Source organism: Caldisericum sp. (assembly GCF_049967455.1).
Classification (GTDB): Bacteria; Caldisericota; Caldisericia; order Caldisericales; family Caldisericaceae; genus Caldisericum; species Caldisericum exile_A.
This window is the reverse complement of the sequence record NZ_JBMFSR010000001.1, coordinates 57672-115342: the sequence shown is the minus strand read 5'-3', so window position 1 is coordinate 115342 and position 57671 is coordinate 57672. Positions and strand designations below refer to the sequence as shown.

Sequence of the window (57671 nt, the reverse complement as noted above, 5' to 3'; positions counted from 1 at the left end):
ACTTAAAGAGAAGGGTTTTAATGTTTCTGTAGTACATAGGGATTTGGAAAATGAAGATAGAAAATAGCAGATTAAGATTTCTTTTACCGGGTTTAAAATTAAAAAGATACGTAATTCTAATTATTTTGTCTATTCTTCTTCTTATGTATGGGATTTTTGTATTCTCAACAGTTCTCTCTCAAAATGAATATTTTATGAACAGCTTTCTTTATCCTGGGAAATATTTCGATGTGCCTTTCGAAGGTTTTTATATTCAGATTGTATCTGTTCTTGTGATTATTGCTTCCATTATTTTGCTTTATATTGGTATTTCCTTGCTTGTTCAATCAGTTGCAAAGGCGCTTGTGCCAGACAAACCTTATGAGGAGATAATGAACCTTCTTTTTGAAAGAAGGAAAGAGAGTCTCAAGAAACGTGTTGTAAATATAGGTGGTGGCACTGGCACTACAGCAGTTCTTGAAGGACTAAGAGGAAAATTTTTAAAAATTTCCGCTGTAATAACTGTTGCGGATTCAGGAGGGTCCTCGGGAAGGCTTAGACGTGAATTAAATGTCCCACCCCCAGGAGATATAAGAAACTGTCTTCTTGCGTTGACAGATGAAAATTCCCTTGCAAGGAAGATTCTTTCCTATAGATTTAATGCTCCTAATTCTTGCCTTGATGGTCATAATCTTGGAAATATTCTAATAGCAGGACTTACTAAAGTTACAAATGATTTTGGGGATGCTGTTCTGAAACTCTCAAAACTTCTTAACATAGACGGTGAAGTTTTACCATTTACAGAGGATGAGGCCATTCTTTGTGCAGAGTTTGAGGATGGAGAAATAGTTGAAGGTGAGGCAGAGATTACAGAAAGAGGAAAGAAAATAAAAAGAGTGTTTTTAAAAAATGGAGAAATTAAACCTTATTTACCTGCTTTGGAGAGAATATTAAATGCAGATGTTATTGTGATTGGCCCAGGTAGTTTGTTTACAAGCATTATGCCACCTTTATTAATCCCTTCAATTGTTGATACAATAAGGAGGTCAAATGCCATCAAGATCTATGTTGTTAATGCAATGACTGAGCATGGCGAAACTGATGGCTTTACGGCCTCTCATCATGTGAAAGTTATTGTTGATACTATTGGTGATGGGGTTTTAAATTACGCTATAATAAACACTAAAGAATTTTCAAAGGAAACGCTATCAAGATATAAACTCTCAAATTCTGAACCTGTTACACCTGATGTAGAAAATGTTTCTAAGCTTGGAGTCAAACCTATATTAGGTTATTTTGCAAAAGAAAGAGGTGGTCTCATACGACACGATCCAGAAGCACTGGGCGAGATAATAATGAAATTAGTGCAAAAGAGAGCTTGAATATAAGACTTAAAAGAGAGCTTTCATCGGTTAATGAGGAGCCTCTTTTCGAGCTTTATGGTATAGCAGTGGGAAATGGACACATTGTGATATCAAATGAGAAGATGCTTAAGTTTTCTTCACGTGAGTTATTCGTTATAAGAAAGATAATTTCACTCTTTAATGATCTTAATATAAGAAGGGAAAAAGACATTATTTCTACTGAACGAGGTATTTATGAAATAATTTTTTCTAATGTTATAGAAGAATTCGAAATTGATAAAATTTTTGAGTCAGTGAAACATGCAAAGTCAAACGAAAAGAAGGCATTTTTGCGCGGAGTTTATATTGGCTGTGGAATTATTTCAACGCCCCCTTCATATCATCTTGAATTCAGGTTTGAAAAAGACACTGAGAGAGATTTTGTCTCTAATATTCTTTCTCAATTTAAGGTTAAGCATTCTGTAAAGCCTGGAAGGATTTTTATAAAAGGCCGCGAGAATATAAAGGATTTTCTGTATGTGGTGAAGGCATTTCATATTTATACTGAACTTGAGGAGGATGCCGTTGAAAAATCTGTTATAAATGAGGCAAACAGACTTGCGAATTTTGAATATGCGAATCTAAAAAGGCAAACAAATTCTGCCTCAAAAGAAATAAAAGCTATAAAATCACTAATTGAAAAAGGAAAATTTGATAGTCTTGATCCAGATCTTAAGGAAGTTGCTATTCTAAGGCTTGAATATCCCTTTATGTCTCTAAGAGAACTCTCAGAAAAAACAAAAGGGCGGTTTTCAAAACAGGAAATTTACTATAGGTTGAAGAAGATTGAATCCTATGGAGAATAAAAGTAGAGCAAAACAAGTTTTAAGGCAGAAGTTTTTGCCATACCTTGTTTTAAAATCACACATATTTGAACTTCCAAATCTTGAAATTAACAAATACATAGAAGAACTAATTGAAAGTAATCCTTTTGTTGATGAGAGTGATACTGTTGTTTATGAAGAATTTGAAGGAGTTACAGCACCTCAAGATGATGATATATATAGTTTTCTTAAGACTCAAATTGAAGTTTCTCCAATAGACGAGAGAATTAAAGAAATAGCTTTTAAAATTGTTGATAATCTTGATGAGTGTGGTTTTTTGACAGAAGATGAGAGAAAACTTATAAAAGATCTTGGAATAAAGGCAAGTGATTTCAAGAAAGCACTTGAATTTGTTCAGACTCTTGAACCTATTGGAGTTGGTGCAAGGAATATTCAAGAATATTTTATTATTCAATTATCAAATGAAGCAGAAATATCAACTGAAATTAAAAAATTGATCCAAAAAGACCTTGACCTCCTTATGAATGAAAACTATAAAGAACTTGTAAAAAAATACAAGATCTCAAAAGAAGAACTCTTTTCTCTAAGAGAAAAATTACTTTCAATGGATGTATGCCCTGCAAAGGAATTTAAGACCGTGAATTTTGTAAGCCATTTCCCAGATGTTATTGTCGAAAAATACGATGATAGTTTTAGAGTTGTAGTAAATAAGTCTTCAAGAAGGATTATCCGTCTTGTAGAAGATTATGCAAAATTGATAGATAAGTTGCAGGACAAAATTGAAAAAGAGGAACTCGAGGATTTATTAAACAGAGCTCGGTGGTCAATACATGCGATTGAAGAAAGAGACAATCTACTTGAAAAAATTGCTGAGAAAATAGTTTCCGAAAATAAAGATTTCTTTAAAGGGGTTGGTGAGTTAAGGAAATTCTCAATAGAAGATTTTGTTTCAAAGGATTTTGACTATTCGACAATTTCAAGACTCATTCAGGGGAAATATATTCTAACCCCTATTTCAATGTTTCCCTTACGTTATTTTTTTAGACACAAAAACGAGAAATTTGACGAGGAGAAAATTCTTTTATTAATTAAAGAAATAATTGATGGAGAAGATAAAGCTCGTCCATATACAGACGAGGAAATTGAGAAGATCTTGAAAGATAAGGGATATGATATAAAAAGAAGAACAGTTTCAAAGTACAGGGAGAAACTAAAGATTCCGAATTCCTCAAAAAGGAAAGTTTCGTAGTTTGATTAAGTATTTATTAGTTATTTTTTACACAAAGTTGTAAATTCTGGTATTGACACGAATTTGTATTTTGCTAAAATATTTTTAGTTTTGATTTTAGTAAAAAATTTAGGAGGTAAAATATGGCAAAAGTCGCAATTAATGGTTTTGGAAGAGTTGGAAGACAAGTATTCAAAAGACTTACTGAGGTCTATCCCGAAATTGAAATTGTAGCAATTAATGACCTTTTCCCACCAGATCAGCTTGCTTTCCTTGCCAAGTATGATTCTAACTATGGCATTTGGCAAAAGGATATCAAATTGGAAGGAAATGAGCTTGTTGTTGATGGAAGAAGAACCAAGATGTTTGCCGAAAAAGATCCAACAAATCTTCCTTGGAAAGATCTTGGTGTTGATATCGTAATTGAATCATCTGGTGCATTTACTAAGAGAGAAAAGGCAATGCTTCATGTGCAAGCCGGAGCAAAGAAGGTCATTATTACGGCACCTGCCGAAGGAGAAGACATCACAGTTGTTCTTGGCGTAAACGAAAAACTACTTGATATGGAGAAACATGTCATTATTTCAAATGCTTCTTGCACCACAAACAGTATTGCACCAGTTGTAAAAGTAATTCATGATAAGATCGGTATTGAAAAAGGATTCCTAACAACAACTCATTCTTATACTCAAGACCAGAGGCTTCTTGATTCACCTCATAAAGATCCAAGAAGAGCAAGATCTGCTGCAACAAACATTATTCCAACAACTACTGGAGCAGCAAAAGCAGTTGCACTAACGATACCAGAACTTAAAGGAAAATTGGATGCCATGTCTTTGAGAGTTCCAACACCAACTGTCTCCATATCTGTTTTTGAAGCAGTTTTAAAGAGAAATGCAACTGCTCAAGAGGTAAATGCTTTCCTTAAAGAAGCTTCTGAAACTTACATGAAAGGAATACTTGGATACACCGAGGAACCTCTTGTTTCCTCAGATTTTAAAGGAACAACCTTCTCTGGGGTTGTGGATGCACTTTCTACAAAGGTAATCGACGGCAATCTTTTGAATGTTGTAAGTTGGTATGATAATGAGTGGGGTTATTCTTGCCGAGTTGCTGATCTTACAAAATTGATAGTAGAAAAAGCAGGATATTAATTTAGGAGGCTGTGATGAATAAAAAAACCTTAAGGGATGTAGATGTTGCAAACAAAAGGGTCCTTGTAAGGGTTGATTTTAATGTTCCTATTACAAAAGATGGAAAAGTTCTTGATGATTTTAGAATTTTGAGTGTCCTTCCCACTATTAATTATCTGAGGGAAAAAAACGCTAAAGTGATTTTAATGAGCCATCTTGGACGACCAAAAGGAAGAGATGAATCACTCAAGATGGACCCTGTAGCAAAAGCCCTTGAGGAGTTAGCTGGGTTCAAAGTCTATAAGCTTGATGATTGTATTGGAGATGAAGTTAAAAAATTTATTGATGAGAATCTCAAGCCCGGAGAAGTTGTCCTCCTTGAAAATCTCAGATTCTACAAAGGTGAAGAAGATAATGATCCTGAATTTGCAAAGGCACTTGCAAGTTTAGGTGATATTTTTGTAAATGATGCGTTCGCAACTGCCCATAGAGTTGCTGCATCTACTGTTGGTATTACACAGTATCTGCCAGCTGTTGCAGGAATTCTTATGGAAAAAGAAATTGCTACTCTCTCTAAATTATTAGAATCACCTGAGCACCCGTATATTGCTGTTTTAGGAGGGGCAAAAGTTTCTGATAAGATTGGTCTTATTAAAAATCTTCTTAACAAAGTTGACGAAATACTAATTGGCGGTGGAATGTGTTTTACCTTCCTTAAAGTCCAAGGTTACAATATTGGAAGATCTCTTTGTGAAGATGATAAACTTGATGTTGCAAAAAATCTTTTAGAGGAAGCAAAATTAAAGGGAGTTAAGATTGTTTTACCTGTTGATATAGTTACTGCACATGATGTTAAAGAAGATGGTTATGCAGGAGTGTTTGATATTGAGGATATGAAAAATGATCTTATAGGAGTTGATATTGGTCCAAAGACAATTAAACTCTTTGAAAATGAACTTGCTAAGGCAAAAACGATTGTTTGGAACGGCCCACTTGGAGTTTTTGAAATTGAGAAATTTGCTCAGGGAACATTTGAAATTGCAAAGTTTATAGGTGGACTTGATGGAGTTACAACGGTAGCAGGCGGTGGAGAAACGGTTGCGGCATTCAGAAAATTTAACCTTCAAGATAAAATTACGCACTTATCTACTGGTGGCGGCGCATTCCTTGAGTTCCTTGAAGGAAAAGTACTTCCTGCAGTTGATGCATTAAACGACAAGGAATAGCTTTTATAGGTTTTTTAAGCCTACCCCAAGAGGGTAGGCTTTTATTTTTTACAGATTTGTTGAATTTTGTCCTTAAACCTCTTGAAATTTCTTTTGAAATCTATATAATACATTAGAAGAAAGGAATGAATATGAGTACATTTGCGATTGTGTTGATAGTTTTAGATTTAGTTTTTGCATTAGGCACTACTTTGTCGATCCTTTTAATGGATCCAAAAGGTGCTGGACTTGGTGCTATTTCAGGTGGCGCAACAGTTTTCCATAATAAGACTGCAAAGGATATTTTGTTAGAGCGTTTGGCTACCGTTTTTGGCATACTATTCGTCCTTACTACAATATTTTTAAACGTATTTAAAGTCTTTTAGGCTTTTTGTGCTGGGATGGCGGAATTGGCAGACGCGCACGTTTGAGGGGCGTGTGGGCACTCCCGTGTGGGTTCGACTCCCACTCCCAGCACCATGTGGGCGGATAGTTCAACGGTAGAACGCTTGCCTTACACGCAAGAAGTTAGAGGTTCGAATCCTCTTTCGCCCACCATGTGCCGAGGTAGCTCAGTCGGTAGAGCAGTGGACTGAAAATCCACGTGTCGGCGGTTCAATTCCGTCCCTCGGCACCATTTTTACATTCAATGCCATAAGTTTTTAGCCTTACGTATCTATAAATTTTTTAAAAAGATCAATATAAAACACCTGATTGTGAAAATTTTTCATATTCTCTTAAGGCTTCAGTTTGAGAATATATGCGTGCCTCATTTACTTTAGCGATATTTTTCTTTAAAAGCTGAACAGTGTATACATCTAAAATATTATTTTGGTACATGTTCTCTATAATTTTTAATGCTTTGTGTACATCCATTCCTGCTCGGTAAGGGCGGTCTTCTGTAAGAGCTGTAAATACATCTGCAACAGCCATGATCCTTGAACCTAATGGAAGATCAAAGGCGCTTAGGCGAAATGGATAACCAGAGCCATCAAGTCTTTCATGATGAAAAGATGCCCAACGATTTATTGTTTCGAAGTTTGGAATACGGGAAAGTATTCTATATGTGTAATAAGTATGACTTTTTACCACGTTAAATTCCTCTGTTCATAATTTATCAGGTTTTTCTAAAATTTCTTTAGGAACTGCAAGTTTTCCTAAATCATGTAAATAACCTGCGATTTCCATTGTAGTACATTCCTTTTATGTTATATCATTGAAAATTGAAAAATCTATAATTATTGCTTTTCATAAAAAACTTATTCTTTTAATTCTCGGTTTTCCTAAATTCCTTAGCTTTTTGTGGAATAGGTTTCAATTATTATGATTTTTGTGCTCTTTTCCTTTTGAAATTAATGATAGTATTTTTGTTTTGCCTTTTTATAATATTCAACAAATTAACCTTCTGATTATGCATTATAGTTGTTCTTGGTTAAAGACGATTTCTAAAATAAATAAGTTTATTATATATTTTATACCTCATCTCTTATGAAGGAATCCGTCTTGTAAGTTAAATTGCATCTCATAAAGGCAACCTCGTCAACTTTAGAAGTTCTATTGGTCATTATGACTAAGATTCTCTTAAAATACATTGTTCAAGAACTTAATGCTGGTGCCCTTAAGGGCTAATTGAGAATCTTTGATAAAAATATTATTTTGGTTATAATTATGCAAGGTAACGAAGGCGATGGGAGAAAAAGATTTTAAATTTTTTACAAGCAGTGAACTTGTATTTCTAACCGGAAGAATGGCTAAAAATCTTTCGGAGCTTCGTGAAGGCGTAAAGGTATCAAGCGATTCAACAATTTTTTATCATACACATCGGTTCCTTATTCAACATCAATACATTTCGCCTGAACCTCCAAATGATTTTGCTTATTGGGTTTCGAATATTCTTCTTGAAAGACTTGTAGGTGAAAAACTTGCAGCCATTGACCTTATAGAATTTAAAACTATTCCAGAAATTAGGAACAGGATAATTAAAGTATTAGAAGAAAATGTGGAAACGAAAAGCCCAAGAACCTGTCCTCAGGGTATGGAATTCCATTTTATGTATTCTCATATCTTTGTCATAGATACAGGTAAAAGAGCCTCGAATCTCAAAGAATTTGTTGAAATTCTAAGGGTGATTCCTCTAAGATCAGTTTATTATCATATGTTTCAGTCACGTCTAATGCTTGGAAGAGGTGAAAATGATTTTTCTATATGGATAAAAGAATCTTTGGGGGAGGATAAGCTTGCTAATGAAATTTCACGAATTGATCCTTATACCTATACGCTAGAAGGATTAAGGAATAAGTTAATTAGATTAATTTTGGAGTACACTCATGGCTAAAATTGATGATTATAGAGGTATAGTTTCAGACGAAGCTATAGATGAAATATATTCAATTTCAAAGCATCTTCAAGGAAAGGTAATTCAAAATATCAATTCAACAGCTGTTGGAGGTGGTGTTGCAGAGATTCTTACAAGAATGATTCCGCTTTTAAAAGAATTAGGTATTGACGCTCATTGGGATGTTATTAAAGGCACAGATAGATTCTTTACAATAACAAAGAAGATGCATAATGCTCTCCACGGAGTGGATTTAGAAATAACTGAAGAAGAATTCAATTATTTTCTTGAAGTTAACAGAGAAAATTTTTCAATTTTGAATAGCGATGCTGATATTATATTTGTACATGATCCGCAACCTGTTGCGCTTGTGGAAAAAAAGAAGGAACTTAAAAGCAAGTGGCTTTGGAGATGCCACATCGACTTTTCAAATCCAAAAGAAAAAGTTTGGCAGTTCCTTAAAAATTTTATTGAAACTTATGATGCCGCAGTGTTTTCAGCTCCAGCCTTTGCACGTGAGCTTTCAATACCACAGGTATTAATTTCTCCTTCAATTGATCCTTTGAGCGATAAAAATAGAGAATTAACAGGAAATGAGATTAATGAGGTTTTTGAGCGTTTTAAAATTGATCGTAGTAGGCCTATAATAACACAAATTTCTCGATTTGATTATTTGAAAGACCCAATTGGTGTAATTGAAGCATATAAGCTTGTTAAAAAGCATCTTGATTGCCAGTTAGTACTTGCAGGAGGTGGTGCAACTGATGATCCAGAAGGTGAAAAGGTTCTAAATGAAGTAATGGACAGAGCCTCGTCCGATCCTGATATTCATGTACTTCTCCTTCCGCCGGGTTCAGATGTTGAGATAAATGCACTTCAAAGGGGATCAACGGTCGTTTTACAAAAATCATTAAAAGAAGGTTTTGGTCTTACAGTTGCGGAGGCACTTTGGAAGGCAAAACCCGTTATTGCTTCCGCTGTGGGCGGAATCCCTCTTCAAATAACTCACAAGTATTCAGGCATCTTAACCTTAACAATCGAAGGCACTGCTTATTGGATAAAACAATTAATTCAAGCTCCAGAGTTTGCTTACAATCTCGGAAGAAACGGAAGAGAACACATTAGGAATAATTTCCTTATCACAAGACATCTAAAAGATTATATGCTTACCTTCCTTTCACTCCTAACTGAAGGTGAGGTAGTTGAGTTATAAGGTTATTGTTATCTTTTGTCTTAAGAATTTTTTTCTCTAATCTTACAGATCTTTTATTTGTGTAGAATTTACTATAATCTAAGTAGATATATTTCCATCTTCTTTTATATTTCCGTCTTCTTTACTTACTTTTAATCTTTTGGTTTTGATAAATTCCTTTTAACTATCTTGTAAGCTTCTCTAAATGGCAATCCATTTAAAACAAGTTTATTAACATTTTCCGTTGCATACATTTCTTTTGTAATAAGTTTTTTTGCTTTTTCTTCATCAATTTGAATTTCAGAAAAGGTCTTTGCCATTATATTTATTGTTTTTATTGCCGTCTCAAAAACTTCAAAAATTGCTTCTTTCGTGAATTGCAAATCTCTATGGTATCCTGATATAAGATTCATTGGCAAAATATTTAGCCATTCTTCAAGTATTATGATTTTACTATAACTTCCTCTTGCGATTTCAAAAATATCTGGATTTTCTTTGTTTGGCATCATTGAAGAGCCTGTTAAAATTTCTTTTGGCAACTTTACAAAACCTATCTCATCAAAAGAAAATAAAATTAAGTCAGTTGATAATTTATTTATATCATACATTATCATTGAAATTGCATGTGCAATTAGACTTTCAAATTTTCCACGACTATTTTGTACATAAAGGGGATTATTTTGAGTTCTGCTAAAATTAAGTAGTTTTGTTGTATATTCTCTATCTACTTCGATAGCAGGGATTCCAAAGCCAGCACCACTTCCAAGGGGATTTTGGTCAACAAAATTTTTTACAGTCCTTAATAGTTTAAGATCATCCCGTAGACTTTCAATAAAGCTTCCGATCCAAATGTTTACAGTTGTAGGTATTGCCTTTCTTGTATGAGTTAAACCAGGAATAGTTATTGATCCAAATTTTTCTTCGAATTTCTTTAGGACTTTAATGAATTTTTTTGTTGCTTTTTCTACCTCTTTTAATTTATCTTTATAAAATAATCTAAGCGCAACCATTACTTGATCATTTCTTGACCGTGCAGTGTGTATTTTTTCTCCAAGTTCCCCCAGTTTTTGAGTAAGATAATTCTCAATTTTTGTGTGCATGTCTTCTTCTTCAATTTCAATTTTAATTTGGTTATTTTCTGCCTTTTTTAAAAGTTCATTCAATATGTCTAAAATCTTTTCTTTCTCCTCTTCACTTATAATTCCGATTTTTGCAAGCATTTTTGCATGAGCAATGGAGGCAAGTATATCATATTTGATAAGCTTTTCATCTATTTTATTATCTTTGTAAACGGTAAAACTTAAAATTTCCTTGTCTATTTTATTTGAAATATCCCACAGTCTTCCCATATAGTCTTTTTCTCCATTTATAAGGATTTTTTTCCCTAAGTACAATCGAATGCACCTTGAGACGTGTTGCATGGATATTAATAAAACCCTTGGAATCTTCCGGACTAAAATTGCTTATTGAATCCATGCTTGCTAACTCTTCATCATATAGAGATGTTGGAGACCATCTTGCTATTGGGATAACGTTTCCCTTATAAATGGATACTATTACGTATCCATCAATATTTTCTTGTGACTTTTCTATACTGGCAAAAATAAAGTCCATTTCAGGTGAAAACCAAAAACCATTATAGATAAGTTCCGAAAATTTTACCGATAGCATGTCTCTTAGGTGCATTACTTCTTTGTCCATCGCAATTCCTTCAAGATCACGATGTGCAATCCAAAGAATTGTAGCTCCGGGTGTTTCGTATATACCTCTTGATTTGATACCTATAAATCTGTTTTCAACCATATCCAATCTTCCTATTCCATTCTCACTTCCAATAGAATTTAAATAAGAAAATAGCTCAAGAGGATCTTCCTTTGTGGTGCCATCATTTAAATTCTCAACTTTTGTTGGGATCCCATTTTTGAAATGAATTTTAAGCAATGTTTCAACGTCTTTTGCTTTTTTTGGTGGAAGAGTTTTAGAAAATATATCTTCTTCTGCAATATGTAGTGGATCTTCAATGATACCTGCCTCGTGGCTAATATGCATTAGATTCTCATCCTCCGAAAATGGTTTTTCTTGGGTTGCTTTTATGGGTATACCATGTTTTTTTGCAAAATTAATTAAATCACTTCTTCCTTTAAACTCATTTAGAAATTCTTTGTCCTTCCAAGGTGAAATTACTTTTATTGTGGGGTTTAATGCATAATATGTTAGCTCAAATCTTACTTGGTCGTTACCTTTTCCCGTTGCACCATGTGCTACAAAATTTGCATTTTCAATCTCTGCAATCTCGATTTGTTTTTGTGCAATGAGCGGACGCGCAAGAGCTGTTCCTAAGAGATATCTTCCTTCATAAATTGCATTGCCCATAAGTGCAGGGAAAATGAATTCTGTTACAAACCTTCTTTTTAAATCCTCTACGTAAACTTTTGAAGCTCCTGTTTTAATAGCCTTTTCTTTGATTTCTTCGAAATTTTCATTCTGTCCTACATCAGCTACAAATGCAATTACCTCATAACCCTTCATTATGAGCCATTTTAAAATAACAGAAGTATCGAGTCCCCCACTGTAGGCAAGAACAACTTTTTCCACTTTTACCTCCTATAAAAGTCTTTTTAAAAATTCCACTATTTTTTCTGTATATTCTTTTCTTGTTACTATAAGGATTGTGTCATCTCCTGCTATTGTTCCGACTATACCTTCTATTTTCATTGTGTCGATAAGACTTGCTAGGCCACTTGCATTTCCTGGAGATGTAAAAACAAGCACTAAGTTTTCCTCAAAGTCGATTCCTCTTGCAAAGTTTTTAAATGCGACTCTAAGGTTCTCTTGGGAATTTTGTTCTTTTTGATTTCCCAGAGCATAAAACGATTCACCATTTTTTCTAATTTTTAATACGTTGAGTTTTTTAAAGTCTCGTGCAATAGTTGCTTGAGTAACTTTTATTCCAAGTCTTTTTAACTCTTCTTGCAATTCTTTTTGGTTATGAATCCTTTTTTTCAATAAAATTTCTTTTATTATTTTGATTCTTGATGCAACATTATTCATATTTTTCATAATTTGGTATAATTATACACATTCTTTTTGAAATTGCAATTACAAAATCAAATCTTTAAGAAAATTTAATAAAAATTTTTTAGTTAAAAGGGTTAAGAGGCTGTATAAATATTGAAATAGGAGTTTAGGATTTTAAAGGCCGAATTTACGAAACATTGCAAAAATTAATTATCTCTTAAATAAATTTCTTATGTAATCAATTACGTTGTATTTCTTTTCTTTTGGTTTTACTGTGAATGTTTTTAAAAGTAATGTGAGGACATTCAATAGTTCATCTGAAGAATTTACGAAATAGTTTGCATTGGTATAAGTTGCATTTCCCACTTTTACAGTAATATATCCGTATTTGTTTCCGACTTTAAAAGCCTCTTCATCTACATAATCGTCGCCTGCAATAAGTGCAAAGTCATAACCTTCTTTTGCTATCTTAGAAATAAAGATTCCCTTGTTTAATTCTTGAGCCTTTATTTCAATGCCTTTGTTTATCTTTGTTACATAGGCGTTTGTTTGGGCAGTAAGTTGGATTAGTATATCGAACATTTCTCTTAGTGCGCTTTCTCCAACATTTGTAGGAGTTGCTCTTACATGAAAGACAAGAGAGAATTCTTTTTCTTCAATTGATGAATTGGGAATCCTATCTTTGTAAAGTGCTAATACTTTTTGGATATCTTTTTTGAAAGATGTATCAACCCAATCAAAGGTCTTTTCCCAATCTTTGTGAGGTGCTTTTATGAATGCACCGTGCTCTGCTATGAGAGTGAAGTTTACCTTATTAAAAAAACTTTCAAGGTCTGTTTTTGTCCTTCCGCTTGACACCGCAACAAATACGCCATTCTCAGTGAGCTCATTTAAGATATCTAAAACTTCTTTTGATGGAAATGTCTTCGATCTGTCTATACTAAACGGGACAAGTGTACCATCGTAGTCGAGGATAATTGCTTTCCTTTTTGAATTTGTAAATTGACTTTTTAATTCCTCAATGTTTTTATAATCAAGATAGATTGGCTTTTTTGGAGGCTTATATTCTGATAGTTCTTCAAGAAAATCTGTTGTCCATTTCTTTATATCATTTTTCTTGAGATACTCAATCATAATTTTATTTCTTTCGTAAAGTTCGTCCTTACTTAAAGAAAGAGCCTCTTTTAGAGTATCTGCAATGGCGTCATAGTCGTTCGGATTTATAATAAATGCGGTTCTCAAATCTTCTGATGCACCAGTCAATTCGCTTAAGATAAGTGCTCCTTTAGGGTTTGCTGCAATATATTCTTTTGATACCAAATTCATTCCATCTGCAAGGGATGTTACAAGGAGTGCATCACCTACAATGTATAGGGGGACTAATTCTTCAAAAGGAAGGTTTTTAAATAGGTATTGAATTGGTGACCAGTCAATTGTGCTGAATCTTCCGTTAATTTTTCCTATAAGTGAATCTATATATTCTTTTGTCTCATCATATTTTTCAACGCCGATTCGTGATGGAACTATAACAACTATAAATAAAACATTCTTATGAAATTCCGGATATTTTTCAAGAAATCGTTCAATTGCAAGCAACCTATTTATTATACCTTTTGAATAATCAAGTCTATCAATTGAAAGAACAATCTTTGAACCGTGTGAAAGTTCCTTAAGTTCTTTAACTTTTTTCTTTATTTCGGGAAGTTCCTCTGCCTTGTTGTACTTATTAAAGTCAATACTTATCGGAAAAGTATCAGTTTGTACACGCCTTCCCTCTATATAGATATTTTTAATATCATGTTCTATGGAATATGTGCTTCGGACTGTTTTTATGAAGTTTTGCTGATATTGATATGTGTGAAATCCTATGAGATCTGCGTTTAATACCCCTTTAAGGATTGCTTCTCTCATATATTTTGGTATGAGTTTGAATATTTCATATGGTGGAAAGGGTATATGTAAGAAGAAGCCAATTAAAACATTGGGCTTTTCCTTTTTAATGAATGATGGGAGAAGCATCAAATGGTAATCGTGTACCCAAAGTAAATCATCATCTTCAAGAATCTTTAAGGTTGTTTCTGCGAATTTTTTATTAATTTCTACATATTTTTCAAATTCGTCTTCTTTAAATTTTGCAAAGTTGGGGAATGAGTGGAAAATGGGCCATAAAGTGCTATTACAGAATCCAAGGTAAAACTTTTCCATTTCTTCCTTTGAAAGGAATACAGGTATAGCATTAAGATTTTTAAGGAGGTACTCGTAAACATTTTCTTGGTTAACCTCTTCGATCGTTTCTCCTGGCCAACCAACCCAAAAATAGTCTTTGCTTTCTGTAATCTCAAGAATGGTACCAATTGAAGCAGAAAGCCCTTGAACAAGCCCACCTGGGCTTTGCTTGAAAGTTAAATTTTGAGCATCTTTTACTGCATAAACAGGCAATCTATTTGATGCAATTATAAGTTTCATATTTCCATTATACAACTTAATGAAAAGTGCGCAAATTCTTATAGATTTGAATTAGTTTAATTGGCAGAGTTGGTTTTTGTTTAAAATAAGACAACTTAAATAACCCTTTGTTTATGTAGAGGTCTTATAAAAATTCAGAGCAAAGGACATAAGGAAGTACCGATCAGACCGCACTAAAACTTTATTTTTATCATTCATTTAAATCGATTTAGAGCGTTAAAGTTTTCCCAAAATGAGTTAAACTACTATAGAACAAAAATTTGTTTGTCTACGAATAAATACAGTGTTATGCTCTTGGAAGTAGCATTTAAACTAACTCATTTAAACTTATTTTAAATTTTTAAGTTTTTAATTTGATATGTTTGTGTTAGAATATGCTGGAAGGAGGTAGAATGGAAAACATTTTAAAAGTAAAGTTAGACGAATTGGGCTTTAAGAAGTTAGAAGCAATTGATAATCAAACTGTTCTTGAATTCATTTCAAAGTACGTTGCCCTGTGCAATCCAAAAAATGTTTTTGTTTCAGACGGAAGTCCTGAAGACATTGATTTTATAAGGAAAAAGGCACTCGAAGATGGGGAAGAGATGCCTTTAAAGATCAAAGGACAAACGGTTCATTTTGATTCTTACTACGATCAAGGAAGAGACAAGAAAAATACGAAAATTTTACTTGATGAAGGGGAGTATCTTGATCCAGTTATTGAAACTGGATTAAGGGATTCTTTAACTCAAGAAGTGCATGAAATTTTAAAAGACATTATGAATGGTCGGACTATGTATGTTCTTTTTTATGTCCTGGGGCCAGAGAATTCACCATTTACAATTCCAGCAGTTCAAATCACAGATTCTCCTTATGTAGCGCACTCGGAAAACATTCTTTATAGGCAAGGCTATAGTGAATTCGTAAGACAAGGAAGATCCTTAACTCGGTTTTTTAAATTTGTGCATTCAGAAGGAGAACTTGATGAACGAAAAACCTCAAAGAATCTTGATAAAAGAAGAGTTTACATTGATCTTAAGGACGAGATTGTCTATTCTTGTAATACTCAGTATGGAGGAAATACAATTGGTCTTAAGAAGTTAGCAATGCGACTTGCAATTAAAAGGGCTTCAGTTGAAGGTTGGCTTACAGAACATATGCTACTTATGGGAGTAAATGGTCCAAACGGAAGAGTTTCATATTTTACTGGTGCATTTCCATCCATGTGTGGCAAAACTTCAACAGCGATGCTTGAAGGTGAACGAATTGTTGGGGATGACATTTCTTACATAAAAGAGATTGAAGGAGTTGCAAAAGCGGTTAATGTTGAAAAGGGAATGTTTGGGATAATTCAGGGTATCAATTCAAAAGATGACCCAATTCAGTGGAAGGCGCTTCATTCACCAAATGAAATAATTTTCTCGAATGTTTTAGTATATGACGATGGCTCAGTTTATTGGGTAGGGCATGATGGTCCTATTCCTGAAAGAGGGATAAACCACTCGGGCGAATGGTTCAAGGGAAAGAAAGATGAAAAGGGCAATGAAATTCCACCTTCACACCCAAATGCAAGGTTTACCCTTCACCTTGAGATCCTCGAAAATGTGGATGAAAATTTGCATAATCCAAATGGCGTTGAGGTATCTGGAATTATTTATGGTGGAAGAGACTCCGACACCTGGAATCCTGTTTGTGAAGCCTTCAATTGGGAGCATGGAATTGTGCTTAAAGGTGCTTCTATTGAATCTGAAACAACTGCCGCAACACTGGGAAAAGTTGGTGTAAGAGAATTTAATCCTATGTCAAATCTCGATTTTCTTTCAATTCCAATCGGTAAATACATTGAAATTAACCTTGAATTTGGGAAGAAGCTTAAAAAGGTTCCTAAGATTTTTGGAGTAAATTACTTTTTGAAGGATGAAAATGGACGGTTTCTAAATGATAAAAATGACAAAAAGGTATGGCTCAAATGGATGGAAAAAAGAGTACACAATGAAGTTCATGCGCTTAGAACTCCTGTGGGTTTCATGCCGCTTTACGATGATTTAAAAGTGCTTTTTAAACAATATCTTGGCAAGGATTATAAAGAAGAAGAATATATAAAGCAATTTACACTAAGAGTAAATGAAAATCTTTCTAAGATAGAAAGACTTAGAAAAATTTATTCGGGTTTAAAATTTGTTCCTAACCGACTCTTTGAACTTTACGACGAAGAGGAAAAAAGACTAAAAGAAGCGCAATCTAAGTTTGGTGACTACATTCAGCCTTACAAGTTTGAAATAGTGTAAGATTAAAAAAAAGGGGGGTGAAAGCCCCCCTAAATTTAGTGTGCTTGATAGTCAATCGTTAAGTTAATCATGCCTTTTTTAATTGATTCTCTTAAAGACATATCCGATCTATTTGCAAGATTCATCAAAAATTTTTCTCTTTCATTTTCTTCCATCAATTTTGGTTGTGATTGATAAAGTGATACTGGCTCAATTACAAACTCAAAATTTTTGGCGTTTTTTACAATAAAAACTATTAGTCCTTCTTGCGTCTCTTTTGAAAAGTATTGGTCAAAAACAAAATTGCCAAGAGAATAAAATATAAGGGTTTTTAATCCCCGTTTTTTTGATGCATAAAGTTCAATATCTTTTACAACATGTGGGTGACTTCCTATAATAAGATCTGCTCCCTCATCAATAAGTGTATGCGCAAGGTATGAGTCATAAGAAGTACTTTTGTCGATATACTCCTCTCCAAAATGCATAAAAAGAATTAAAAAGTCATCTTTATGTGATTCTTTAATGTGTTTAATCCATGCTTTAACTTCATTAAGTTTAAAAGGGAAAGTTGCATTAAATCCAACTAACACAATACCGTCTTTCTCTATAATGTTAGAGTTTGTAAAATCCCATGGTTCCCCAAAAAATTCTATATTTCCATTTTTAAGTATTTCTTTTGTTTCTTTAATGCCCGTTACTCCCATGTTGTCTGTGTGGTTATTTGCAAGAGACACAATGTTAAAATGTCCATATTGAAGAGTTTTTGTTGAATCCTTGTCAAAACAAAATCTAAGAGAATCTCTTGGGAAATTTACCTTTTTGTAAGTAATCGGTCCTTCAAGATTTCCTACAACATAATCTAACCCTCTGAATGCCTGCTCAATGTTATAAAAGGGGTAAAAGTATGAATTTAATAGAATCTTCTTATATACTCCTCTATCAAGCATAATATCGCCTACAAAAGATAGTGTTATAGGTCTAAAATCTTGAGTGTTAATTTTACCTTTTTCAAAGATACAACTTACATAGGAAGTGGAACTTGAAAGGTATTCTCTTGTATAGTCCTGTGCATTTTTATGTGCAATAATCTCATATTTTTCATACCCTCTTTTTATCGAAATACTTCTTAAAATGTAGAGGCTTTGCCAAGAATCAACATCGATTTTTGGAAATTCATTTTCTTCGAAATTGAGAAACACCCTTAAACTTTTCTTATCGTGCACTTCCTCAATTGACTTTGGTAGATAATGAGAAAAATCAACACTTGCAATAATTAATGAGTTTAAGGGAAGAATATTATTTAAAGTGTCTGCAAATTCTTTTGCAATACTCAAAGACACAGTGGGGCTTACGAGAATAGGTATAACTAAGCTTTCTTTAAAATAATTGTTTAAAAAAGGTACGTGATTTGCGATTCCATGATCAAGGTAAACTGAAGCATTGTCTTCAATAATATTGAAACGGCTCTTTATTTTGTTAATTTCGTCGGTTGCAATGCTTAATTCATGGAATTGTGAGTTCCCAGTGATAAAAGAGGCGCCAATCGAGACACATTTTCCGAAGTGATCAGGCGAAAGCAAAACTATTACGTCGGGTTTTACCTTCTTTGAAATATTTTCGTAGAAATCTTTTATTACATCTTTTGCAACAAGATGATGTGGAACAACTCCCCCAATGATAGTAGGTTCTTGAACTTCCGGTGCAATTGTCAAATTTGGATTTACTGAAACAAGAATAACTGTAAAAATTATTATTGGGAGAATTAATTTGAAAAGTTGCTTACCCATTTTGGTTTTGGAGGAACGCTTCCTTTTTCAAGCATATCTCTCCACTCTTCGTCAGTAAGCCTCTTCTCAATAGGATACTTAAATTCGTAATATGAAAATACAGGACCAATTGCAAGGTTTAAATTGCCTTTATCGTCAGGACACACAACAAGGATTGTATTAACATATCCAAGCCCTTCTTCAACTACAAGTTTTGTATTTCCATCTGTGTGTACATCTACTACAAGTGTTGGCTTTATAAGGTCTAAGTTCGTTTCTCCTGAGAAAAGCATTTGAGTAGCTGAATCAAAGTATGTCCCAATACCTTTAATTGTATAGTAATCAGAGTCATCGAGAGGTGTGTTTTCGAGTTCTTTCTTCACAATTGATAAAAGTTTTTTGAGAAGAGTCTCAAGGCTATCAAGCGAGTAAATTTTTTGTTCTATCATATTTTTTAAGTCTGAATTGGAAGTTTCATCTTGAATTTTTGTGAGTCCATCTTTTGTAAGGCGAGTTAATTCAAGAAGTTTTATGTAAAATTCAGGTACAGGCTCAACGTATCCTGGATATGGTTTTTCTTCTGGGCCACCTTCTCCTTTCTCTGACATTGTATAACTTTGCTTTACATAGAGGACTGTATCATGCCTTAACTCTGTCCAAGAGGATAGGGCGGTTTGAAGAAGTTTATCAGAATAGGCGCTTGTTTTCATAAAAGTTGGAAGCCCTTGCGTCTTTTTTAAGAAAAGAGTTGTAAGAACTGAAAGCCACTTGTTATAAAGAGTCTTACTCCATTCATCTTGCGGCAAACTTTCGATGTAATTTTTTAGTTCATTAAATACATTATCATAATCTGAATAATTTGTATCTCCTTCATTTTTTAAAATTTCATAAGCTCTGTCAGAGCCCAAAAGTGCCATAAGGTCAAGTCCTCTCGGGAATGCTCTCACTTCTCTTTTCATAATGGTTTTTGCCCATGTAAACGGGCGATTTTCTGTTGTATACTTATTAAACCAAGTGTAAGTAAAAGGAAGTTCATTTGTTGGAAGTGCTGTTTTTGGACCTGTATATTCCCCTGAAAAGGGCGATACAATTCTTGAAAATAGATATGAATCAAGGGTAAATCTCTGTCCAAGAAATCTCATTCCCTTAGTCTTTTTAAGAAGTTTTAGATTTGTTTCCTTTAATCTTTCAATATCTTCCCTGCTTAAAGGAGGATAAGGCATGGGCATTTTACAATCACCAAGACCACTATAAATTGTTGGGTCTTTTAATGTTTGAAGAGCTTCCTTTATTTTGTTAAATCTCGATAAAATATCGCTTTCTTTAGAATTATCGGTAAGAAATTTGTTTAAAACACTTGCATATTCATAAGGGGTAATATCATCTGAAAATCCTACAAGAAATGATGTAATCTCATACATAACTGACCATTTGTTCTGTGCATCAACTGATCTAAGAAAATCATAGGCAATTAACAATCCTTGAAGTGTTTGAATTTTCGAATCATATTCAGAAATAATTCCTTGAGAATATCCGCAATCAGATTTTCCTTCTGGTATAAGCTTTGAACCATTCAAAAGGAAGGTTATCCTTCCATACCACATAAGTGTCTTAAAATATGATTTAAGGGCTTCCGATTCTGTATAATGTCCTCTTGGCACATATTGAGAATAATCCTCTTTATAAAAGAAAATTTTTGAGTAATTAAAGCCTTCGTGAGCGTTAATGAGGTCTAATTCTTGCGAAACTATATCTTTTACGCTTTCATCAACTTTGAAATTCTCATCTTGCAGAAGTTCTGCAACACCAAAAAACGCAAGATTTCTTTTTGCAGTTTCCTTAATTGTTGGATCGGAAATGCTACTGTATCTTTTTAAGTTTTCATTGTAAAAATAGTCGGTAAGATCTTTGATGTATTTTGTAAATATATTTTTTTCAAAGTCTATAAGGGTTTTTTCGAAGAATATATGGTAAAAGTGAAGGATTGAATCTGTTGTAATGTATTTAGGAAGCTCTTTTGTTTCAAGCGCAAGATAGTATGAGAAGAAATCTTCTTTAGGGGTAATTGTTTCAGGATACGGTATATACCTTGTTGATAATTTTATACCTGAAATTTCTTTCGGTGTTTCTATTACAACAAAGCCATTCTTTTTAAGAAGCGTTAAAGCATTTTTCGGTATTGTAATTTTACTCTCAACAGTTTTTAGGTTTTGAACTTTATTTAAGTTAAGAGGAAGTTCGTATTGTTTTGCCTCTGCATTTATTGTGAATTCAACAGGTGAAGCATTTGTTTCAAAGGATTTTGCCATCACAAACTCGATTTTTTGTTGGGTGTTTTCTCTACTTTGATTTTCCTTATTATTATTTGATATGCCTTGTTTATTTGCTTGCAGTGCAAGGTAAAGAGAAATTCCAACACTTGTTATAACCAATGTAATGATAATTACAAATACTATGGCTTTTTTCATTTTAGCCTCCTCCGTTTATATTCTATTACTTTATTATAAATATTAGATAATGTATATTTGAATTTTGTTCCATTTACATTAAAATATTCTAAGGAAGATTAGCAAATGAAACTTAAAGTACTTTTTGTTTGTACGCACAATTCCGCAAGATCTCAAATGGCAGAGGCATTTTTGAATGCACTTTATGGCGAGCGATTTGAAGCATATTCTGCAGGTACTCATCCAGGCACATTAAATTCATATGTAGTTAAGGCAATGAAAGAAATTGGAATTGATATATCAAACAACAAGACAAAATCAGTTATGGATTTTAAGGGAAAAAGGTTTGACTATGTTGTAACTGTTTGCGATCAAGCAAGGGAAGAATGTCCTTATTTTCCTGGGGCGCTTCAATACATTCACAAAGGATTCGAAGATCCGTCAACTTTCACTGGATCTGATGAAGAAATTATGGAGAAAGTCCGAAAATTACGTGATGAAATTGAACAGTGGATAATGGAAACATTTAAGAAAATATAAAATTAATAAAAAGTTAAAGGGGGCCAAAGCCCCCCTATTTATTTACTTTTTCTTTTCTTTTAATGCCTTTAAAACCTTCTCTGGAGTGTATGGAGAACTATTAAGTCTTATTCCAACTGCATCATAAATTGCATTCCCTATTGCAGGAATTGGTCCATTTATGTTAATTTCAGAAACTGATTTTGCACCAAGAGGACCTGTCGGCTCATATGTTTCAACAAGGATCGGCACAATTTCCGGGATATCACGTGAGGAAGGGATTCTATATTCCATGAAGTTTGGATTTAATACTTTGCCATTTTCTCCGAATTTATATTCTTCAGTGAGAGCATAGCCTATACCATTAGCAATTGCACCAATGATTTGTCCTTTAGTAAGTTCAGGGTTTATTACAATACCGCAATCAACGGCAGCTACATACTTTATGGGTGTAACAACACCTGTCTCTTCATCAACCTCAACTTCTACAAAGTGTGCTGCAAATGGAGGGGGTGAAGATTCAGAAACAAACGAACCAACTGCCATTATCTGTCTTTGCTTTTTAACATATAAGGTATCATATGCAATTTCTGAGAGACTTACCCGCCTACCGCTTCTTGGTGAAATTACAAATCCATCCTTCAAAATGTAGTCCTTACTATCTTGTTCGCCAAACATCTCTTTTGCTACTTCAAGAATTTGATCTCGAAGTTTCAAAGCTGTGTTATATACTGCACCTCCTGAAATATATGTTCCCGAAGATGCGTAAGCGCCTTTATCAAATGGTGTTATGTCGGTATCTGATGGATAAACAATTACCTTTTTGGGGTCAATTCCGAGAACTTCACCAACAATTTGGGCAACTACTGTATCAAGTCCAGTTCCAATATCGGTCCCCCCATAGAGAACATTAATTGATCCATCCTCATTTAACTTCATTGTTGCGGAGCCCATATCAATTTTTGGTATACCTGACCCCTGCATATGAAGTGACATTCCAACTCCACGTACTTTTGAGCCGTTTCTTATTTTTTTACCCCACTTTTCATAGAAGCCAATTTCTTTTGCACCTAACTCAAGGAGTTTATCAATTGCTTCACTTTCTATGTATTGGACGACACCTTCTCTTCCCTCTCCAAGTGCCTCAAATATTGGAGATGTTTCTCCCTTTCTTATATGATTTATCTTTCTTATTGCAATTGGGTCTAAGCCAAGTTTTTCTGCAACCATATCGACTGCTTGCTCAAGGCAAGCATAACCTTGTGTTGCACCATATCCACGATATGCACCTGGCACAGGAAGGTTAGTATAAACAACATCGGCAATAAACTCTACATTCGGAGCCTTGTTATACAGAGGAAGTGTTTTAGATCCAGTATTTGATGCAACTGTTAGTCCATGCGTTCCGTATGCTCCTGTATTACTTAGTGCATACATTCTTATCGCAGTAAATCTTCCATCTTTTTTGGCACCAATTTTAACAGTAATTTTCATTGGGTGTCGTGTTCTTGAAGATATGAATTCTTCTTCTCTTGTATAAACTGCCCTTGCGGGACGCCCTGTCTTCATTGTTACGAATGCACAGACCTCTTCAAGGATGATTTCTTGCTTGCTTCCAAATCCACCGCCAATTCTTGGCTTTATTACCCTTATTTGAGATACGGGGATTCCCAAGACCTGTGCAACTATTCTTCTTACATGGAACGGAACCTGCGTTGATGATCTAATAACAATTCTGCCATTTTCGTCAAGGTATGAAATTGTTGCGTGTGTCTCAATTGGGCAATGTTGTGCAAATTGTGTTTCAAAAGTATGTTCAACAACAACATCTGCATCTTTAAATCCTTTTTCAACATCACCTGCTTTTACTTCGATGTGAGCAACAAGATTTCTTTTGTAATCATATACACCTTTTGGGTTTTCTTCGTGAAGAATTGGTGCTCCTTCTTTTATTGCTTCTTCTGGGTCAAAAACGTGAGGAAGTATGTTGTATTTAACTTTGATGAGCTTCAAGGCTTCTGATGCAATCTCTTCAGAGTCTGCTGCAACTGCTGCAACTCTGTCACCAACAAATCTTACATGTTTATTAAACATGCAAGTATCATATGGGGATGGTTCAGGCCATCCTTGTCCTGCTGTTGTATGGTAAACTTCGGGGGTATTTTTATAGGTTAAAACCATTTGAACTCCGGGTAATTTCTCAGCTTCACTTGTATCAATATCTTCAATAATTGCATTTGCATGAGGTGAATAAAGAAACTTTATGTGAAGTGTATTTGGTAGTTTAATATCATCAGTAAAAACTGGCTGTCCTGTTGCAAGCGCAAGGGCATCAATTTTTTCAATGTTTTTCCCGATAACTTGTTTTTCCATTATTTACCCTCCTTTAAAAGTGCAATTGCATATTTTATCGCTTCGATCTGCTGTACATAGCCTGTACATCTACAAAGGTTACCATCTATTGCTTTCTTTATGTCTTCGTCAGTCGGATTTGGATTTTGCTTTAAAAGTGCATATGCCGAAAGAATTGTTCCTGGTGTACAATAACCACATTGCACTGCTCCTTTCTCAACAAATGATTTTTGTAGCGGATGAGGGTTTAAAATATCTCCTATCCCCTTAATTGTGGTGATTTCAGCTCCGTCAATTTGTGCAGCAATAATAGTGCAACTTGTCTTTGGTGTGCCATTTATTAAGACTGTGCATGCACCACAAGTTCCCATGTAGCAGTTTCCTTTAACTTCAGTAAAACCATTTTCTCTTAAGACGTCAAGTAGTACTTGTCCTGGATGAATTTCAAATTCGTAGTCTTTACCGTTAATTTTGTAATTAACCTTCATTCTTACCTCCCGAATGACTCTAATAATCTTTTTGCAAAAACACCTGTTAATTCTCTTCGATATTCCTCGTCCCTTCGAATATCACCTTTCACATCTGCATGCTCTTTTGCAAAGTTGTAAACTTTTCCAATAGCTTCATTTAAGTCTTGACCTCTCAAAAAATCTTCCATGGCTGTAAACCTTTCTGCTGGCATAGGTCTTGAACCATAACTCACAAATATTTCATTAATTACATTATCTTCTACTCTTGCAAGCATTGCCATGTTTAAAAGGGCAATGTCTGTTGCATTTCTTACATGTCTTTCCATACCAAACTTGTAAGAGGAATCAAATTTTTTAATTCTAATCTCAGTTATAATGCCTTGTTTGAGTTTTGATCTAAAATCTCCTTTGTAGAAATCGTTTAGCTTTTCTACGTGTTTGCTTCCATCAAAATAAACAACATCTGAATTGAGTGCAAGAAGAATTGTTGCGATATCTGAATATGGTTCACGCTGCGCAACTGATCCTCCAAAGGTGATTTGATTTCTTAAAAGTTCAGAGGCAATCGAAGAAAGTGATTTTGATAATTTACCTTCAAAAAGTTTCTTAACCTCTTCTGAATTTGCAGCCTCATTTATTGTAGTTGTTGCTCCAATCGAAATGAATTCACCCTCCTCTTTAATGTAGTTTAAAGATAATTTGTTTAGAAATATAAATGACTCAACTTGTGGGTTAGGAAAAACTGCAAGATGTAATCCACCCCCAACAACCTTTGCTTTATCTCCTTTTTCTTTTAAAATTTGAATTAATTCTTCAAGTGTCCTTGGATAAAAACAATCTTTTACATTCTTTAGTTTTAACATTTTTAACCTCCTTCATTTGTGATATAATAATTATAGTGAAAAAAGGAGAATTTGTGGTGCTTGAAAAAGTAAAGAAATTTTTACAAATTTTTTTAATTTCACTGCTATTCGCAGTTATTATCTTCTATTTAACTTCCTGCATTGGGTATGTTAAAGTTTTAGTTGTTGCCCCTCTTAGTTCTGATACTAAAGAAGCTGGTGAAAGTACAGTTAATGGAATCAGATTAAAAGTCGATGAACTAAATAAAAGTGGTGGTATAATTGGCAAACGAATCAAAGTATACGTGGTAGATGACAAGGGAGATCCAGATTCGGCTACTCAAAGCATTAGAGATGTACTTTCTAAAAATAATTTTATCGGTATAGTTGGCGCACCTTTTAGTAGAATTGCAATCCCAGTAAGTGAAGTTTGTGAAGATTTGAAAATTCCATTTGTCACTTCCGTTGCAACAAATCCTCTTGTTACCAAAGGCAAAGAGTTTTCATTTAGAGCGTGTTTTACTGATGACCTTCAAGGAGTTGCTTTGGCTCATTTTGTTTATGAGTATCTTGGTTTAAGAGTTGGTGGCGTATTTTATGATATTGATGATACATATTCTGTATATCTTGCAGAGAAGTTTAGAAGTGAATTTGAAAATTTGGGTGGACATATTGTCGCTTTCTATCCACATCCTCATAAACCAGTCACAGTTGAATTTCCGATCCAAAAGATGCTCGAGAAGAAAGTGCAATTTGTATTCAATCCCGATTTATATGTGGATGCATCTATGGTTTATACTGAGTTAAGAAAACAAAACTTTACAGGACCAGTTATTTTTGGTGATGGAGTTGATGCACCACAGCTCTTAGCAAGAATTAGAAAGCCCTTTAATGTTTATTATGTAAGCCATTATTCGAGAGATTCTGAAAAATTAATAAAATTCTCAGAGACTTACAAAGAGACTTTTAAAATGGATCCAGATGTAGAAGCCTATCTTGCATATGATGCAATGGGGATTCTCGCAACGGCAATAGAAAAGGCAAACTCTTTTGATAAAGTAAAAATTAAAGATGCTTTAGAGAATCTCACATATGATGGAATTACAGGAAAAATCGAATTTAAAAATTCTAACGACCCTATAAAACCTCTCTATTTTTACGGATTCAAGAATTTTATTCCTTCAGAAGTTTGGGTTTTTGGTGATAAATGATCTTAAAGTTGGTGGCGGCGGGGGGATTCGAACCCTCGACACTCCGGGTATGAGCCGGATGCTCTAACCACTGGGCTACGCCGCCTCTCCTCTATGCCTCTTAATACGTCTCTTCTGAGCGACAAGCGATTCTTGAGACTCTTTAAGGAACTTCTTCAGCAACTGCTCAAAATCTGTCTTCTTTTGTTCCTCTTTTTTAGGCTGTTCATTAACCTTTCTTATAAAAACTAAATTTAACTTGCCGCTTTTATCTTTTCCATTTACTTTTACAAGCACCCTGTCACCCTCTTTTATCGGGTCCGCCAGGGCAACTCCATCTACATCTGTAAGTTGAGAAACATGGATTAAACCAACTTTCCCTTCATCAAGTTTTACAAAAGCACCATAGGGCATCACTTTTATAACCTTGCCAGTTAATTCCGTGTTCCCCATACGCTTATATAATATCTAATTTTTAAAAAGATTCAAGAGGTTTTCAAAAAAATTTTTAGAAAAATTTTGATTTGAGTATTTGGTGTTTTCGCTAAGCTTGAAATAGATAATCGTTTCATTGGGCTTTCCAAGGCCAAGATTTTCACGCGCATACTTTTCCACGAATTCATCAGTTTTAGCGTATTCAATCTTTTTTAAAAGTTCTTGCTGTTCTTGTTTTAAGTTTTTTAATTCCTGTTTCTTCCTTTCTAAAGTTGCAAAGTTATTTGCAAGATAGAAAGCATTCAAAACAGACTCCACAAAAAAATAGACTGTAAGAATTAGTATTGCAATTTTTAATAAATTTATTTTCTTATTCATTATCTATATTATATAAAGATTTTTTTGTATTTAAACTTTTTTAAATTTTCTTAAATTTGCTAAAACTCTTGCAAAAATATATTTATTTTTTCCAAAGGATGTTATAATTGATTTGTGGAGGTGAAACATGGCAAAATTTAAAGTTGCTATTAACAAAGACACCTGTATTGGCTGTGGCGTTTGTGCTTCCATTTGTCCTGAAAATTGGAAGATGGAAGATGATGGCAAGGCAAATTTCATCTCTGAAATTTCCGATGCAGATTGCAACAAAGATGCTGCTGAAAATTGCCCAACTCAGAGCATCACCGTTGAGGAGGTAGGTTAAGGTAAGGGTGGCTGAAAGCCACCCCAACAATTATTAAGGAGGTAAAAATGGCTGTTCAAACAAAGAAAAGTGTTTATGAGGTAAGATTTCATGGAAGAGCAGGACAGGGTGCAAAGTCTGGCTCTCAGATGCTTGCCCTTGCTGCTTTTAAAGAAGGTAAATCTATACAGGCATTTCCTGAATATGGTTCAGAGCGTCGTGGTGCTCCAACAGTTGCCTATACGAGAATTTCCGATAAAGAGATCCGTACTCATGAACCAATTGTAAATCCAGATGCTGTTCTTGTATTTGATTTTGGTCTTGCAAAAAACATTCCGGTTACATCAGGACTTGATGAGGAAACAGGAGTCCTTATTGTGAACACAACAAAAACTCCAGAAGAGATAAGGCAAATAACCGGTTTTAAAGGAAAAATTTATACTGTCGATGCAACGGGCATTTCACTTGAATTACTTAAGATCGATGCACCTAATGTACCAATGCTTGGCACATTAGTCAAGGCAACAGGTATAGTTAAGTTAGAGACACTTGAGGAAGTAATAAGAGAGGAATTCCTTGACAAAATCGGTGAAGAAAAAGTTCAAAAGAACATCCAAGGTCTAAAAAGAGGTTTTGAGGAGGCAAAAAATGGCTGATAAAAAAGGTTGGAAGGAATTAATGCGTGGAGGAGACCTACCTCCTGCAACTGCAACTGAATACAAAACTGGATCATGGAGAAGTCTTCGTCCTGTGTGGGATCCTTCAAATTGTATACACTGTATGATATGTGTGTCATATTGTCCAGACATGGCAATTCCGATTGTTAAAAGCGATGAGGGAGTTGTAGGCAAAAATGGTAGAGTTTATAAGGGAACAGTAAGACTTGAAACGAACTTTGATTATTGCAAAGGTTGTGGTATTTGTGCTGTGGAATGTCCTACCAAGTGTATTACTATGGTAAGAGAAGAGTAGGGAGGAGACTATGGCAAAACTTAAAGCTTTAACAGGGGCACAGGCAACAGCTGAGGCAATGCGCCAAATAAACCCAGATGTAGTAGTTGCTTATCCAATAACACCACAAACACCCATAGTTGAGTTTTTTGCTCAATTTGTTGCTGACGGAGTTGTTGACACTGAAATGGTTCCAATTGAATCAGAGCATTCTGCGCTTTCTGCGGTAGTTGGTGCTTCTGCTGCAGGTGCAAGGGCGATGTGTGCAACATCTTCTCAAGGACTTGCGCTTATGTGGGAGATTGTTGCGGCGGCTCCAGGATTAAGACTTCCGATTGTTATGCCTGTAGTAAATAGAGCGCTTTCAACTCCCATTAACATTCATTGTGATCACTCGGATACTATGGGCACTTTAACTCTTGGTTGGGTGCAGATTTATTCAGAAAACGCCCAAGAAGCATATGAAAACACATTGCTTGCATTAAGAATTGCAGAACACCCAAAAGTCCTTCTTCCAGTTATGGTTATGCAAGATGGATTCATTACAAGCCATGGGGTTGAGGTTGTGAAAGTTCTTGATGATGATGAAGTAAGGAAGTTTATTGGAGAAAGAAAGCCTGACAGATACCTACTTAATGTGAAAAATCCTTACACAGTAGGACCACTTGCTCTTCCTGACTATTATTTTGAAATAAAGAGACAGCAGGAAGAAGCAATTTGGAATGCAAAAGATGTTTATCTCGAAGTTGGTGAGGAACTTTCCAAAATTACAGGGAACAAGTATCCATTTTTTGAAGAATATAAAACCGAAGACGCTAAAGCTGTAATAATTGCCTTATCGTCTACGGCAGGAACAGCAAAGGAAGCAGTAGATGAATTAAGAGAACAGGGGTATAAAGTTGGTTTAATAAAACCGAAACTTTTAAGACCATTCCCATACAAAGAGATGAGGAATGCATTAGAAAAATTTGAGGTTGTAGGTGTATTTGATAGGGCAATTGCGTTCGGTGCCTATGCACCTCTATATACTGAGATTAGAAATTCATTGTACGAATCAGATAAAAAACCTAAAATTCAGAGTTACGTTTATGGGCTTGGTGGAAGAGACATATTTAAGAGCGATATCAAGAAAGTATTTGAGGAATTACTAAGTGGAAATGTTGATTCTCAAACCCAGAAATATATTGGTTTAAGGGAATAAGGGGGTAAATATGGCAACTATTCAAGAGATTGTATCTAAAGAAAAGCCCTTGGTTTCAGGGCATAGAATGTGTGCTGGTTGTGGCATACCACCTATTGTAAACACAATAGTAGCAGCATCGGATAAGCCTGTAATTATTGCTAATGCAACTGGTTGTCTTGAGGTGACATCAACAATTTATCCTTTTACTGCTTGGAATGTTCCATGGATTCATTTAACATTTGAAAATGCTGCGGCAGTTGCAGCTGGTATTGAAACAGCATTGCGTGCTTTTAGAAAGAAAGGCAAAGTTGATAGTGATGTTAATATAATTGCAATAGGCGGCGATGGTGGAACTTATGATATTGGTTTTCAGGCACTATCTGGAGCACTTGAAAGAAGACATAAATTTATGTACGTAGTTTATGATAACCAGGGGTATATGAATACTGGAAACCAGAGAAGCGGAGCAACTCCATTTGGTGCAAGCACAACAACTGTTCCTGCAGGTAAGGTAAGTATTGGTAAACCACAGTGGAGAAAGAATATTGTTGAAATAGTTGCAGCACATAGAGTTCCTTATGCAGCACAAGCAGCTTTACATAACTTAATTGATCTTTATAATAAAGCGAAAAAAGGTTTTGAAGCAGATGGACCTTCATTCCTTGCAGTATTTCAGCCATGTACTACTAACTGGCACTACGATCCTTCACTTACAATCCAGTATTCAAAACTCGCAGCGGAAACAAACTTCTGGCCTCTTTATGAGATTGAGAACGGAAGGGTAAAAATTAACTATAAGCCAAAAGAAAGAAAACCAATTGAAGAGTTCTTGAAAGGACAAGGAAGATTTAGACATCTATTTAGGCCCGAAAATAAACATATAGTTGAAGAGATGCAGAAGATGGTTGACGAGGAATGGGAAAGACTTTTGAAGCTTGAGGAATCTGGAGTGCAACTTTAATTTCTAAATTTTTTAATATGCCCCCAATTTAGGGGGCTTTTTTCTTTTAATCTAAGCTATATAATAATTAGTAGAACAAAGTTCTTTTATAAGGAGGTAAAATGGTAAAATTTAGTGCTGAGTTTGGTGTTTTTGGTGGTTCTGGCTTTTATTCTTTTCTTGAAAATGTAAAAGAGATTAAAGTTGAGACACCTTATGGGCCACCTTCTGACTTAATTGCAATTGGTGAATATAAGGGAAGAAGTGTTGCCTTCTTGCCAAGGCATGGAAAATTACATCAGTATCCCCCGCATAGGATACCATATAGAGCAAATCTTTGGGCCTTTAAGGAACTTGGTGTAAAGCGTATTATTGCGCCAACTGCCGTGGGGAGTCTTCAACCCGAGTATAAAGTTGGAGATTTTGTTGTAACCGACCAATTTGTTGACTTTACAAGCGGAAGAGAGTGCACCTTTTACGAAGGTCCAATAACAACCCATATTAGTATGGCAGAGCCCTATTGCCCAGAACTAAGAAGTATTGCTATAGAAGCTCTGGAAAATCTCAAAGTAAGATTTCACAGAACTGGGACAGTTGTTGTTATACAGGGACCACGTTTCTCAACCAAGGCAGAGAGTTTATTTTTTACGAGAATGGGTTTTCATATTATTAATATGACTCAATATCCAGAAGTTGTCCTTGCAAGAGAACTTGAAATGTGTTATGTAAATATTTCAGTTGTCACCGATTACGATGTGGGTATTGTTGCGGAGGGTAATGTTGAACCTGTAACTCAGGAAATGGTATTTAAGAAATTCAATGAAAATATTGGGACTCTAAAAGAAGTTGTAAAATACATTATCGAACATACTCCAGTTGAAAGGCATTGTAAGTGCGGTGAAGCTTTAAAAGATGCACGTGTTGGAGAATAATTAAATGCTTCCCCTTCGAGATACAGAAGAAATTGAAACATTTCCCTTTATAACGATTTCCCTTATTGTTATAAATAGTTTTATTTTTGCTTATGTGTATTTTACTGCTATTTCAACTCCTAACCCGGATCAATATCTTGCAAGTATTTATCTTAAATACGGTTTGGTGCCAACAAGGGTATTGAGTTCACCTCCTTTTGGTTTAGGATATTTAACTTTTATAACCTCAATTTTTCTTCATGGAAGTTGGTCACACCTTATTTTTAACATGCTATTCTTGTGGATCTTCGGAAATAACGTTGAAGATTATCTTGGGCATTTCCATTTTTTAATATTTTACTTACTTTCAGGTATTTTTGCTTCATTAATTCAAATTCTAACAATGGGTAAAAGTTCTGTTCCAGTTATCGGGGCAAGTGGTGCAATAGCAGGAACTATGGGGGCGTATTTTTTATTGTTCCCAAGATCAAGAATTCGAACTCTTGTCTTTATTTTCTTCTTTATAACTATTATTGAAATTCCCGCACCTGTGTATCTTTTAATTTGGTTCTTATCTCAACTTTTTGAAGGGCTTTCTAATTTTGGTGTTGCGTCAGGTATTGCATTTTTTGCTCATATTGGTGGCTTCATTTTTGGTCTGTTTTATGCTTTGCTTATAGGAAAACATGCAGGAAGAAAAAGGCGATACTTATATTACATCTAAAATTATAAATCTTGAAAGGAAATTTAAGCTTCTTGAACGTATCTTGAATGATGAAGTGAGTTTTTCTGATTTACTTTTAGTTCGTGGTTTTAAGTACTTTTCTTATTTTGAGCCGTCGAAGATTGACGGCTCAAAATTATTTAATCTACTTTCAAAATACTATGTAAGGCGATTTTTAGCTGACTTTTTTATGTTTGAGAATGTCAGAAAAGAAGATCTTAATCAATTAATGACAAAGTGGAAAATAAAGAATTCCACTATCCAAGACTTATTAAATTCAAGAATTGTTCTTATGGAAAATGACAAATTTTTTAGAAATCCTGATATTCGAGACTTCTCTTTTATTGTCGAGTCTCTTATTGCGTTTTTTTTGAATAAGAAATTTGGAATCGATTCAATCCTCAATGTTAAACTAAAAGAACTTTCCAAGGGTGGTGATATCGATATCCTCGGGAAATGGAAACTTGAGCTCATCATGATTGAATTAAAGGAAAGTCCACCGAATAATGTTTCACTTACAGAGTTAAAGTTAACTTTTGAGCGTTTTAGAAGCGTTTCTCCTGACATCTTTATTTTTGCTTTGGATACGACGCTCTCTATAAAGAGAAACATAATTGATAATCTTACAAACCTTTATAAAGTTAACCCACAGAAAATTAGAGAAGGTATTTATAAAATTTCTGAAAATTCGTTTGTAGTAACTGCTAAAAGAGATCTCTTATCAAATATATCGTATGTGCTTTATGAAAAAATTTTATGAAAATGTTCAATTTTTATAATTCGAAAATCTTGACAAAAATTAAATTTTTGGTAAATTATTAGCAGATGAACGATTTAATTGCTAATTAGGAGGTAAACAGTGGCTAATAATGAGGAGGAAAAGAAAAATACTTCGGAGCCCAATGAGAATTTGAATAACTCGGAGGGGACTTCTGAAAATAAAGAAAGGTTTTTGGAAGATAAGCTTAAAGAGATGGAAGAAGAATTAAAAAAGAAGGAGTCTGAGATTTTTGACTTGAAAGTTGAAAATATAAAGTTGAAGGAAAATTTGAGGCAGGCCTCAGATGTTTACGAAAAAGAACTAAGAAGGAAACTCCTCAAGGATAGAATAGAAATTTTTAAGGAGTTCCTTGAGGTGTTAGATAATATTGAACGAGCCCTTGAAAGCATAAATGATGATTCAGTTCATTCAAAAGGAATTATGCTTATAAAAGATCAGCTTATGAAGTTTCTCTCTTCCTACGGAGTTAAAGAAATGGATTTATTGAATAAACCATACGATCCTAATATTGCTGAGATTGGCGAAGTGGTCGAAACAAAAGACTATAAGCCAAATACAGTAGTGAAGATTCTTCGAAAAGGTTACTATATTGGAGATGATGTTTTAAGAACGGCAGTTGTTGCCGTTTCAAAAGAACAAAGCGAAAACTCTCCAAATCAAAATAATTAATAGGAGGTGAAATTATGGGAAGAATTATTGGTATTGACCTTGGAACAAGTAATTCTGCTGCAGCAGTAATGATTGGTGGTAAACCAACTATAATCCCTGCTGCAGAAGGACCAAGTGTTGCAGGTAAAACAGTCCCATCTGTTGTTGCCTTTACAAAGGATGGGCAAATTCTTGTAGGTGAACCTGCAAGGAGACAGGCTACAATCAACCCTGAAGGTACCATTACGGGTATCAAAAGAAAAATGGGGACAAAGGAAAAGATAAAAGTATTCGATAAAGAATATACTCCTGAACAGATTGCTGCATTTATATTGCAGAAAATTAAGAAGGATGCAGAAGCATTCTTAGGGGAAAAGGTTGAAAAGGCAGTTATTACTGTTCCAGCTTACTTTAATGATGACCAGAGACAGGCAACAAAGAACGCTGGAGAAATTGCTGGGCTTGAAGTTGTACGTCTTGTAAATGAACCAACTGCTGCTGCATTTGCTTATGGCCTTGATAGATCTGATAAGGAGTTAAAGATACTTGTTTTCGATTTTGGTGGTGGTACACTTGATGTTACGATAATGGATTTTGGTGGAGGTGTATTCCAAGTTAAAGCGACTGCGGGTGATACTCAGCTTGGTGGTCGTGATATGGATGAGGCCCTTGTAAATTACATTCTCGAAGAATTCAAGAGAGATACTGGAATTGATCTCAGAAACGATAAGATGGCAATGGTTAGGATTCGTGAAGCAGCAGAAAAAGCAAAAATTGAGCTTTCTTCTGTCCTTGAAACTCAGATTAACTTGCCTTTTATTACTGCTGATGCAACGGGACCAAAACATCTTGTAATGAATATTACAAGAGCAAAACTTGAATCTCTTGTTGAGCCAATTGTAAAGAGATGCGCTGGGCCTCTTGAACAGGCTATAAAGGACGCAGGACTTACTCCACAGCAAATTGATAGAATTATTCTGGTAGGTGGTCCAACTAAGATGCCTATTGTTCAAAAGTTTGTTGCAGATTACATTGGAAGACAGCCCGAAAGAGGAATTGACCCTATGGAATGTGTTGCAATGGGTGCAGCGATTCAAGCAGGAATAATTGAAGGAGAAGTCAAAAATGTTGTTCTTGTAGATGTTGTGCCGATATCTTTAGGCATAGAAACTCTTGGTGGGATCTTCACTAAAATGATTGAGAGAAATACTCCTATTCCAACTTCAAAAACGCAGATATTTACAACCGCAGCAGATAATCAGACAAGCGTTGAAATACATATCTTGCAAGGTGAGCGACCTCTTGCAAAGGATAACCTTTCTTTAGGTAGGTTTATTTTAGATGGTATTCCACCTGCGCCACGTGGAGTTCCTCAAATTGAGGTTACTTATGCAGTTGATGAAAATGGCATATTGCATGTAACCGCAAAAGATCTTGCAACCGGAAAAGAGCAAAAGGTTACTGTAACTAACTCTAATAAGCTATCCAAGGAAGAGATAGAACGAATGAAGAAAGAGGCTGAAATGTACGCCGAAGCAGACAGGAAGCGTGCAGAGGAGATTCAGATTAAGAACGATGGAGATGCACTTGTTTATTCAGGAAGGAAATTCTTAAGAGAATATGGTGATAAGATCAATCCAAGTGATAAAACTGCTCTCGAAAACGAACTTAATGAACTCGAAAAATATGTTAAAGAAGGAAATGTTGAGATGATAAAGGCAAAGATAGAATCTGTTAATCAATTAATGTCCAAAATCGGACAAGATATGTATAAACAAGGTGGAGGAACAACCGGAGGACAAAATCCAAGTTAATGTGGTATAATTAGCTATGGCAAATAAAGATTACTACGAAATACTTGGGGTTCCAAAAAACGCAACTCAAGAGGAAATTAAGAAGAAATACAGAGAGCTTGTAATGAAGTATCATCCTGATTTACACAAGGATGACCCCGAGGCAGCCAAAAAAATGGCAGAAATAAATGAAGCATATGAAGTTTTAAGCGATCCAGAAAAAAGAGCGCAATACGATAAATTCGGGACCGTAGGTCCAAATGTTGGAGGTTTCGAACAGGGAGGCTACGGTCCCTCCTATGATTTTTCAGGAGATATTTTTTCTGACTTAGGTGAAATCCTAAGAGATTTTGGTTTTGGGGGATTTGGTTTTGGTACAGGTACACGTGAAAGAGTTGAGCATGGTGAAGACATAGAGGTTGAAGTTTCTATTCCTTTTAGAGATGCTGTACTTGGAACCGAAAAGGAAGTTACGATAAGAAAAAAGGAAAAATGCCCAGTTTGTCATGGAACTGGGGCTGAACCCGGAACAGGCTCAACTACATGTCCAACATGTAATGGTACGGGATTTGTAACAAAACGACAGAGAACACCTTTTGGGGAATTTGTGGTTCAAACAACATGTCCTACATGTCATGGAACAGGCAAGGTTATTAAAGAAAAGTGCCATAATTGTGGAGGAACAGGCGTTGTCGAAAAGATTTCAACAGTTAAGGTTACCATTCCTCCTGGAGTTGAAGATGGAACGGTTATAAGATTAAGAGGTGAAGGAAATGCCGCACCTCATGGTGGTATTGCAGGTGATTTATACGTAAGAGTAAAAGTAGAAAAAGATCCTCGGTTTATTAAAGAAGGTAATAAAATATATTATTTAGCACATATATCTCCTCCGGAAGCAGTCCTTGGAACAGAAATCAAAGTTCCTCTTATTGAAGGTGGAGAAGAGGTTGTTAAAATTCCACCTGGAACCCAGTATGGAACAGAGATAAAGTTAAGAAGAAAGTTTGGCGTAAGAAGGCCATACGATTATATTGTTAAAATAGTTGTTGATATTCCTATAACACTTACAAGTGAAGAAGCGTTCTATTATGAGAAATTGAGGGAAATCAATGAAGCAAAGAATAGAAAAGGGTAAAACTAAGGTCGTAGTAACAATTGGTCCTTCAAGCGAAAGCCCCGAGGTGTTAAGAGAATTTTTTACTTTAGGTGTAGATGTTTTTAGACTCAATTTTTCTCATGGTACACACGATGATCATTTACGAAGAATCAAGTTGATACGAGAATTAGAAAATGAATTTGCATATCATGTTGCTATACTTCAAGATTTACAAGGACCAAAAATTCGCTTGGGGACTTTTAAAAATGGTGAAGTTAATTTGAAAGAAGGCGATTCATTTATCATTAAAAAACAGGATATTGTGGGTGATGAACATAGTGCAACTATAACTTACAAAGAAATAATAGATGAGGTAAAAGTTGGAGATTTCATATATGTAAACGATGGGTTAATAAAGTTAAAAGTTAAAAGAAAAAGTGATGATGAAGTTGAAACTGAAGTAATACAAGGGGGACCCGTTTCTGATCATAAAGGTGTAAATTTTCCCACAACTCAACTCTCAATAGACCCACTTACAGATAAGGATATTAATGATCTTCGTTTTGGTCTTGAACATGGTGTTGATATGGTTGCTCTGTCGTTTGTAAAAACAAAAGATGATGTTTTCAAACTCAAATCATACATGGAAAAATTTGGTAGAGTTGTGCCTATAGTTTCAAAAATTGAGAAATGGGAAGCGGTACAAAATCTTGATTCAATTATTGACGCATCGCAAGGGGTTATGGTTGCAAGAGGAGATCTTGGTGTTGAACTTCCAATTGAAAAAGTTCCGTTAATCCAGAAAGAAATTATAAGAATTGCAAATAATTTGGGAAAACCTGTAATAACAGCAACTCAGATGCTTGGTTCGATGGTAGAAGAGCAATTTCCCACAAGGGCAGAAGTTACAGATGTTGCAAATGCAATTTTTGATGGAAGTGATGCATTGATGCTCTCAAACGAGACCGCAGCAGGGAAGTATCCGACGCTTTCTTTAAAGATGATGCGAAATATTATAAATGAAATAGAACAAAGCAGTATTTTTAAAGACAATTTAAGAGTCTTAAATTCAAAAATTATTGAAATTAATGTGCCAGAAGTACTTTCAAAATCAATAAAAGATATTTCAGAACTTCTTAATATTAAATTAATTATTGTTGCAACCGAAAGTGGGAAAACTGCAATGCTTATCTCAAAATATAAACCTCAAGTACCAATTCTCGCTTTGACGCCAAAAGAAGAGACATTAAGATTTTTAAGTCTGAAATGGGGTGTTTTTGCCTATAAAGTTCGTAATTATGAGACCGTTGATGAAATTTTAAACGAAGCACCTTCGATTGCAACGAATCTTGGATTGCTATCCACAGGGGATCGATACATAATTGTTTGTGGAACCCATACAGGAGTTTCTGGTACGACGAATCTTATAAAAGTTGATGTAGTGTAGTTTCAATCTTAACATGAGTGGTTTTAGGGCTACCGTAAGGTAGCCTTTATTTTTTTTATAAATTTTATTAATTTTATTGATCTAAATCTTGACAAAATTAAAAATTATATTAAAATTATTTAGAGGTGATTTTAAATGAGGAAAAAAATTGTAAGCATCTGTCCTGTCTGTGGTAGTCCGCTTACAATAACTGAATTGAAATGCAAGAATTGTGGGACTATAATCCAGGGAAATTTTGAATTTGATAGGTTTATGCTTCTTGATGACGAAGACAGGGAATTTCTTATAGAATTTTTACGATCGCGCGGAAATATCAAAGAAGTTCAGGCACGACTTGATATTTCTTATCCTACTGCTAAGGCAAGACTTGATAAATTGCTTAAAAATCTCAATCTTTTCGAGGAAACACATGAAGAAACATTAACTAAGAGTGAAGTACTCTCAAAATTAGAAAAGGGAGAGATAACAGCCGAAGAAGCAATAGAACTCCTAAAGGAGGCCAAGGATGAGTGAGAACCTCTACAAAAAGATAGAGGAATTGTATCTTTTGGGACGTATAACTAAAGATGAGAAAGAAGCACTTCTGAAGGCTTTAGACAATAAAGAAGAAACTACCAATTCAATTTCCCAGATTCAAATAAACGTAAAGTTATGTGACCTTGAAATTGTTGGCAGAGAAGATATACATTATCCTAAATTTGAGCAAGGCTCTTTAAAAATTATAAGGGATGGCAATATTTTGCGTTTAGAAGACGGCCTTCATTTTAATAGTGTTGTCAGGATTCTAGTTCCATTTAACAGTAATATATTAATTAAATCTGTAAGCTCAGACATAAGTGTTGTATCAGTGCTTGGGTTTTTGCAAATTCAATCTGTGAGTTCTGATGTTCAAATAAGTGATGTTTCTGATAGAATTATTATATCACTTATATCTGGCGACGTTGAAACAACAAATTTACATGGCAAACTGAATATTACAACAAAATCGGGTGATATTAAAATCAACAAAAGTAAGGTTAGTGCAGTTCTCAAAACTTACTCTGGAGATATTGTTGCAAATGATACTGAATTTAAAGATTCGCGCTTTAATACCTTTAATGGCGATATAACTTTAAAAGACGCCCTTTTTTTGAATAAGAATTCCATTAACACCTATTTTGGGGATGTCTCAATTGAAGTTATTGGAGAAGTTTTAATAAATGCCTCTTCGTCCATGGGGGATGTATCAAACAAATATCATGCAAGTTTTCAAGAAACAAGTAATGAATTAAGTATAGATACTAAATTTGGCGATATTGAAATAGAAGGAAAGGAAACATGAAGAGAGAAGGTTTTAAAGGATTTACGCTTCTTACGATAGGACAAATTGTAAGTTTAATTGGATCTGCTATGACTCAATTTGGACTTGGTATCTGGATTTGGAAAATAACCGGAAATGCAGCTCCCTTTAGTATTATTACTTTTGCGTTTTTTGTCCCCAATATGATTTTTTCTACCATTGCAGGAGCTTTAGTCGATCGATTACCAAGAAAGATCTCCTTGATTTTGCCAGATTTATCAGCTGGTATTGTCACAATTATTACACTTATTCTTTTTGTATCGGATAAGTTAACCTTACCATTTCTTTACATTGCATCATTCATTTCTGGTGCATTTAATGCATTTCAATGGCCTGCCTACTCTGTTACTATAAGTTCAATGCTTTCAAAGGAAGAATATGGTCGAGCAAATGGCTTATTTTCCCTAACATCAAGCGCACCTGCACTTATTGCTCCACTTTTAGCAGGATTTCTATACTCCGTTATTGGCCTTAAAGGAATAATGCTTATAGATATAATTACCTTTATTTTTGCAATTGTGATGGTTTTGCTTGTAGAGATTCCAAAACTCCAAATTGAAGAGAAGCATGAGAGTATTTTAGAGGATGCTATTTTTGGTTTCAAGTATATTTTTGAGAAAAGGTCACTTTTGTATCTTCTTATGGTGTTTCTACTTACAAATTTCTTCGGTGGATTTTGGAGTACTCTTTCTACTCCAATGATTTTGGGTAAATTTAATGGAAGTAGTGTTATTTTAGGAATAGTTGAAACAATCTTTGGTATTGGAGGGATTTTGGGTGGAATAATAATGAGTATTTGGGGTGGAACCAAGAAAAAGATTAAAACTTTACTTCTTGGGATTTTTGTTATTGCGTTGTCTCAAATTTTTATTGGGTTATCCTATTCTGTTATAACAATTTCTGTTTCGGGGCTACTAATGGGAATTGCTAACATTTTTGCAAATGCTTCCTCTCAGTCGATATGGCAGAGTATAGTTCCCGTCAATCTTCAGGGAAGAGTATTCTCTGCAAGACTTTTTATTGCACAATTCGCATCTTTAATACCAATGCTTGTTTCTGGACCACTCGTTGATAATTTCTTAGTAAGATATTTTAGTAATAAAAATTATCTTACTATGATCTTTGGTGTTGGTAAAGGTCCATCAATTGGTTTTCTCGCTTTTTTATCGGGGGTTCTATCGATTTTTGTATTTATATGGGCTGTAAAAAATCCACAGGTAATGAATGTGGAAGATTTAGCACAAAATTATGAAACAAAGGAGGTACTTATATGAACGAATTAGGAAAAATCCTTGATTTGTTTAAAGAAGGACGCATTGGAAAAGAAGAAGCGGTCAAGTTAATTAATGCTCTTTTTGAGCCGAAAGAAAGTGACAATCAACACAAGTCAAGACAAGTTAAAATCGAGGTAATGGAAAATGGAGAAAGAATTGTCTCAGTAAATGTTCCTCTAAGTCTTCTAAAATTCTTTTCAAAGACAGCGAAATTATTGCACAAAGATTACATTGAAGTAGAAGGAGAAAAAATCCCAATTGACATCGATGAATTGGAAAAAGTCTTAAATGATCCTGACTTTAAGGGAACGTTGGTAAATGTGGATACAGACGACAAAGAAAGCGGTAAACATGTAAAAGTAACGATTGAAGTTATCTAAAAATTTATGAGGTGAATAATGCGAAAAGTATTAAGAGAAGAAATTTTAACAGGAAATCCTATAAGAATTATGTTCCAACTTGGATTACCTATAATGATTACTCAGATTCTTTTTACTTTTTACAATATGGCTGATACCTTTTGGCTTGGGCACTTACCACCTACTGAGTCAGGAAGTGCTGTTGCAGGATTGCAAGTTGCTTTTCCTATAATTTGGTTCTTAATCTCATTTACTCTTGGCTTTGGATTTGCAGGCATCGCTTTGGTTTCTCAGTATACTGGCGCAAACGATCAAAAAAATGCTAATCGTGCAGCTTCACAAGTGCTTGCATTTTTAACACTTGCAGGAATTGTTGTTTCAGTAATTGGTTTTTTCATTATGCCAGCTGTTGCTCGCTTTATAACAAATGCACGAAATGTATCAGATACGGCGATTAAATACATGAGAGTTTATGTTATTGGTGTTCCTTTTCTTTTTATTAGCGCTGCTTTTCAAAATATTCTTTCAGCGAAAGGCGACAATGTTACACCTATGGAAGTATCTTTAATAACAAATACACTGAATATTATTCTTGATCCATTCCTAATTTTTGGATGGTGGATTTTCCCAAGGCTTACAGTTGTTGGAGCAGCAATTGCAACAGTTTTCACTGAAGCTATTGCTGCAATAATTGCTATTTATTTTCTAATGAAAGGAACTAAGGGAGTGAAAATTTCATTAAGTGACTTAAAAATAGACCTACAATGGTTTTCTCGCATTTTTAAAATTGGATTTCCAGCAGCTGTGGGAAATTCAGGAACTTCACTTGGATTTGTAGTGTTAACAGCATTAATCGGAAGACTTCCAAATGCGGAAATTGCGCTCTCAGCTTACGGGATAGGCGATAGGGCAATTCATATAATCTTTGTTGTTGTGGATGGAATTGGTGCGGCAATTGTTACAATGATTGGACAAAATTTAGGTGCAGGGTTGATCGATAGAGCAGAAGAAATTGCAAAAGCAGGTATAAAACTTGAATTTGTAATTACTCTCATTGAAAGCGCATTGATATTTGCGATAAGAAATGCGATATTTATAATTTTTATTCCTGGAAATATTGCAGTGATTCAGGAAGGAAGCAAGTTTCTTACTATATTTATTTTAGGTTTGCCGTTTTTTGGGCTTTTTTCTGCTATTTCTGGAGTTTTTAGAGGATCGGGGCATAATGTTGAACCTATGGTTGGAGATTTGCTAAGGCTTTGGGGATTAAGACTTCCGTTGTCTTATATTCTAAGTAGATATTTTGGTTCAACAGGTATATGGTGGGGAATGACTTTGAGCAATGTTATTGCAGCATTAGTTTTGTATGTTTTCTTTACTTTTGGAAAGTGGAAGGTTCCGATTATAAAGCCAGAAGAGTTAACTGTCGAAGAAAGTTTAATTGTGGGAGAACACGAATAAAGAATATCTCCTTCTTTTAGATTGTGGGGAAAGGGATACTTTCCCCATTTTTGTTTAATTTATATAATATAATTATGGAAAAATTGATAGATATTGTTAAAAAAGAGTTAAATTCGTCTTCTCATGACTTTGATCATACCTTGAGAGTTTTAAATCTCGCTTTAAAAGTTGCTGAACATTATCCTGAAGCTAATATTGAGGTAATAAAGGTTAGCGCTATTCTTCACGATATTGCAAGAGTGCGTGAAGATACAGACCCTACTCATACGATTGATCACGCTGAGCTTGGTGCTCAAATGAGTAAAGAAATTTTAAAGGCTTTGGGCTATGAAGATGCTTTTATAGAAGCTGTATCACATGCAATAAGATCTCACAGGTATAGAGGTAGCGTATTACCTCAAACTCTTGAAGCAAAGATACTTTCTGATGCAGATAAGCTTGATGCAATTGGAGCAATTGGTATTGGAAGATCTTTTATGATTGCAGGCGAGTATGGTGAAAGATTGTATATCGAAGTCGATGAAAGAAATTTTGAAAAGGCCGAAAGGATTAATAACTTTAAAGACCATTCTCCCAACATTGAATACCTTGTTAAATTAAGGCATATTATAGACAGACTCTATACTGATTATGCCAAAAAAGTTGCTGAAGGTAGATTAAAATTTATGGAAGAATTCTTTGAGAGATTGAAGTTAGAGGTGAGAGGGGAATTATGAGAAATAAGGAGGTTGCAGAAAAGTTTTACGAGCTTGCAGAGGTTGCAGAACTTGCAGGAGAAAACCCGTTTAAAGTTAAAGCTTATCTTGAAGCTGCGCGCGTAATTGAAAATCTAACAATTCCAATTGAAGAACTTGCAAAAGAAAATAAACTTGATGAGATAAAAGGAGTTGGTAAAAGTATAGCAGAAAAAATAAAAGAATATCTTGAAACGGGAAAAATTACCAAACTTGAAGAACTAAAAAAGTTAGTACCTGTCGGTCTTCTTGAACTTGAGAAGGTGCCAGGATTGGGTGCAAAGAGAGTGAAGGTATTATACGAAAAACTTGGAGTCAAGAATCTTGAAGACCTTGAAAGAGCCGCAAAAGAACATAAAATAAGAAATCTTGAAGGATTTGGTGAAAAAACAGAACAGAAAATACTCGAAGGTATAAAATCTTTGAGGGATAAAAGAACTGATAGGTTTTTGATTGGTATTGCTCTTCCTATTGCAGAATCAATTATAAATCTTCTTAAGGAAAATACACCAGTTGACAAGCATATGATTTGTGGTAGTTTAAGACGAATGAAAGATACCATAGGTGATATTGATATTCTTGTTACCTCCAAAAATCCGTCTGTTGTGATGGATTATTTTGTTAAAATTCCTTTTGTGAAAGAGATTCTCGCAAAAGGGGATACAAAATCTTCAATTATAACACAAGAGGGAATTCAGGTTGACTTAAGAGTAGTTGAAAATGAATCATTTGGAGCTGCAGTTCAGTATTTTACGGGATCTAAGAACCATAACGTAAGGTTAAGGGAAATTGCAATAAAAAAGAATCTTAAACTAAATGAATATGGAGTTTTTAGGCTTGACGATAATGTAAAAATTGCAGGCGTTGAGGAAACTGATGTTTATGAAGCTCTTGGACTTGACTGGATACCTCCTGAGATGCGTGAGGATACAGGCGAAGTCGAACTTGCTATGCAGCACAAACTTCCTGCTATTGTTGATTATAAAGATATAAAAGGTGACCTGCATATGCATACGAAATATTCAGATGGTGCTAATACAATCGAGGAAATGGCAAGAAAAGCTATTTCCCTTGGTTATGAGTACATTGTTATTACAGAACATGCAAAAGCACTTGGTGTTGCAGGCGGTCTTTCAATAGACGACTTTAAAAAGGAAAAGGAAGAGATAGAAAAGCTAAATAAAAAACTACATCCTTTTAAAATATTTCTTGGTGTTGAACTGAATATCCTCTCTGATGGTTCAATTGATTTCGATGAAAAAGACCTTGATATATTTGATCTTTGTCTTGCAGGAATCCATACTGGAATGAACCAAAGTGAATTTGCTATAACGGAAAGAATAAAGAAGGTATTAAGAATCCCAAAGGTTAGAATTATAGTACATCCCACAGGGAGAATTATAAATGGACGTTCAGAGTATAGTGTAAATATTGATGAAATCTTTAATGAAGCGAAGAAGTATAACAAAATATTCGAAATCAACGCTTCTTTTGAACGCCTTGATTTAAACGACGTTAATGCAAGAAAAGCAGTTTATGAATATGGATTAAAAATTGCAATAGGAACTGACGCTCATTCCACTGAATCAATGAACAATATGCGTTTTGGCGTTGGTGTTGCAAGAAGGGCATGGCTTAGAAAAAGTGATATAATTAACACAAAGAGTTTAAAGGAATTTGAAGAGTTCATAAAAGAAGAATGAGAAGAATCCTTGTTTTAGGAGAAAATGCAATTGACGTTAAGTTAAGGCTTAAAAGTCTTGTTCTAACCGACGATGAAAATCACATTCCAGAAGAAACTTCGATAAGTTTTGGTGGAACTGGAGTAAATTTTTCATATGCGTTGAAGATTCTCTCTGAGACACCTGTCTATTTTACTCCCATATCTTTAGATGCCTTTGGTAGAAGTATTCGGCAATTCTTAGAACAAAATAATATAAGTTTTTTTGATTATAGTTCTAACAAGCCAACTCCTGTTGTTGTAAGTATCATCTCAGAGAATACAAGAATAACAATAGCAAGCATTAAAGGTACTTCTTATGTTGATATTAGTTTCGATATTTTTTTGAATGCAAATCTTCATTATGACTTCGTTTATGTTTCAGGCGGTTTGCTAACAGAAGAAAACCCTCAAGAGGAAACTTTAAAAATCGTTAAGCATATCAAGCAAATGGGTTATAAAATGTTCTTTGATCCACAAGTTCGGATTGGTAAAAATATTCCAAATTTTGTAAAAACATGCGAGGAAATTTTTAGTTATTCCGATTTTATTCTTGCTAATGAAAAGGAAATTACCGCATTTAATAAAGGCTTAATTGAAGATTTTCTTGAGAGTGGTGGTGTTTTAGTTGAGAAGAGAGGAAAAAGTGGTGCTAAGTTGATAACAAATTCAAAGGAATTAGAGGTAAAAGGAAGAGAATTTAAAACATTAAACGTCGTAGGTGCAGGTGATGTTTTCAATGCGGCTTTTGTAAAATCAATCGTTAATAACAATAGTTTAAAAGAATCTCTTGAGTTCGCAAATGAATTTGCGTCGCATTATGTAGAAAAAGGATTTTCTTAGTATGGAAGAATTTAAGCTTGTATCAGATTTTAAACCTACTGGTGATCAACCAGAGGCAATAGATAAACTTGTCCAAGGCATTAAAAAGGGATACAGATTCCAAACTCTTCTTGGTGTAACTGGTTCAGGAAAAACCTTTACTATGGCAAATGTTATAGCAAAGGTTCAGAAACCAACACTTGTTATTTCTCACAATAAGACGCTTGCAGCACAACTCTATTCGGAGTTTAGAAGATTCTTTCCCGAAAACGCAGTTCACTACTTTGTAAGTTATTATGACTTCTATCAACCCGAAGCATACGTTCCCCAAATTGATCTCTATATTGCGAAAAACGCTGATATAAATGAGGATATTGCTCGTTTGAGACATGCAACAGTGAGAGCTCTTCTTGAAAGGCGCGATGTAATTGTTGTTGCATCTGTCTCTTGTATATATGGTTGGGATTCTCCAGAAGAATATAAAGAGCAACTTTTTACTATAAGAGTTAATGAAAAAATTAACCGACTTTCTATTGCAATGAACCTTGCAAGACTTCAATATGAAAGAAATGATATAAATTTCAAAAATGGTGTCTTTAGAGTGCGCGGTGATATAATTGATGTATTTCCTAAAGAATCAGAGACAGCTATAAGGATAGAACTTTTTGGAGATGAAGTTGATTCCATTGTTGAATTCGATCCTCTAACTAATGAGCTTATAAGGAAGTATTCCTCTTTTACATTCTTCCCTGCTGCTCAATTCATAACTACACAGGAGAGAATTAAAAAATACGTAGACGAAATAATTAAAGAACTTGAAATGCGTGTAGAATTTTTTAAATCACGTGGGAAGTTTGTTGAAGCGCAACGCCTTGAAGAACGGACAAAATATGACATTGAAATGCTTCTTAACACAGGTTATTGCACAGGCATTGAAAACTATTCTCGATATTTTTCTCACAGAAAACCTGGCGAAGAGCCTTATACACTTTTAAATTTCTTCCCTGAGGATTATCTATTGATTATTGATGAATCTCATATAACGGTACCTCAATTAAGAGGTATGTATCGTGGAGACCACGATAGGAAACTTACTCTTGTGAAGTATGGTTTTAGGTTGCCTTCTGCTTTGGATAATAGGCCCTTAAGGTTTGAGGAATTCTTGGGACATGTAAATCAGTGTATTTTTGTTTCGGCAACACCCTCAGATTATGAACTTTCAGTAAGCGAACAGGTTGTTGAACAGTTGATAAGACCCACTGGTCTTGTTGACCCAGAAGTTGAGGTACGGCCGCAAAAAAATCAAATCGAGGATCTCATTAAGGAAGTGAGAATTAGAGCAGAAAAGGGAGAACGAGTTATTGTAAATACACTAACTAAAAAGTTTTCTGAAGATTTGACCAATTATCTTATTGAAAAGGGTATTAAGGCAAAATATCTTCACTCTGACATCAAAACTCTCGAAAGAGTTGAAATTCTGAAAGGACTTAGATCTGGTGAATTTGACTGTATTGTTGGGGTTAACCTTCTTCGAGAGGGACTTGATCTTCCAGAGGTATCCCTTGTTGCCATTCTCGATGCAGATAAAGAAGGATTTCTAAGAAGCGAAACTTCTCTTATACAGCTTATGGGTCGTGCTGCACGAAATGTTTCTGGTAAAGTAATTATGTATGCTGATGAAGTTTCAGATGCAATGAAAAAGGCAATACAGGAAACAAATAGAAGGCGTGAAAAACAGCTTAAATATAACAAGGAACACGGAATAACTCCGCAAACAATAAGGAAGGCAATTACAGATCTTATTGATCTTCCATGGAGGAAAGAAAGTGAACTTCAAGAAGTCATTAAAGTCGAAAATCTCTCCTATGAGGAATTTATGGCGCTTATTACAGAGTTGGAAGAAGAGATGCATCTAAAGGCTGAGGTCCTTGATTTTGAAGAAGCAATAAAGATTAGAGACAAGATAAACAAATTAATTGAGGAATACAAGAAAATTTACCCAAATTTAAGGAGGAAAAAGTGAAAATTGCTTTTGTACTTGGAAGTGGAGGTCCAAAAGGTCTTGCCCATATTGGCATTATTAAAGTTTTACTAAATGAAGGGATCATGCCTTCAATTATAACTGGTTCAAGCATAGGTGCATTAATGGGTGGAGCTTTTGCAAAACTTGGGAGTATTGACGAGGTTGAAAGGATAGCTATATCTTCGGATATGAAAACTGTCCTCACTGTGCTATTTGATCCCACTTTAAAAATGGGTCTTGTGAGGGGAAGGAAAGTTGTAAATTTTTTGGAATCGAATATTGGCGATGCTGAGATTTCTACTCTTGTTCCAAAGTTTTATCCTGTTGCAACAAATTTTAATACCGGTGAATCTTATGTTTTTGAAGAGGGAAGTCTTATAACTGGTATTCGTGCAAGTATTTCTATTCCAATCTTTTTCGAGCCTGTAAGACTTAATGGTCTTTTGCTTATGGATGGAGGCTTATCGCAGCAAGTTCCAGTTCTGACTGCTAAAGAAAAAGGTGCAGATTTTGTAATTGCTGTAAATCTTTATGGGAAACTTTCAGAGACTCCTTATAGAAAAATTAGTTCCATGAATTTTTATAAGATTTTTTCAGATTCAATTGATATACTCCAATACAATTTAGCAAAAGAGAACTGTAAGTATGCAGATGTTATACTAACGCCCGATGTTCAAGATATCGGTTGGGATTATTTTTGGAAACCTGCGGAAGTGATCGAAAGGGGAGTAAAAGAAGCACTTAAAAAACTTCCTGAAATTAAGAAAAAGCTAAGTGAATTAAAATAGGGGGCTTAAAGCCCCCCGAAGGTATTTTTATTTAATTTTAGTTTTAAGCAGCTCTCCTAATCTTTTGATACCTTCTTCAATCTGTTCCAGAGTTGATAATGTAAAATTAAGCCTCATATGTCTTTTATCTTCGCCGTATGGATAAAAAGCACTTCCTATAACGTATGCAACTTTTTTCTCTTTTACGGCTTCAACAAAAAGCGCATCAGTGTCTATATATTCTGGTGTTTCCGCCCATACAAACATACCACCATGAGGCTTGGTCCATGTAACTTCTTTTGGGAAATACCTCTCCATTGCACTTAACATTGCATCTTTTTTCTCTTTATAGACCTTACGCACCTTATCAAGATATTCATTCATATATCCATCTCTTATAAATTTGTCTGCAATATACTGCGTTGAAGATGGTGAGCAGAGATCCGCTGCTTGCTTTGCAAGTGCAAGTTTAGAAATTGCAACAGTATCTGCTATCACCCAACCTAATCTAAAACCTGGCGCTAAAATCTTACTAAATGTTCTTAACCCAATGACATTTCCAATTTGGTCAAGTTCAAGAAGCGACGGTAGTTTCTCCCCTTCGAATATAATTTCACCATATGGATCATCTTCAATTATTGGGATTCCATAGGTATGAGAGATTCTCAATAGTTCCTTTCTTCGTTCAAGACTCATTGTTACGCCTGCAGGGTTTTGGAAATTTGGAATAACATAGATAAGTTTGATATTAATGCCTTTCCCCTGTAATTCCTTTACTTTTTCCTCTAAAATGTCAGTCTTAATTCCGTTTTCATCAAGAGGAACTGTTACAAAGTTCGCCTGAAATGCTTGCAGTGCTTGAAGTCCACCGACATACGATGGCGCTTCAACAATTACAGTATCGCCCGGATCAACAAAAACTTTTCCAATTAAATCAAGCGCCTGTTGCGAGGCAGTTGTGACAAGGACATTTTCAAGTCCTACATTTTTAATACCTTCTTCCTGCATCATTTTTACAATTGTTTCACGGAGAGGCTTTACGCCTTCCGTTGGACCATACTGAAGTGCCTTTCCACCATGATTTACGAATACTTCCTTTGCAATCTCACCTAAAGTTTCTTTCGGAAAAAGATTGGGATCAGGCATACCCCCAGCAAAAGAGATAATGTCTGGCGATTCAACAAGCTTAAGTAATTCCCTAATTGCAGAAGCCTTCATTGTTTTACTTCTTGCTGAAAATTTTTCTTCCCACATTTTAAGGGTTTTGACCTCCTTTCTTATTCATGCCAATATATTATATAGCAATTAGAAAATTAACAAAACTTAATATTATCTTCCATATTCTATGGATGTTCAACGTCTGCCTCATTTGAAAATCCTCGCGATTCCCAATAACCTCTATAATTTGGGTCATTCGAAACTTCAATTCCAACAACCCATTTTGCCCATTTATATCCATATTTTGATTCTGCAACTACTCTAAAGGGGAATCCGTAATCTCTTGGAAGTATGATTCCATTAACCTTGTATGCTAATAAGATTTTTTCGTTCTTGATGTAATCTAATGGTAGAGATGTTGAATAGCCATCAACACAATGAAAAATAACTGTGTTTGCGTTGTTTTTTACCCCTGCATCTTTTAAAATATCATCAATTAAAACTCCTTCAAAAAGCAATTTTGAACTCCATCCTTCAACACATTGAAGTTTTACAACTTTCTCATAGTGCTTATATTTTGATAAAACATCATCATATGTGAGATTCAGAGGATTACTAACTAAACCATGAACACTTAGTTTATAGGTTTTAATATCTACACTTGGCTTTCCCTTAATTCCAAGAGCCGGAGTCTCATTAAGTGGTGTTAATTTTTCTCCTTTATATTCAGTTATCTCAACCTCATTCAGATTATGGACTTTACTTTGTTGAAGGGTTGCTAAATAAACAAGCGAGACGATGCTTGCAATTACAAAAACTATTACAACAATTTTATTTTTCATTGGGTAATTTTTTCCAATTCTTGTTTAAAATTCTCAATAAGATTGTTGTTTGCAAGTTCGTACGCAACTTTAATCGCATTTCTTATTGCATTTCGTTTTGATCTTCCATGTGCCTTTACTGAAATGCCATCAACACCAAGAAGAGGGGATCCGCCGAAATTTTCGTAATTCAGTTTATTGAAAGCATTTTTAAGTGCGGGTTTTAAAAGGGCTGCGCCAATTTTGTAAACAAGCGATTTATTTATCTCTTCTTTGAGTACATCAACTGTGAATTCAAGTGCTCCTTCATATGATTTTTCTAATATATTTCCAGTAAAACCGTCAGTTACAATTACATCAACCTTATGATATAAAATTTCATGGGGTTCAACATTTCCTTTAAATTCTTTTAAATTTTCTTTTAGAATTTTATAAGCCTCTTTTGTAAGTTTTGTCCCCTTTTCCTCTTCTTCTCCTATATTGAGCAATCCGATAGTTAAGTTTTTATTTTTTGTGATAGTATAAAGAAAAGTTCTTCCAAGTATTGCAAGAATTAGATAATCTCGTGGAGTGATATCTACGCTTGCACCTACGTCAATTATTACTCCAAAATTGTTATCTTTGAATGGAATAACGACACCAATTCCGGGTCGATTTACATCTTTTAATCTTCCAAGCGTAAATAGCGATATTGCCATGTAAGCACCGGTGTTTCCTGCGGTAACAAAGCCATCTGCAATCCTATCTTTTACAAGTTCAACCGCTTTATGCATTGAAGAGTTCTTCTTTCTTAGAAGTGCTTCTCTTGGTTTATCGTTCATTGTAATTACTTCATCTGCATTTACAATCTCTATATTTTTTGAAAAGCCCTGGAGTTCCCTTTTTAATTCTTCGCTTCTTCCTACAAGAAGAATTGATAAGTCCTTAAAATCATTTACTGCAAGTTTTATACCTTCAACAATTTCATGAGGTGCAAAGTCACCACCCATGCCATCGACTGCAATTTTTACCATGGCTACTCCTTAGTAGTGAATGATATGCCAATGGACTCAAGGCCTAAATGTGTACCAAGCACTGGTCCAATCCTGTATTTTTTAACAGGTAAGCCGAATTCATCTTCAACTCTTTTTCTAAATTCTTCTCCTTCTTCATCATTAGCACTGAATATCGTATCAATTCGTTCTATTCCTCTACGTTTTTGTGATATATCCTTGGCGATTTTTATAAGTTCTTCTTTTGATCCATTTCTTGTACGTCCAAATTTGTAAAGGTCAATTCGCCCTTCGTTTAGATAAAGTAAAAAATAAAGTTTTAATGCTGTTGTAATTTTTCCTTGCAAGTGTGATATACGACCTCCTTTTATAAGAAGATCTATATTCATCGGAAGAAAAAAGCCGTGTACCTTTGGATACATTTTTTCAATTTCATCTTTAATTTTTTCTCTGGTTGCACCATTTTTTATAAGCTCAAACGCCTTTATAACCTTGTATAATAAATTTACCGAAGTTGATTTTGAATCAATAACTGTAATTTTATCTGTTCCAAGAATTTCTTTTGCCGCATTTGCTGCGTTTACTGTTCCTGATAAAATTGATGAAATATGAATTGAGACAATCTCGTGCCCTTGCTCTATAAGTGGTTTGTATGCCTCAACAAAATCGTTTGTTGATGGTTGTGATCGTGAAAACTCTTCACCATCTTTCAACCTTTTGTAGAATTCTTCGTCAGATATGTCAACTCTTTCTCTGTAGATACCTTTATTTGAAGTTACATAAAGAGGAACAATTGTTAAGTCCATTTCCTTAATTTCTTCATCCGTCGGGTATGCTGTCGAATCTATCACGATTTTTATCATTTTATCCTCCATTCTTATTTTTTCCAGTTTTATTATACAAATTAAAATGGAAAATTAAAAATATCGTAAGACACAATAAGGTAAAGTTTGCCATTCTATTTTACATTTGATTTGTAAATATCCTTTTATTTGATCATTTTAAATTTCATCTTCTAAATTAAATCTTTTATCATGAATTATGGAAAAGGCTTATAATAATATTAGGGGTGAGCAAAATGGAATTTAAAAGGTTGAGCCCTTACAAGTTTCTTATTGAAAAGCATGGAGATATGAGAGTTGATGCGCTTCTTATCTCTTCCCAAGAGTTAATTCAGTATATAGAAAAGGATAAGGCTCTTGAACAATTAATCTGGGTTGCAACTTTGCCAGGTATTGTAAAATATTCTATTGGTATGCCTGATATTCATCAGGGATATGCGTTTCCTATAGGGGGTGTTGGAGCATTTTTATACGATGGTGGAGTTGTTTCTCCAGGAGGGGTTGGTTTCGATATAAATTGTGGCGTTAGAGTTATAAAAACAAATTTGAAATACAGTGATATAAAAGATTCACTTGAAGAACTTGGAAAAACCTTATTTAAGATGATTCCTGCAGGTCTTGGGTCTACTTCAGATTATACTTTTAGTATAGAGGAATCAAAAAGAGCAATGAAGTTAGGACTTGATTGGGCAATTGAGAAAGGTTTTGGAGATAAAGAGGATATTGAAAATGTTGAAGATAATGGAAGGCTCGAAGGAGATCCAGATTGCGTAAGTAAACGTGCAATAGAACGAGGTCGTGAAGAATTTGGAACACTTGGTGCAGGAAACCATTTTCTTGAAGTCGATAGAGTTGTTGAAATTTATGATAAAGAACTTGCCAATGTTTGGGGATTATTTGAAGGACAAATAGTTATTTGGATACACACTGGTTCTCGTGGTCTTGGTCATCAAATTGCAACGGATTATCTTGATATGATGCGACCTAAGATGGAGAAATTCAAATTTAAATTGGTTGATAAGGATTCAGTTTATTTTCCTATTCAGGAAGATCTATCTCAGAGGTATCTTTTGGCAATGGGTAGTGCAGCGAATTTCGCTTGGGTAAATAGACAAGTTCTTACATATTTTGTTAGAAAAGCCTTCAGTAAAGTTTTTGGAATGGACTATAAAAAACTCGGTATGGGAATCCTTTACGATGTTGCACACAATATTGCAAAACAGGAGCAATATGAAATAAACGGAAAATTAGAAACCTTGCTTGTGCATAGAAAAGGGGCAACGCGTTCATTTCCAAAGGGGCATCCAAAGTTAAAAGGAAAATTTAAGGAGACAGGACAACCAGTTTTACTCCCAGGTGATATGAAAAGGGGTTCATACATCCTTGTGGGTAGTGAAAAATCTATTAAAGAGACTTTTGGAAGCGTAGCGCATGGTGCGGGAAGAATTTTAAGTAGACACCAAGCTGTAAAGCAAATAACTTTTGAAGATGTTCAAATGGAACTTCAAAAGGAAGGTATTTTACTTTATGCAAATGATAAAGTCGTTGCAAGAGAAGAAGCCCCCGATGCCTACAAGAGTATAGATCTTGTAGTTGAGCCCATTGTAAAGGAAGGGCTTGCAAGTCTTGTTGCTCGTTCTAAGCCTCTTATTGTGGTAAAAGGATGAAATTAGGTGCACATGTTTCGATAAGTGGAGGAATTGATAAGGCACCTCTTTATGGGGAAAAGGCAACCTGTGAAGTTATCCAGATATTTTCAAAAAATCAGATGCAGTGGGCTTTACCTCCTATAAGTGAATTTGTTACTGAAAAATTTCTTGAAAATTCTAAGTCTAAAAATATTGAAACCGTATCAATCCATGCTTCATATCTTCTCAATCTTGCAAGTCCGGATGAGAACATAAGAAAGAGATCAATAGATGACCTTGCGCGTGAATTAGAAAGAGCGGATTTACTTAATGTTAAATATGTGGTGTTTCATCCTGGAGCACACCTTGGAAGTGGAGAAGCAAAAGGACTTAAAAGTATTGCAGAATCGATAAAAGAGGTTTTTAAAATTTCAAAATCCAGAAATAGTATTCTTCTTATTGAGACGACTGCAGGAGAAGGAACTCATCTTTGCTATCGGTTTGAACATATACGAGATATCTTTGAGATGACAGGCGAATACATAGATCGTCTTGGCGTATGCTTTGATACATGCCATGTATTCCAGGCGGGATACGATATAAGAACAGAAGAAAGTTTTAGTAAAGTTTTAGAAGTTTTTGATGAAGTTATTGGACTTAAACATCTTAAATTATTCCATTTAAATGATTCAAAAAGGGATTTAGGTGCAAGAGTTGATCGTCATGAAGAAATTGGTCTTGGAAAAATTGGACTTGAGGCATTTAGATTTCTTGTAAACAATAAACTTATTAAAGATTTATCGGGTATTCTTGAAATCCCTGGAGACATTGAAGGGTACAAGAGGAATTTACAGACTTTACGGAGGTTGATAAATGGGAATGATTTATGAGAAAGTTAGATCATTACTTCATGAACTTGAAGGTAAGGCAAAATTGCTGTTAGCAACAAAAGAAAGAACAGTTCAAGAGATTCAAGAAGCAATTGAGGCTGGTGCAAGAATTTTTGGAGAAAATTACTTACAAGAGGCAAAAGGGAAAATTGAACAAATTGGTCATTCAGTAGAATGGCACTTTATAGGCTCTATTCAAAGAAGAAAGATAAAGAATATTGTTGAGCTCTTTGATGTAATTGAGAGTGTTGATTCAATTGAGATTGCACAAATTGTCGACGAGTTTTGTAAAAAATACGGTAAAGTGATGTCTGTTTTAATTGAGGTAAACTCTGGCAAGGAGCCCCAAAAAAGCGGTGTAATGCCAGAAGATGTAGTTGATGTTGCGAAAGCAATTAAAAAATTTAAAAACATTAAATTTGCTGGTCTAATGACTATGGGTCCAAATCTTCCAAACCCTGAGGATCTCAGACCATATTTTCGCTTAACACATGAGCTTTTTCTGCAATTAAAAAATGAAGGTCTTTTTGATGTTGATGAACCAATTCTTTCAATGGGTATGTCAAGCACATTTAGAATCGCAATTGAAGAGGGCGCAAATCTAGTTAGAATTGGGACTCTTGTTTTTGGAGAAAGAAAAAAGAAAGGATAATTTAAATCTTAAACTGGATGTTTTCTTTTGAGTTTGTTGCAAGCTGTCCACAAGCAGCAGAAACATCCGTCCCTTTCGAGAGCCTGAGCGTTGCTCGTAATCCATTTGTAAGAAGGAATTTTTGAAACTCAATTTCCTTTGATGAAGGTTTAAAATTATTTATTGGGATTTCGTTATAGTGAATGAGATTCACTTTAACAAATCTTAGATCTCTTGAAAATTTTACTAGTGCTTCTGCATCAGATTTTGAATCATTAATTCCGTCTATAAGAAGATATTCCAAAGTAACAGTATTTCCAGTTTTTTTATTGTAGTATACTAATGCTTCTTTTAATTTATTAAGAGGATAATTTTTGAGCCCAGGCATTAGGCTATCTCTTTTTATTTGAATTGCAGAATGTAATGATACTGCAAGTTTAACCGACTGAATTTCATCTGCAAGTTTATAAATCATTGGTGTTATACCAGAAGTTGAAATTGTTATGTGTCGTTTTCCAAGATTTCTTCCATTTTCGTCGGTTAAAATTTGGATTGCCTTTTTTACGTTTTCATAGTTAAGAAGTGGTTCTCCCATACCCATAAAAACGATATTTGATATTGGATTTTCTCTCTCCAGTCTTAAAAATTGTTCAACAATTTCGCCGGTTTCAAGATTTCGAATAATCCCCATCTTTCCTGTGGCGCAGAATTGACAACCAAGTGGGCATCCGACTTGCGTAGATAGACACGCTGTAAACCAAGTTCGTCCAATTTTATTTGTGTTTTTGATTAATACGCTTTCTATAAGTCTTTTATCAGATAATTCAAAAACAAATTTTGTGGCATCATCTTTTGATGTTTTGCGAGATATTTCTTTGAATATCGTAATATAAAAAATGTTATCCAAAGTTTCACGAATTTCTTTACTTAGTGTTGTGATCGCTAAGAAACTTTCTTTTCTTTCTTTATAAATTGCATTAAATACTTCTTTTGCCCTGTATTTTTTCTCATTTAATGAGGCAAAGAAGCCTTCAAGTTCCCTTAAAGTCAAATTTTTTATATCTTTTTTCACGTTATCATTTTAATCTCCATAGAAAAATTTGCAAGAATATTTTGTGTATTTTGGTAAATTTAAGAAAAGTTGTTAAAATAGTGACTTTTTTAACGTTCAGTGATTGCTTTTGTTTTCTTAAATAATGTTATACCCTCTTGACAAGTGGAAGTGTTTGTATTAAAATTGAATATCTTTTTTTAAAAAATTTTTACAAAAGGGAGGTAGTGAGATGAAAAAAGAGGTACCAGAAAAGGTATCACAAAATGAAGTAGTTTTTAAAGTTGAAGAGTTAGAACCACTTTTAAGCGGACCTGCAATTGATCTTCCACGTTGGGAGCCTATGTATGTCACACTTCCTAACGGAAAAACAATGGTTATAAGGGAAATGAGAAAAGAAGAAGCACCACTTCTTTTTCCACTTTTGAAGAAGTTAATTGACACTGATCACGACTTCTATGACATTGTTGGTGTAAGAGTTTATGCTGAACTACTTGGATGGCTTAGAAATAGGTTAAAAGATCCTTATCAGATGGTTGGAATTGTTGATGGTAAACTTGCAGCATTTTGTAACGGAAGAATAATGAACAGAGATATTAATATAAGTTTACATACAATGGCATTTATGCGTGGAATGAAGGCTGGTGCGGTAATGTACTATGCAAAAGCATATTATACTTTTGAAATTCTTGGGCAAAAAGAGTTCTGGGCAACATATGAAAGTTACAATGGATGGAAGAGATGGGGTGTTGGCATGGCGCAACCTTCGTATCCTTGGCCAGATGTCCAGCATGAATTAGGTGGAGCAAGAGTTTACTACATTACAAAGGAATACTGGCAAACAACAGTTAAGAAATATCTTGAAGATATGATTGGCGCACAATTAAAGGCACCAGTTCCAGAAGATCTTCTCAGGGCTGCGGAAAAATTCGAAGTTCCAGAAACCTTAGAGGAATAAGATAGTAATTCAGTTTCCCCCAAGAGGATTCTTG

Annotated in this window: 55 protein-coding genes and 4 tRNA genes (1 of these 59 only partly in view); 41 read left to right on the top strand and 18 right to left on the bottom strand. The window is 34.7% G+C overall.

Translation table 11 applies throughout. The features are described 5' to 3' along the window. The 10 genes from rapZ to ACP5SP_RS00540 form a co-directional block, all read left to right on the top strand. A protein-coding gene (gene rapZ / locus ACP5SP_RS00585) for an RNase adapter RapZ (RefSeq protein ID WP_424586522.1) crosses the window boundary here: on the top strand, positions 1–67 show its 3' end. The gene continues 806 nt to the left of window position 1, outside the view; 67 of the gene's 873 nt are visible here — the last part of the coding sequence; the start codon falls outside the window, past its left edge; the stop codon is at positions 65–67. After that, complete coding sequence (locus ACP5SP_RS00580) at positions 51–1361, top strand: gluconeogenesis factor YvcK family protein (protein ID WP_416084434.1); 1311 nt, start codon at positions 51–53, stop codon at positions 1359–1361. Before rapZ ends, ACP5SP_RS00580 begins: the two co-directional genes overlap by 17 nt. Continuing rightward, positions 1358–2188 (top strand): DNA-binding protein WhiA, encoded by an 831-nt coding sequence (whiA, locus tag ACP5SP_RS00575; protein WP_424586490.1) that lies wholly within the window; start codon positions 1358–1360, stop codon positions 2186–2188. The genes ACP5SP_RS00580 and whiA overlap by 4 nt, the downstream gene beginning before the upstream one ends. Next, positions 2178–3416, top strand: a complete 1239-nt coding sequence (gene rpoN, locus ACP5SP_RS00570) for an RNA polymerase factor sigma-54 (protein WP_424596394.1) — start codon at positions 2178–2180, stop codon at positions 3414–3416. The genes whiA and rpoN overlap by 11 nt, the downstream gene beginning before the upstream one ends. Positions 3417–3538: 122 nt before the next feature. Further along, positions 3539–4549, top strand: coding sequence for a type I glyceraldehyde-3-phosphate dehydrogenase (gene gap / locus ACP5SP_RS00565; RefSeq protein WP_416084437.1), 1011 nt, complete (start codon positions 3539–3541; stop codon positions 4547–4549). A 14-nt stretch (positions 4550–4563) separates the two neighbouring features. Then, positions 4564–5754 (top strand): phosphoglycerate kinase, encoded by a 1191-nt coding sequence (locus ACP5SP_RS00560; RefSeq protein ID WP_424586492.1) that lies wholly within the window; start codon positions 4564–4566, stop codon positions 5752–5754. Between the two features lie 131 nt (positions 5755–5885). Further along, positions 5886–6119 carry a preprotein translocase subunit SecG gene (gene secG / locus ACP5SP_RS00555; RefSeq protein ID WP_424586493.1) on the top strand — a complete coding sequence of 78 codons (234 nt, stop codon included), beginning with the start codon at positions 5886–5888 and terminating at the stop codon, positions 6117–6119. A 9-nt stretch (positions 6120–6128) separates the two neighbouring features. Further along, a tRNA-Leu gene (locus tag ACP5SP_RS00550) sits at positions 6129–6213 on the top strand. Between the two features lie 3 nt (positions 6214–6216). Then, a tRNA-Val gene (locus tag ACP5SP_RS00545) sits at positions 6217–6291 on the top strand. A gap of 3 nt (positions 6292–6294) precedes the next feature. Beyond that, positions 6295–6370 (top strand) — tRNA-Phe (locus ACP5SP_RS00540). 59 nt (positions 6371–6429) lie between these two features. Here ACP5SP_RS00540 and ACP5SP_RS00535 read toward each other — a convergent pair. Beyond that, the gene (locus ACP5SP_RS00535) at positions 6430–6825 is read right to left on the bottom strand and encodes an HD-GYP domain-containing protein (protein WP_428075834.1); all 396 of its coding nucleotides are present in this window, start codon (positions 6823–6825) and stop codon (positions 6430–6432) included. Between the two features lie 595 nt (positions 6826–7420). Between ACP5SP_RS00535 and ACP5SP_RS00530 the strand changes: the two genes are divergently transcribed. Both ACP5SP_RS00530 and ACP5SP_RS00525 read left to right on the top strand, forming a co-directional pair. Continuing rightward, on the top strand, positions 7421–8068 hold the full coding sequence (locus ACP5SP_RS00530; protein WP_424586495.1) for a DUF5752 family protein: 648 nt from the start codon (positions 7421–7423) through the stop codon (positions 8066–8068). Continuing rightward, the gene (locus ACP5SP_RS00525) at positions 8061–9281 is read left to right on the top strand and encodes a glycosyltransferase (RefSeq protein WP_416084442.1); all 1221 of its coding nucleotides are present in this window, start codon (positions 8061–8063) and stop codon (positions 9279–9281) included. Before ACP5SP_RS00530 ends, ACP5SP_RS00525 begins: the two co-directional genes overlap by 8 nt. A gap of 131 nt (positions 9282–9412) precedes the next feature. Here the strand turns inward: ACP5SP_RS00525 and argH are convergent, their stop codons facing one another. The 4 genes from argH to ACP5SP_RS00505 form a co-directional block, all read right to left on the bottom strand. Continuing rightward, complete coding sequence (argH, locus tag ACP5SP_RS00520; protein ID WP_424586496.1) at positions 9413–10609, bottom strand: argininosuccinate lyase; 1197 nt, start codon at positions 10607–10609, stop codon at positions 9413–9415. Continuing rightward, positions 10581–11855 carry an argininosuccinate synthase gene (locus ACP5SP_RS00515; RefSeq protein ID WP_416084444.1) on the bottom strand — a complete coding sequence of 425 codons (1275 nt, stop codon included), beginning with the start codon at positions 11853–11855 and terminating at the stop codon, positions 10581–10583. Before ACP5SP_RS00515 ends, argH begins: the two co-directional genes overlap by 29 nt. A 9-nt stretch (positions 11856–11864) precedes the next feature. Next, complete coding sequence (gene argR, locus ACP5SP_RS00510; protein ID WP_428075832.1) at positions 11865–12320, bottom strand: arginine repressor; 456 nt, start codon at positions 12318–12320, stop codon at positions 11865–11867. A gap of 168 nt (positions 12321–12488) precedes the next feature. Then, positions 12489–14744 (bottom strand): bifunctional alpha,alpha-trehalose-phosphate synthase (UDP-forming)/trehalose-phosphatase, encoded by a 2256-nt coding sequence (locus tag ACP5SP_RS00505; RefSeq protein WP_428075830.1) that lies wholly within the window; start codon positions 14742–14744, stop codon positions 12489–12491. A 392-nt stretch (positions 14745–15136) separates the two neighbouring features. On the opposite strand from ACP5SP_RS00505, the gene ACP5SP_RS00500 reads away from it, so the two are divergent. Continuing rightward, positions 15137–17011: a phosphoenolpyruvate carboxykinase (GTP) gene (locus ACP5SP_RS00500; RefSeq protein ID WP_424606471.1), complete on the top strand. Its 1875-nt coding sequence runs from the start codon at positions 15137–15139 to the stop codon at positions 17009–17011. A 35-nt stretch (positions 17012–17046) separates the two neighbouring features. Here the strand turns inward: ACP5SP_RS00500 and amrB are convergent, their stop codons facing one another. Then, positions 17047–18777, bottom strand: coding sequence for an AmmeMemoRadiSam system protein B (gene amrB, locus ACP5SP_RS00495; protein ID WP_424586500.1), 1731 nt, complete (start codon positions 18775–18777; stop codon positions 17047–17049). After that, on the bottom strand, positions 18753–21224 hold the full coding sequence (locus tag ACP5SP_RS00490) for a DUF3160 domain-containing protein (protein WP_428075827.1): 2472 nt from the start codon (positions 21222–21224) through the stop codon (positions 18753–18755). Before ACP5SP_RS00490 ends, amrB begins: the two co-directional genes overlap by 25 nt. Before the next feature lie 105 nt (positions 21225–21329). On the opposite strand from ACP5SP_RS00490, the gene ACP5SP_RS00485 reads away from it, so the two are divergent. Beyond that, a complete protein-coding gene (locus ACP5SP_RS00485) occupies positions 21330–21743 on the top strand; it encodes an arsenate reductase ArsC (RefSeq protein WP_416084450.1) in 414 nt (137 codons plus the stop codon). Between the two features lie 42 nt (positions 21744–21785). Here the strand turns inward: ACP5SP_RS00485 and ACP5SP_RS00480 are convergent, their stop codons facing one another. Genes ACP5SP_RS00480 through ACP5SP_RS00470 form a run of 3 tightly spaced genes read right to left on the bottom strand, consistent with a single transcriptional unit; the run spans position 21786 to position 25407 of the window. After that, positions 21786–24095 (bottom strand): xanthine dehydrogenase family protein molybdopterin-binding subunit, encoded by a 2310-nt coding sequence (locus ACP5SP_RS00480; protein WP_428075825.1) that lies wholly within the window; start codon positions 24093–24095, stop codon positions 21786–21788. Beyond that, positions 24095–24562 (bottom strand): (2Fe-2S)-binding protein, encoded by a 468-nt coding sequence (locus ACP5SP_RS00475; RefSeq protein WP_416084452.1) that lies wholly within the window; start codon positions 24560–24562, stop codon positions 24095–24097. Before ACP5SP_RS00475 ends, ACP5SP_RS00480 begins: the two co-directional genes overlap by 1 nt. A gap of 2 nt (positions 24563–24564) precedes the next feature. Continuing rightward, positions 24565–25407 (bottom strand): FAD binding domain-containing protein, encoded by an 843-nt coding sequence (locus ACP5SP_RS00470; protein WP_424586503.1) that lies wholly within the window; start codon positions 25405–25407, stop codon positions 24565–24567. Between the two features lie 35 nt (positions 25408–25442). Here ACP5SP_RS00470 and ACP5SP_RS00465 point away from each other — a divergent pair, with 35 nt between their 5' ends. Continuing rightward, complete coding sequence (locus ACP5SP_RS00465; RefSeq protein WP_428075823.1) at positions 25443–26597, top strand: ABC transporter substrate-binding protein; 1155 nt, start codon at positions 25443–25445, stop codon at positions 26595–26597. Positions 26598–26606: 9 nt separating this feature from the next. Here the strand turns inward: ACP5SP_RS00465 and ACP5SP_RS00460 are convergent. The 3 genes from ACP5SP_RS00460 to ACP5SP_RS00450 form a co-directional block, all read right to left on the bottom strand. Next, positions 26607–26682: transfer RNA gene (locus tag ACP5SP_RS00460), tRNA-Met, on the bottom strand. Continuing rightward, positions 26673–27029 carry a S1 RNA-binding domain-containing protein gene (locus ACP5SP_RS00455; RefSeq protein WP_416084461.1) on the bottom strand — a complete coding sequence of 119 codons (357 nt, stop codon included), beginning with the start codon at positions 27027–27029 and terminating at the stop codon, positions 26673–26675. Before ACP5SP_RS00455 ends, ACP5SP_RS00460 begins: the two co-directional genes overlap by 10 nt. Positions 27030–27044: 15 nt before the next feature. Then, positions 27045–27389: an FtsB family cell division protein gene (locus ACP5SP_RS00450; RefSeq protein WP_416084462.1), complete on the bottom strand. Its 345-nt coding sequence runs from the start codon at positions 27387–27389 to the stop codon at positions 27045–27047. Positions 27390–27516: 127 nt separating this feature from the next. On the opposite strand from ACP5SP_RS00450, the gene ACP5SP_RS00445 reads away from it, so the two are divergent. From ACP5SP_RS00445 to ACP5SP_RS00340, 22 genes are all read left to right on the top strand, one after another. Continuing rightward, entirely contained in the window at positions 27517–27714 is a 198-nt protein-coding gene (locus ACP5SP_RS00445) for a ferredoxin (protein ID WP_416084463.1), read from the top strand. A gap of 47 nt (positions 27715–27761) precedes the next feature. Beyond that, complete coding sequence (locus ACP5SP_RS00440; protein ID WP_416084464.1) at positions 27762–28349, top strand: 2-oxoacid:acceptor oxidoreductase family protein; 588 nt, start codon at positions 27762–27764, stop codon at positions 28347–28349. Next, positions 28342–28665, top strand: coding sequence for a 4Fe-4S binding protein (locus ACP5SP_RS00435; RefSeq protein WP_416084465.1), 324 nt, complete (start codon positions 28342–28344; stop codon positions 28663–28665). The genes ACP5SP_RS00440 and ACP5SP_RS00435 overlap by 8 nt, the downstream gene beginning before the upstream one ends. Positions 28666–28675: 10 nt before the next feature. Continuing rightward, positions 28676–29845, top strand: a complete 1170-nt coding sequence (porA, locus tag ACP5SP_RS00430; RefSeq protein WP_416084466.1) for a pyruvate ferredoxin oxidoreductase — start codon at positions 28676–28678, stop codon at positions 29843–29845. Between the two features lie 10 nt (positions 29846–29855). After that, positions 29856–30788, top strand: coding sequence for a thiamine pyrophosphate-dependent enzyme (locus tag ACP5SP_RS00425; protein ID WP_416084467.1), 933 nt, complete (start codon positions 29856–29858; stop codon positions 30786–30788). 101 nt (positions 30789–30889) lie between these two features. After that, positions 30890–31699: an S-methyl-5'-thioadenosine phosphorylase gene (locus ACP5SP_RS00420; RefSeq protein ID WP_424586505.1), complete on the top strand. Its 810-nt coding sequence runs from the start codon at positions 30890–30892 to the stop codon at positions 31697–31699. 4 nt (positions 31700–31703) lie between these two features. Continuing rightward, positions 31704–32402 carry a rhomboid family intramembrane serine protease gene (locus ACP5SP_RS00415; protein ID WP_424586506.1) on the top strand — a complete coding sequence of 233 codons (699 nt, stop codon included), beginning with the start codon at positions 31704–31706 and terminating at the stop codon, positions 32400–32402. Beyond that, the gene (locus ACP5SP_RS00410) at positions 32365–33162 is read left to right on the top strand and encodes a hypothetical protein (RefSeq protein WP_428075821.1); all 798 of its coding nucleotides are present in this window, start codon (positions 32365–32367) and stop codon (positions 33160–33162) included. Before ACP5SP_RS00415 ends, ACP5SP_RS00410 begins: the two co-directional genes overlap by 38 nt. A gap of 99 nt (positions 33163–33261) precedes the next feature. Beyond that, positions 33262–33852, top strand: coding sequence for a nucleotide exchange factor GrpE (locus ACP5SP_RS00405; RefSeq protein WP_416084471.1), 591 nt, complete (start codon positions 33262–33264; stop codon positions 33850–33852). Between the two features lie 14 nt (positions 33853–33866). Next, complete coding sequence (gene dnaK, locus ACP5SP_RS00400; RefSeq protein ID WP_416084472.1) at positions 33867–35645, top strand: molecular chaperone DnaK; 1779 nt, start codon at positions 33867–33869, stop codon at positions 35643–35645. A 16-nt stretch (positions 35646–35661) separates the two neighbouring features. Next, the gene (gene dnaJ, locus ACP5SP_RS00395; RefSeq protein ID WP_428075819.1) at positions 35662–36759 is read left to right on the top strand and encodes a molecular chaperone DnaJ; all 1098 of its coding nucleotides are present in this window, start codon (positions 35662–35664) and stop codon (positions 36757–36759) included. Further along, positions 36734–38167: a pyruvate kinase gene (pyk, locus tag ACP5SP_RS00390; RefSeq protein WP_428075817.1), complete on the top strand. Its 1434-nt coding sequence runs from the start codon at positions 36734–36736 to the stop codon at positions 38165–38167. The genes dnaJ and pyk overlap by 26 nt, the downstream gene beginning before the upstream one ends. 135 nt (positions 38168–38302) lie before the next feature. Further along, complete coding sequence (locus ACP5SP_RS00385; protein WP_424596412.1) at positions 38303–38680, top strand: DUF2089 domain-containing protein; 378 nt, start codon at positions 38303–38305, stop codon at positions 38678–38680. After that, positions 38673–39488, top strand: a complete 816-nt coding sequence (locus ACP5SP_RS00380) for a DUF4097 family beta strand repeat-containing protein (protein ID WP_428075815.1) — start codon at positions 38673–38675, stop codon at positions 39486–39488. The genes ACP5SP_RS00385 and ACP5SP_RS00380 overlap by 8 nt, the downstream gene beginning before the upstream one ends. Then, positions 39485–40780 carry an MFS transporter gene (locus ACP5SP_RS00375; protein ID WP_424586510.1) on the top strand — a complete coding sequence of 432 codons (1296 nt, stop codon included), beginning with the start codon at positions 39485–39487 and terminating at the stop codon, positions 40778–40780. The genes ACP5SP_RS00380 and ACP5SP_RS00375 overlap by 4 nt, the downstream gene beginning before the upstream one ends. Beyond that, positions 40777–41160: a hypothetical protein gene (locus ACP5SP_RS00370; protein ID WP_416084478.1), complete on the top strand. Its 384-nt coding sequence runs from the start codon at positions 40777–40779 to the stop codon at positions 41158–41160. The genes ACP5SP_RS00375 and ACP5SP_RS00370 overlap by 4 nt, the downstream gene beginning before the upstream one ends. Positions 41161–41178: 18 nt before the next feature. After that, positions 41179–42600: an MATE family efflux transporter gene (locus tag ACP5SP_RS00365; RefSeq protein WP_428075812.1), complete on the top strand. Its 1422-nt coding sequence runs from the start codon at positions 41179–41181 to the stop codon at positions 42598–42600. Positions 42601–42674: 74 nt separating this feature from the next. Then, a complete protein-coding gene (locus ACP5SP_RS00360; protein ID WP_416084480.1) occupies positions 42675–43316 on the top strand; it encodes an HD domain-containing protein in 642 nt (213 codons plus the stop codon). Then, positions 43313–45037 (top strand): DNA polymerase/3'-5' exonuclease PolX, encoded by a 1725-nt coding sequence (polX, locus tag ACP5SP_RS00355; protein WP_428066240.1) that lies wholly within the window; start codon positions 43313–43315, stop codon positions 45035–45037. The genes ACP5SP_RS00360 and polX overlap by 4 nt, the downstream gene beginning before the upstream one ends. Next, on the top strand, positions 45034–45897 hold the full coding sequence (locus ACP5SP_RS00350; RefSeq protein ID WP_424586513.1) for a carbohydrate kinase family protein: 864 nt from the start codon (positions 45034–45036) through the stop codon (positions 45895–45897). The genes polX and ACP5SP_RS00350 overlap by 4 nt, the downstream gene beginning before the upstream one ends. A 1-nt stretch (position 45898) precedes the next feature. After that, positions 45899–47899 (top strand): excinuclease ABC subunit UvrB, encoded by a 2001-nt coding sequence (uvrB, locus tag ACP5SP_RS00345; protein WP_428066244.1) that lies wholly within the window; start codon positions 45899–45901, stop codon positions 47897–47899. Further along, positions 47896–48687: a patatin-like phospholipase family protein gene (locus ACP5SP_RS00340; RefSeq protein ID WP_416084484.1), complete on the top strand. Its 792-nt coding sequence runs from the start codon at positions 47896–47898 to the stop codon at positions 48685–48687. The genes uvrB and ACP5SP_RS00340 overlap by 4 nt, the downstream gene beginning before the upstream one ends. Positions 48688–48714: 27 nt before the next feature. Here ACP5SP_RS00340 and ACP5SP_RS00335 read toward each other — a convergent pair whose 3' ends face one another. The 4 genes from ACP5SP_RS00335 to ACP5SP_RS00320 form a co-directional block, all read right to left on the bottom strand. Then, positions 48715–49920 (bottom strand): PLP-dependent aminotransferase family protein, encoded by a 1206-nt coding sequence (locus ACP5SP_RS00335; protein ID WP_416084485.1) that lies wholly within the window; start codon positions 49918–49920, stop codon positions 48715–48717. Between the two features lie 89 nt (positions 49921–50009). Then, positions 50010–50666: a molybdopterin-dependent oxidoreductase gene (locus tag ACP5SP_RS00330; RefSeq protein ID WP_428075810.1), complete on the bottom strand. Its 657-nt coding sequence runs from the start codon at positions 50664–50666 to the stop codon at positions 50010–50012. Then, positions 50663–51658: a phosphate acyltransferase PlsX gene (gene plsX, locus ACP5SP_RS00325; protein ID WP_416084487.1), complete on the bottom strand. Its 996-nt coding sequence runs from the start codon at positions 51656–51658 to the stop codon at positions 50663–50665. Before plsX ends, ACP5SP_RS00330 begins: the two co-directional genes overlap by 4 nt. Before the next feature lie 2 nt (positions 51659–51660). Then, positions 51661–52500, bottom strand: coding sequence for a DegV family protein (locus ACP5SP_RS00320; RefSeq protein ID WP_424586517.1), 840 nt, complete (start codon positions 52498–52500; stop codon positions 51661–51663). Positions 52501–52715: 215 nt separating this feature from the next. Here ACP5SP_RS00320 and ACP5SP_RS00315 point away from each other — a divergent pair, with 215 nt between their 5' ends. Genes ACP5SP_RS00315 through ACP5SP_RS00305 form a run of 3 tightly spaced genes read left to right on the top strand, consistent with a single transcriptional unit; the run spans position 52716 to position 55649 of the window. Continuing rightward, positions 52716–54146, top strand: a complete 1431-nt coding sequence (locus ACP5SP_RS00315; protein ID WP_424586518.1) for an RtcB family protein — start codon at positions 52716–52718, stop codon at positions 54144–54146. After that, on the top strand, positions 54143–54997 hold the full coding sequence (locus ACP5SP_RS00310; protein ID WP_416084490.1) for a deoxyribonuclease IV: 855 nt from the start codon (positions 54143–54145) through the stop codon (positions 54995–54997). The genes ACP5SP_RS00315 and ACP5SP_RS00310 overlap by 4 nt, the downstream gene beginning before the upstream one ends. Then, positions 54981–55649 carry a YggS family pyridoxal phosphate-dependent enzyme gene (locus ACP5SP_RS00305; RefSeq protein WP_416084491.1) on the top strand — a complete coding sequence of 223 codons (669 nt, stop codon included), beginning with the start codon at positions 54981–54983 and terminating at the stop codon, positions 55647–55649. The genes ACP5SP_RS00310 and ACP5SP_RS00305 overlap by 17 nt, the downstream gene beginning before the upstream one ends. 1 nt (position 55650) lies before the next feature. Here the strand turns inward: ACP5SP_RS00305 and rlmN are convergent, their stop codons facing one another. Next, positions 55651–56700: a 23S rRNA (adenine(2503)-C(2))-methyltransferase RlmN gene (gene rlmN, locus ACP5SP_RS00300; protein ID WP_428075807.1), complete on the bottom strand. Its 1050-nt coding sequence runs from the start codon at positions 56698–56700 to the stop codon at positions 55651–55653. A gap of 211 nt (positions 56701–56911) precedes the next feature. On the opposite strand from rlmN, the gene ACP5SP_RS00295 reads away from it, so the two are divergent. After that, positions 56912–57637, top strand: coding sequence for an N-acetyltransferase (locus ACP5SP_RS00295; protein WP_416084493.1), 726 nt, complete (start codon positions 56912–56914; stop codon positions 57635–57637). Positions 57638–57671 lie beyond the last annotated feature (34 nt).

Coding starts and splice junctions, on each gene's coding strand:
- ACP5SP_RS00580 (WP_416084434.1), top strand. CDS start 51: ATGAAGATAGAAAATAGCAGATTAAGATTTCTTTTACCGGGTTTAAAA.
- rpoN (WP_424596394.1), top strand. CDS start 2,178: ATGGAGAATAAAAGTAGAGCAAAACAAGTTTTAAGGCAGAAGTTTTTG.
- gap (WP_416084437.1), top strand. CDS start 3,539: ATGGCAAAAGTCGCAATTAATGGTTTTGGAAGAGTTGGAAGACAAGTA.
- ACP5SP_RS00560 (WP_424586492.1), top strand. CDS start 4,564: ATGAATAAAAAAACCTTAAGGGATGTAGATGTTGCAAACAAAAGGGTC.
- secG (WP_424586493.1), top strand. CDS start 5,886: ATGAGTACATTTGCGATTGTGTTGATAGTTTTAGATTTAGTTTTTGCA.
- ACP5SP_RS00530 (WP_424586495.1), top strand. CDS start 7,421: ATGGGAGAAAAAGATTTTAAATTTTTTACAAGCAGTGAACTTGTATTT.
- ACP5SP_RS00525 (WP_416084442.1), top strand. CDS start 8,061: ATGGCTAAAATTGATGATTATAGAGGTATAGTTTCAGACGAAGCTATA.
- argH (WP_424586496.1), bottom strand. CDS start 10,609: ATGGGAAGACTGTGGGATATTTCAAATAAAATAGACAAGGAAATTTTA.
- argR (WP_428075832.1), bottom strand. CDS start 12,320: ATGAAAAATATGAATAATGTTGCATCAAGAATCAAAATAATAAAAGAA.
- ACP5SP_RS00505 (WP_428075830.1), bottom strand. CDS start 14,744: ATGAAACTTATAATTGCATCAAATAGATTGCCTGTTTATGCAGTAAAA.
- ACP5SP_RS00500 (WP_424606471.1), top strand. CDS start 15,137: ATGGAAAACATTTTAAAAGTAAAGTTAGACGAATTGGGCTTTAAGAAG.
- amrB (WP_424586500.1), bottom strand. CDS start 18,777: ATGGGTAAGCAACTTTTCAAATTAATTCTCCCAATAATAATTTTTACA.
- ACP5SP_RS00490 (WP_428075827.1), bottom strand. CDS start 21,224: ATGAAAAAAGCCATAGTATTTGTAATTATCATTACATTGGTTATAACA.
- ACP5SP_RS00485 (WP_416084450.1), top strand. CDS start 21,330: ATGAAACTTAAAGTACTTTTTGTTTGTACGCACAATTCCGCAAGATCT.
- ACP5SP_RS00480 (WP_428075825.1), bottom strand. CDS start 24,095: ATGGAAAAACAAGTTATCGGGAAAAACATTGAAAAAATTGATGCCCTT.
- ACP5SP_RS00475 (WP_416084452.1), bottom strand. CDS start 24,562: ATGAAGGTTAATTACAAAATTAACGGTAAAGACTACGAATTTGAAATT.
- ACP5SP_RS00470 (WP_424586503.1), bottom strand. CDS start 25,407: ATGTTAAAACTAAAGAATGTAAAAGATTGTTTTTATCCAAGGACACTT.
- ACP5SP_RS00455 (WP_416084461.1), bottom strand. CDS start 27,029: ATGGGGAACACGGAATTAACTGGCAAGGTTATAAAAGTGATGCCCTAT.
- ACP5SP_RS00450 (WP_416084462.1), bottom strand. CDS start 27,389: ATGAATAAGAAAATAAATTTATTAAAAATTGCAATACTAATTCTTACA.
- ACP5SP_RS00445 (WP_416084463.1), top strand. CDS start 27,517: ATGGCAAAATTTAAAGTTGCTATTAACAAAGACACCTGTATTGGCTGT.
- ACP5SP_RS00440 (WP_416084464.1), top strand. CDS start 27,762: ATGGCTGTTCAAACAAAGAAAAGTGTTTATGAGGTAAGATTTCATGGA.
- ACP5SP_RS00435 (WP_416084465.1), top strand. CDS start 28,342: ATGGCTGATAAAAAAGGTTGGAAGGAATTAATGCGTGGAGGAGACCTA.
- porA (WP_416084466.1), top strand. CDS start 28,676: ATGGCAAAACTTAAAGCTTTAACAGGGGCACAGGCAACAGCTGAGGCA.
- ACP5SP_RS00425 (WP_416084467.1), top strand. CDS start 29,856: ATGGCAACTATTCAAGAGATTGTATCTAAAGAAAAGCCCTTGGTTTCA.
- ACP5SP_RS00420 (WP_424586505.1), top strand. CDS start 30,890: ATGGTAAAATTTAGTGCTGAGTTTGGTGTTTTTGGTGGTTCTGGCTTT.
- ACP5SP_RS00415 (WP_424586506.1), top strand. CDS start 31,704: ATGCTTCCCCTTCGAGATACAGAAGAAATTGAAACATTTCCCTTTATA.
- ACP5SP_RS00410 (WP_428075821.1), top strand. CDS start 32,365: ATGCAGGAAGAAAAAGGCGATACTTATATTACATCTAAAATTATAAAT.
- dnaK (WP_416084472.1), top strand. CDS start 33,867: ATGGGAAGAATTATTGGTATTGACCTTGGAACAAGTAATTCTGCTGCA.
- dnaJ (WP_428075819.1), top strand. CDS start 35,662: ATGGCAAATAAAGATTACTACGAAATACTTGGGGTTCCAAAAAACGCA.
- pyk (WP_428075817.1), top strand. CDS start 36,734: ATGAAGCAAAGAATAGAAAAGGGTAAAACTAAGGTCGTAGTAACAATT.
- ACP5SP_RS00385 (WP_424596412.1), top strand. CDS start 38,303: ATGAGGAAAAAAATTGTAAGCATCTGTCCTGTCTGTGGTAGTCCGCTT.
- ACP5SP_RS00380 (WP_428075815.1), top strand. CDS start 38,673: ATGAGTGAGAACCTCTACAAAAAGATAGAGGAATTGTATCTTTTGGGA.
- ACP5SP_RS00375 (WP_424586510.1), top strand. CDS start 39,485: ATGAAGAGAGAAGGTTTTAAAGGATTTACGCTTCTTACGATAGGACAA.
- ACP5SP_RS00370 (WP_416084478.1), top strand. CDS start 40,777: ATGAACGAATTAGGAAAAATCCTTGATTTGTTTAAAGAAGGACGCATT.
- ACP5SP_RS00365 (WP_428075812.1), top strand. CDS start 41,179: ATGCGAAAAGTATTAAGAGAAGAAATTTTAACAGGAAATCCTATAAGA.
- ACP5SP_RS00360 (WP_416084480.1), top strand. CDS start 42,675: ATGGAAAAATTGATAGATATTGTTAAAAAAGAGTTAAATTCGTCTTCT.
- polX (WP_428066240.1), top strand. CDS start 43,313: ATGAGAAATAAGGAGGTTGCAGAAAAGTTTTACGAGCTTGCAGAGGTT.
- ACP5SP_RS00350 (WP_424586513.1), top strand. CDS start 45,034: ATGAGAAGAATCCTTGTTTTAGGAGAAAATGCAATTGACGTTAAGTTA.
- uvrB (WP_428066244.1), top strand. CDS start 45,899: ATGGAAGAATTTAAGCTTGTATCAGATTTTAAACCTACTGGTGATCAA.
- ACP5SP_RS00335 (WP_416084485.1), bottom strand. CDS start 49,920: ATGTGGGAAGAAAAATTTTCAGCAAGAAGTAAAACAATGAAGGCTTCT.
- ACP5SP_RS00330 (WP_428075810.1), bottom strand. CDS start 50,666: ATGAAAAATAAAATTGTTGTAATAGTTTTTGTAATTGCAAGCATCGTC.
- plsX (WP_416084487.1), bottom strand. CDS start 51,658: ATGGTAAAAATTGCAGTCGATGGCATGGGTGGTGACTTTGCACCTCAT.
- ACP5SP_RS00320 (WP_424586517.1), bottom strand. CDS start 52,500: ATGATAAAAATCGTGATAGATTCGACAGCATACCCGACGGATGAAGAA.
- ACP5SP_RS00315 (WP_424586518.1), top strand. CDS start 52,716: ATGGAATTTAAAAGGTTGAGCCCTTACAAGTTTCTTATTGAAAAGCAT.
- ACP5SP_RS00310 (WP_416084490.1), top strand. CDS start 54,143: ATGAAATTAGGTGCACATGTTTCGATAAGTGGAGGAATTGATAAGGCA.
- ACP5SP_RS00305 (WP_416084491.1), top strand. CDS start 54,981: ATGGGAATGATTTATGAGAAAGTTAGATCATTACTTCATGAACTTGAA.
- ACP5SP_RS00295 (WP_416084493.1), top strand. CDS start 56,912: ATGAAAAAAGAGGTACCAGAAAAGGTATCACAAAATGAAGTAGTTTTT.